Below are 57,198 nucleotides of genomic sequence, written 5' to 3' on the forward strand. Positions count from 1 at the left end.
TGTAATCTTTTCCCCTGTTATACCTTTCCCCAGCAATCTCATTTATACTTCTCACTCTAGAACTCAAAATAGCTCCCTATAATCCTCTGATATCCTTCCTGACACTCAACTTATCACCTCATTTTTAACTCCATTAAACATTTTTGTCATTATCAGACAAAATCTGGCGACTTTTTGCTAAATTTTGAGTATTTTGTTTAGGATAAAAAACAAACCCTATTTTTCTGGCAGCCAGCGTTTGTAGTAGCTCCGGAATAACTGGCAATTAGAGATGTGAGCGATGAGCGAAATTTTTGATGTGAATGCGGCTATCTATCCTTTCCCTCCGCGGCCTGTCCCGTTGGATTCGGATCAAAAAGCCTTTTACCGTGAGAAAATCAAAACACTGCTGAAACAACGTGATGCCGTGCTGGTCGCTCACTACTATACCGATCCCGAAATTCAAGCATTAGCCGAAGAGACGGGCGGCTGTGTTGCTGACTCTCTGGAAATGGCGCGCTTTGGCAATAATCATCCGGCATCGACTTTACTGGTCGCTGGTGTGCGTTTTATGGGTGAAACCGCCAAAATTCTTAATCCAGAAAAACAGGTTTTGATGCCAACACTGAAAGCGGAATGCTCATTGGATCTTGGCTGCCCGGCTGACGAATTTGCCGCTTTTTGTGACAGCCACCCGGATCGCACGGTGGTGGTGTACGCCAATACTTCTGCAGCGGTAAAGGCCAGAGCAGATTGGGTGGTAACCTCGAGTATTGCCGTCGAGCTAATTGAACATCTCGACAGTCTGGGTGAGAAGATTATCTGGGCACCGGATCGCCATCTTGGTCATTATGTGCAGAAAAAGAGTGGGGCAGATGTACTGTGCTGGCAGGGCGCTTGTATCGTCCATGACGAATTCAAAACCCAGGCACTGGCTCGGATGAAAGCATTATATCCAGATGCTGCCGTGCTGGTTCATCCTGAGTCGCCGCAAGCCATTGTCGACATGGCTGATGCCGTCGGCTCCACCAGCCAGTTGATTCAGGCAGCAAAAACCTTACCGCAGAAAAAACTGATCGTGGCCACGGATCGCGGCATTTTTTATAAAATGCAGCAGGCCTGTCCGGATAAAGAATTATTCGAAGCGCCGACTGCTGGCGAAGGGGCAACATGCAGAACCTGCGCGCATTGTCCGTGGATGGCGATGAATGGCCTCAAGGCGATTGCTGAAGGGCTGGAGCAGGGTGGGGTGATGCATGAGATACATGTTGATGAAGAATTGCGTCAGCAAGCGCTGATACCGTTAAATCGGATGTTGGATTTTGCCGACCAGCTTAAATTACAGATTAAAGGTAATGCCTGAGTTAAAAATAGCGGGCAATGAGCCGAACACTTTTTATTTATTGTATTGATAGCTAAAAGGATTGCCAGATGGATTTCTTCAGTACAAGCAACATATTGGTACATATCCCGCTAGGGGCGGGTGGCTATGATTTGTCATGGATAGAGGCCATAGGGACAATATTTGGCTTGCTGTGTATCTGGTTTGCCAGCAAAGAGAAAATCATCAACTATCTGTTTGGGTTGATTAACGTGACATTATTTGCGGTGATTTTCTTCCAGATCCAGCTTTATGCCAGCTTGTTATTACAATTGTTCTTCTTTGTCGCCAATATTTATGGTTGGCATGCCTGGAGTAAACAAACACCGGATAACCAAGCTGAGTTGAAGATTCGCTGGCTATCTTTGCCAAAGGCGCTGGCCTGGGGGGCGGTTTGTGTGGCAGGTATCACCTTGATGACATTACATATTGATACTGTTTTTGCCTGGCTGACCCGCGCGGCTGTCGCTGTGATGCAAAGTATGGGCGCTAGTGTCCAAATGCCTGAGTTGCAACCAGATGCTTTCCCATTCTGGGATTCCACCATGATGGTCTTGTCAATTGTGGCAATGATCCTGATGACACGTAAATACGTGGAAAATTGGCTGATTTGGGTGGTTATTGATGTCATCAGTGTGGCTATTTTCGCCTATCAGGGCGTCTATGCAATGGCGCTGGAATATGTATTATTGACGTTGATTGCTTTGAATGGCTCTTGGCTGTGGATTAAGAGTGCCGCCAGAAACCATTCGCGGCCGCTGTCTACCCAAGGTTCGTAATATCTCAACTGAATGTTTTTGGGAGATAAATCAGTCAGGGGGCGGTTAGTGGTTACCTACACAGAACGCCCACCTGACTGGTGGTGTTGATGAATTTCACCATCAATATCAATATCAATGATGATGGTGATGATGTGCTTCACCATTGGCGGCCTGATGAATACCACAATCTGGGGTGCTACAACGTTGATATTCCATCTGAATAGTGGCGTGCCCAATACTGTAGTGGTGCAGCAAATGATGCTGAATACGTTGCAATAGCTCATCATTATCTTGCGGCGGTATCACCTGCACATGCAGTGTCATTAGCCGTTGGTCACCAACTTGCCATAAGTGGACATGATGGACATCCCGAACTTCATAAATGCTGGCGCATAAATCTTTGCGCAGTTTATCGATATCAATTTCTTGTGGTGCGCCTTCCAGTAACTCGTGAAAACTTTCTTTCAATAGCCGCCAGGCGCTGCGTAGCACTAACGCGGAAACCAAAACGGATAAAATCGGGTCAATAGGTGTCCAACCGGTGGTCAGAATAACTATTGCAGCTAGGATAGCGCCCACGGAACCCAATAAGTCACCTAGCACATGTAAGGCCGCTGCTCGCACATTGATATTCTTTTCTTCCTCCCCTCGGTGCAGGATCCAGAAACAGAAAATATTCGCACACAACCCGGCGATGGCGATGATTAACATCGGCACCCCCATGACCTCTTGAGGAGCAAAGAAACGCCGTACCGCCTCCCAAAGAATCAATATTACAATCAATACCAAGGCTGCCGCGTTAACGAATGCCGCCAAGGTCGTGAGGCGTAAATAGCCAAACGTATGGCGAGAGTCGGGTTTTCTTTGCGAAAAATTCACGGCCATTAAGGCGATAAATAATGCGGCAGAATCCGTCAGCATATGCCCGGCATCCGCTAATAATGCCAGTGAGCCAGACAGCCAGCCCCCCACGGCCTCTGCCACCATAAATACTGTGGTGACAACAAAGGCCATCAGCAGGCGTTTACTGTTACTGTCTTTTGGGAAAAGTGCTGATACAGACATAATTATCCTTCGGCCTTGAATAATAAAATTTGAGAATAAACCGCCAGTGCTGATGTTAACCCTGATAGGATTCCAATCAACGATTGGTGCATATTATAGATTAATGACGGCATCGACGTTTTCTACACCAAACTCATAATGCAATAAAGTAGATTTACAGCGGTCAATTCACCAGCTAGATTGGTTCAAATATATGTTGTGCGATGACCGTCACAAGACTTAATGGAAGAACTATGAATTACCTGAATGATGACCTACGGATTAATGAAATCAAGGAACTCCTGCCACCGGTTGCTTTGTTAGAGAAGTTTCCAGCCAGTCACAATGCAGCAGAAACCGTATCCCAAGCCCGCACTGCAATTCATAATATTTTGCGCTCTCAGGATGATCGTTTGCTGGTAGTTATTGGCCCATGCTCTATTCACGACACTCAGGCGGCAAAAGAGTATGCAGCGCGCTTGCTGACATTACGTGAAGAGTTACAAGGTGAGCTTGAAGTCGTGATGCGGGTGTATTTTGAAAAACCGCGTACCACGGTAGGTTGGAAAGGTCTGATTAACGATCCGCACATGGACGGCAGCTACGACATCAATGATGGTCTGCGGATTGCACGTAAATTATTGTTAGACATCAATAATAGTGGCTTGCCAGCTGCGGGTGAGTTCCTGGATATGATTACCCCGCAATATTTGGCTGACCTAATGAGTTGGGGCGCTATTGGCGCGCGAACCACCGAGTCTCAGGTGCACCGTGAGCTGGCTTCTGGCCTATCTTGCCCGGTTGGCTTTAAAAATGGCACCGACGGCACAATTAAAGTGGCTATTGATGCTATCAATGCTGCCAGTGCGCCACATTGCTTCCTGTCGGTGACCAAATGGGGCCATTCCGCGATTGTTAATACCGCCGGTAACCAAGATTGCCATATCATTCTGCGTGGCGGTAAAGAGCCAAACTACAGCAGCAAGCATGTTGCAGAAGTAAAAGAAGGGCTGAGCAAAGCGGGCCTGGAACCACAAATCATGATTGATTTCAGCCATGCGAACAGCAGCAAGCAATTCAAAAAGCAAATGGAAGTCGGTACCGATGTTTGCCGTCAAATTGCCGAGGGTGAAAAGTCTATTATGGGCGTGATGATTGAAAGCCATCTGGTGGAAGGCAACCAGAATCTGGAAAGTGGCGAGCCACTGACCTACGGCAAAAGTGTCACTGATGCTTGTATTGGCTGGGAAGATACGGAAGTGTTGTTGCGCCAGTTGTCGAACGCGGTGAAAGCGCGTCGTCAGTAAGTTCTCATGTTTGCCACTTTGAACTTGGGCAGTGCTTGCCATCCAAATTGACCGACAAATAAAAACCCCCGACATTAATGATGTGCGGGGGTTTTTTTATCAGGTATGACTCAGGGATAATTACTTTGCTTTACCCTGATTGGCAACCGCAGCAGCTTTCGCCGCGATTTCTTCTGCATTGCCCAGATAGTAGTGTTTGATTGGTTTGAAGTTTTCATCAAACTCATACACTAATGGCACGCCAGTTGGGATATTCAGCTCAAGAATTTCTTCTTCGTTCAGCTCATCCAGATATTTTACCAGCGCACGCAGAGAGTTACCGTGGGCGGCAATAATCACGCGCTCACCGCTAGCAATGCGTGGTTTGATAACTTCTTCCCAATAAGGAATAACGCGATCAATGGTCAGCGCCAGGCTTTCAGTCGTTGGCAACTCAGCATCGGTTAATTTTGCATAACGAGGGTCATGGCCAGGGAAACGCTCATCGCTTTTATCCAGCGCTGGAGGCGTGATGGCAAAGCCACGACGCCACAGTTTGACTTGGTCATCACCGTATTTAGCTGCGGTTTCTGATTTATCCAGACCTTGCAGAGCGCCATAATGGCGTTCGTTCAGTTTCCAGGTTTTTTCGGTTGGCAGCCAGGCTTGATCCAACTCATCCAGAATGCTCCACAAGGTGTGGATAGCGCGTTTCAGTACTGAGGTGTAGGCGAAGTCAAAAGTAAAACCTTCATCTTTCAACAGTTTACCCGCTGCTTTGGCTTCAGTGCGGCCTTTCTCAGATAAATCAACGTCATACCAACCAGTGAAGCGGTTTTCGTTGTTCCATTGGCTTTCGCCGTGACGTACCAGAACCAGCTTAGTTACTGCCATGATTCAAACTCCTCAAATTATTCAATGATAATTATTATCATTATATTGCGGGATTGCCGCAGACAGCAATCCTTTGTGTTTAACCATAGCCAATTTTTTACGTTAACGTAAGAGCTTGGGGCGAATCGATTCGGCAAAATACCCTTTGCCCTTGAAATCACAGAGATGTGAGCTACATTGGCTAACCCGAATAACTGGCTTAAATCAGTTATTCGGGTTGCATTAATTTGCGGCCTACCTGTACGCAATAACGTTAATGGCTTTGAATATCATCCGAAGGGGTTAGGCGGCTTTTTTCAGGCAATTACTCATAAAGGTTTTGCGTGCATCACCTTTTAGCTCTTTGGTCGCGGCATCGGCATTGCAGCTTTTCATTTTCTGCTGCTGTGGTGTTAGCGCTTTTTCATCAGGATGAACTTGTGCTTTAAGGCATTGGCTCATGAATTTCTTCCGATCATCACCTTTGAGTGATTGGGTCGTCGCCTGCTGATTACAATCGGTCATTTTTTTTTGCTGGGCAGCTTGAGCAGGTGAGGGGGTTTTAGCGGTGTCTGCTGCCATCACATTGGCACTCAGTAATAATCCCGCAACGGACAGCCATAGGGTTGTTAAACGCATATGAGATCCCTTTAATTAAGCATGAAATAAACAAAATTGGGGGTCTGAAAGGCGTCAGTATGGCTGCCTGACAGATGCTGTTAAGCATAGTAGGCAGCCGTAAATAAGGACAGCTATCACGTCATTTTTCAAGGTGCAGTGGGGCTACCTGCACCTTGATATCTAGTGGGTATCTAACGCGATAAAGTGATAAACCGTAGTTGCGCGGTAGGTTTTCCCCGGTTTTAGCCAGCAATCTGGTTGTGGCCATTCCGGGTGATTAGGGCTATCAGGAAGAAATTCACTTTCCAGTGCGATACCCATATAGCTGTCATAAGTGCCACCATGACGTGAAGGGGTTCCAGCAAGGAAATTCCCCCCATACAGCTGCAAAGCCGGAGCGGTGGTATACACACTCATTTGCACCTGATTATCTGATGACCATAAATGAGCTGCCGGGCTTTCTGTGGCACCACAAGTGCGATGCAGCAGATAAGCATGGTCATAACCTTTAACCCGCTGCTGACACCTGTCTTGCAAGAAATCACGTGCCAGGGTTTTTTCCTGGCGGAAATCCATGCCGGTGTTCTCAACACTGGCCAGCCCGCCGGTTGGGATCCCATCGCTGTCGATCGGCAAATATTTATCGGCAAACAATTGTAGCCGGTGCGCCCGCACATCGTGCCCTTCGCCATCAAGGTTAAAATACGCATGATTGGTCAGGTTCACCGGGCAGGTTTTATCGACTTGCGCCTGATAGTGAATTTCCAGCCGATTATCTTCAGTCAGTAGATATTGGACTTCGGCAGTCAGATTGCCCGGAAACCCCTGGTCGCCATCTGGGGAGTGCAGTTGATAAGTGACTTGCCTTTCATCGTGCTTAACTTTTTGCCAGCGCCGGGCATGGAACCCTTCCGGGCCACCATGCAGTTGGTGAACACCTTGATTTGGCACCAATTGCAGGGTTTCACCCTCCACGGTGATTTGGGCGTTAGCAATGCGGTTAGCATAGCGGCCAACCGTGGCGCCAAAATAAGCAGACTGATTCAGATAATCAGCAGGGGTCTGACAGCCCAGCAGTAACTCGCGCTTTTCTCCGCTTTTGAGGGGAAATATGGCGGAAATCCAGGTTGCGCCCCAATCCATCAGCGTCACACTCATGCCCGCATTATTATGTAATTCGGTTAATTCAAAGGGGCGACCATCCGGTGCTAATTGCTCAATATTACTGGGTGAAATTGTGTCATTTTTCAGCATAAGCCCGCTCCTTGTGAGGCCTGACAGACGTAGAAAGTCTCGGTTCTGCCTTCGCTGTATTTCGGATATTCCCGAGCTACCACTGCACGAACCGACTCGACCAGCGAGGTTGGCATTAGCGCGACAATACAGCCACCGAAACCACCGCCAGTCATACGAACTCCACCTTGCTCTCCAATAACGGATTTCACAATATCCACCAGGCTATCGATTGGCGGAACTGTGATCTCGAAATCATCACGCATTGAAATATGAGACTCGCGCATCAGTTGCCCCATCAATTTCAAATCCCCCGCTGCCAGTGCATCTGCCGCGGCCAGAGTGCGCTCATTTTCTGTAATAACATGACGGGCACGTTTTGCTACTACGGGGTCTAGCTCATCCTGGATGGAGAAGAACAGGTCTGGATCAACATCGCGTAAGGCTTTGACGCCAAAGAAGCGGGCGGCAGTTTCACATTGTTGTCGGCGGGTGTTGTACTCGCTATCAACCAGGCCCCGTTTCACATTGGAGTTAATAATCACCACGGCCACATTTTCTGGCATGGAGACGGCGCGGGTTTCAAGTGTACGGCAATCAATTAACAGCGCATGGTCTTGCTGGCCCAGTGCTGAAATCAGTTGGTCCATGATGCCGCAGTTACAGCCGACAAATTGGTTTTCAGCTTCTTGCCCATTTAGCGCTAACTCCACGCCACTGAGGGGCAGCTGATAGAGTGATTGTAACGCCTGCCCGACGGCCACTTCTAATGAGGCCGAAGAGCTAAGGCCAGCACCTTGTGGGACATTGCCACTGATAACCAGATCCGCCCCGCCAAAATCAGCATGGCGCAGTTGTAAATGTTTGACTACGCCGCGCACATAATCAGCCCAGCGGTATTGCGCGTGCGGCACTATGGGGGCATCGAGTGAGAATATGTCTTGCTGATTGTCATAGTCTGCGGCAATAACCCGAATCTGGCGGTCATCGCGTTTGCCGCAACTGATCACGGTTTCATAATCAATGGCGCAGGGCAGAACAAAACCATCATTATAATCAGTATGTTCGCCGATAAGATTGACACGGCCCGGCGCTTTAATGGTGATATCTGATTCATGACCAAATTGCTGGCGGAAAATGGCCTGGGTATGCTGTTTTAAACTCATGATTTGGCTCCTGCTTCTCGATAATGAACATCACTTACTGCCCGCAGGTGTTCAGCCGCCTGTTCTGCTGTAAGGTCTCGCTGGGTTTCGGCCAACATTTCATAACCCACCATAAATTTACGCACTGACGCCGAGCGCAGTAAGGGTGGGTAAAAATGGGCATGTAACTGCCAGTGCGAGTTGTCATCTGTGTTATAGGGGGCGCCATGCCATCCCATTGAGTATGGGAAAGAGCATGAAAATAAATTGTCATAGCGGCTGGTCAGTTTTTTCAATGCAATCGCCAAATCAAGGCGCTGTGCCTCTGACAGGTCTTCTAAGCGCAAAATATGGGTTTTGGGCAGGAGCAAGGTTTCAAATGGCCACGCCGCCCAGTAGGGCACTACCGCCAACCAATGCTCAGTTTCCACCACTGTTCTGCTGCCGTCACGGCATTCACGATTGGCATAATCCAGCAACATCGGGGATTGGTGCTGTTGGAAATACTGCTGCTGTAGCCGGTCTTCACGGGCGGCTTCATTGGGTAGAAAACTATTGGCCCAAATTTGCCCATGAGGATGAGGGTTTGAGCAGCCCATTGCCGCGCCTTTATTCTCAAAAACCTGTACCCACGGGTAGGTTTTACCCAGTTCGGCACTTTGTTGCTGCCAGGTTTGGATAACCTGCGCCAATGCCGGCAGTGTCAGTTGCGGCAGTGTTTTACTGTGATCGGGTGAGAAGCAGATAACCCGGCTGGTGCCGCGCGCACTTTGGCTGCGCATCAGGGGGTCATCACTTTGCGGCGCATCAGGGGTATCGGGCATCAGGGCTGCAAAGTCATTGGTAAAGACATAAGTTGACGGGTAGTCAGGGTTGACGTCACCGGTCACCCGCGTATTGCCGGGGCACAAGAAACAATCGGGATCGTGTGGTGGTAAATTTTCGGTCGCAGGGGCTTCCTGCTGGCCTTGCCAGGGGCGTTTAGCCCGATGAGGCGACACCAACACCCATTGGTCACTTAATGGGTTATATCTACGGTGCGGATGATCCACTGGGTTAAAATCAGTCATAAAAATACCTTATTCGGGATAACCCTGAGGATTATTGGATTGCCAGCGCCAGGTATCTGCCGCCATTTCATCAAGTGAGCGGCTGACTCGCCAGCCTAACTCTTCAGCCGCCTTAGTGGGGTCAGCCCAATAAGCCGGAAGGTCGCCCTCACGGCGTGGTGCAAAATGGGTTGCCAGCGGTTTGCCACAAGCTTTACTGAATGCCGCGACCACCTGTAAAACACTGTGACCCACACCCGCGCCCAAGTTGAAAATATGCACACCGGGCTGATTGTGTCGTTTTTTCATGGCCGCAACATGGCCGTCAGCCAGGTCAACCACATGAATATAATCACGCACTCCAGTGCCATCAGGGGTTGGATAGTCATTGCCGAAGATGGCCAGTGATGCACGGCGGCCCACGGCAACTTGGGCAATAAACGGCATTAAGTTGTTCGGAATACCTTGCGGGTCTTCCCCCATCAGCCCTGACGGATGGGCACCAACAGGGTTGAAATAGCGCAAAATAGTCATATTCCACTGCGGGTCAGCCAGTTGAATATCTTGCAAAATTTGCTCGACCATCAATTTGCTGCGGCCATAGGGGCTAGAGGGTGCGCCGGTGGGGAAACTTTCCACATAAGGAATTTGTGGTTGATCACCATAAACCGTGGCCGAAGAACTAAAGATAAAGTTTTTGACCTGTGCTGCGCGCATGGCTTCCAGCAACACTAAGGTGCCAAAAACATTATTATTGTAATATTCCAACGGCTTGCTCACTGATTCACCCACCGCTTTTAGGCCGGCAAAATGAATAACAGCATGAATAGCATGAGTGGCAAAGATAGTGTCGAGCAGAGCGCGATCGCGAATATCACCTTGATAAAATTCAGGTGTGTAGCCAGTCAAACTGTCTATCCGAGCTAATACGCTGGATTTGCTGTTGCAAAGGTTGTCGAGGATCACTGGCTTATAACCAGCTTCAATCAGTTGCACACAGGTATGGCTACCAATGTAACCGCTACCACCTGTTACCAGAACGTACATAAAAGACTCCTCGAATGACTTTTGTGCAAGAAAGATAGCATGTCATTATGTCAAAAAAGGTGATCTGCGCTCGATAATGGAATCGTTTACATTTATTTTCTCTGCCATCAACTTTGTTACGGGCTAGAAAGACAGGGGGCAAATACCAGAATAGACAAAAAAAGAAAGAAATTTTGATCACAACGAAGATAACTGAAGTGGTAGCGTTCTCATCCATTCATTCAGCAGGAATGTCCTATAGCTTCACAATTGGTATCACTGGCGAGCGGTGTCGCCAGTGATTGAGGAGATAATGTGGTGATTGAATATCAGTGCGCGGAATAAATTGGATAGGTGAAGAATAACAAATGCATCAAATTCAGGCCGAAGTGGAAGGCGACAGCCACCCATAAACGGCCACTCCATAGCCATGCCAAACCATAAATTACCCCCGCCAATGCTGCGAACACCATTAACAGTGGGCCGCCCGCCATATGTGCGGCACCGAAGAGTAACGCGGTGAGCAACAGTGCGGGGTAATTCCCCAAACATTGGCTTAGGCGTTGTTGTAAATAACCGCGGAACAGTGCTTCTTCAGCCAGGCAAACAAAGAACACATTGGCGATAACAAAGGAGCCAATCCATGCCGGGGTATGCATTTCAATTTTTAACCCACCTAAGGCGACGGCCAGCAGTAGCAAGGCGGGGACACTGACAATCAAGCCAATCCAGCAGAGCCGACTAACGGATAAATGCTTTTTGGCGACAAACAAGGTTGGCAAGCAAGCAAGCAAAATAAAGGGAACCAGGGCCTTATCAAGATTGTAATACATGCTAAAAGTAGCACTGAGTGGCCCAACGTTTACTTTATCTAATACTTTCAGATTGTTAAATCCAGGCACCAGATGCAGGAATAAGGCAATGGCCGCCAAAACCAACAGTAATTCCAACCCGCCGGCTAACCATTTTCGTTGGCGATATTTTTTCAGTAACAATACGGCAATCAGTGTTAGCAGTAAAAATGCGGCTGCGGGCAGGGTTAACACACTGTGATATAGCGCCATCAATAAAGAAAGGGCTAGTAGAGATAGTGCGAGTACGCGATTAATTGATAAGAAAAGCAGTGATGCGGCAAGTATGCCCCACATAAATAATTCCTTTTATTGTTATACCCACTCCTTATAAATTATAGGTGTGAGGGCGTAAAACCTGATGGTGTTTAACTATGATAATTTGAATAGATAAAAGTGTTATTAATGTCATTATTAACAATAGCTGACCCGAGGAATAGTAACATAGATTATGACAACTAAATGCGAGCTCAATTAACTAAGATATTTATCATTTTTTAGATGTATATAATGATTTTAAACATTAAGCCCTATTTAATGAATGATTTAATCTTGAATGTAGCGGTAAATATCGCCATCAGGCACAAAAGTTAAACGGTGGGTAATACACTGTGGCGCATCTTCAATATGATGAGAAACAAACAGCAGTTGCGTGTCGCCGTCACCGATCATTACATCAATAAATCGCTTAACTAACAAACGGTTAATCGGGTCTAAACCTTGCAATGGTTCGTCAAGAATCAATAGCGCGGGGTGCTTAACCAATGCTCTGGCGATCAATGCCAGCCGCTGTTGCCCCCAGGATAAACTGTGGAAGGGTTGATTGGCGGTGTCGGCAGAAAACCCCAGCAAGGCTAGCCATTGATCCGCAAGCTGTTGTTGGCGATCAGAAACGGCCTGATAAATGCCAATTGAGTCGAAAAAACCCGATAAAATGACGGTGCGCAAGTTGGTACTGACTCGATAATCCAAATGCAGGCTACTGCTGACATAGCCTATATGGCGTTTGATGTCCCAGATAGTTTCACCGCTGCCGCGCCGGCGGCCAAACAGGGTTAAATCATTGCTGTAACCTTGCGGATGATCGCCGGTAATCAGACTCAGTAAGGTTGATTTCCCTGCCCCATTTTGACCAATAATCTGCCAATGTTCGCCGGGGTTAACCTGCCAATTCAGGTGGTGCAAGATTGGGCGGTCATTGTATTCCACCACACCATTACGCAAAATAATCAGTGGCTTATCTTGCGGTAAGCGGATGTGTTGTTGCGGGTTTTCTGTTTCCGGTAATAACAAACCATCAAGATTTTCACTGTGTGCCAGTTGAGCTATCAGTGCTTTGGAAAGGACCTGTTGGCGTGGGCCGGTGTGGGTTAAATGACAATCTGCCAGCACGCCAACATGCTGTATAAAATCAGGAATATCATCAAAGCGGTTCAGCACCAAAACCAAGGTAACGCCTTGTGTCGAAAGGGTGGATAACATTTCTGCCAACTGAATACGTGCTGATACGTCCAGACCATCAAATGGCTCATCCAGAATAAGCAGGTCAGGCTGTGGCATTAATGCCTGGCACAACAATGTCTTGCGTGTTTCACCGGTAGAAAGATATTTAAAGAGCCGTGACAGTAAGTGACTGATACCAAATTGCGCGGCCAGTTGTTGACACCTTAATGGATTGGGCACTTCTTCCTGAATGATTTCGGCGGTGGTGCGCCCGGTATCATCTTCATCTGCACTGAGTAAGTCGGTGTTATTTCGCTGCCATTCTTCACTCACCAGTTGCTGGAGTTGCTCGAATGATACCCGCACAATATGGGTGAAGTTGCTCTGGCGCTCGCCATTAAGTAGGGTCAGTTCCCCTGATAATGCTTTGGCGAGTGCAGATTTGCCGCTGCCATTTGCTCCGACAAATGCCCAGCTATCGCCAGATTGCCCCCTGTGACCAGCAGCAATACATAACTCTGGCAGGGTGAGTGTGTGGGTATCACTCAGACGAAAACAACCTTGCGATATCTGCAACTCAGGCATTCTATTTCCCATATTCTGCAACATAATAAGAATGTTAGGGATATGCGCAAAGGGAGTGAATGTCAACAGGTAAATATTCTGTTAACACCTAATTGCTTTACTGGGTTATTTAGCAAAGTGTCGCGATAATGACGCGATCTGCATTGAATTGTGCAATAACATCCGTGCCGACTCGTAAATTAAGCTGATGCAGTTCACTGTTGTTTTGTGTTGAACAGAGACTGGCTCCGCCCGTCAGGGTGATGATAACTTCACTGTGTTCATTACCAGGCTCAATACTTGTGACCTTACCTGGCAGTGAATTATCGGCGGCTCCCGCCAGTGCTTTTTCTGTTACCAACTTTATCCAAGGCGCTTTGATCAGTGCCAACACTTCTTTACCTGCCGAGAGTTGCAGTCGGTCAGCACTTTGTTGGGTGATAGCCGCAGATAAACGGGTTTTGCCATCCGACAGTAAAATATTGATGTGTTGCTGAACTTGCTGGTGGTCGCGCTCAATAACCGTGCCGAAAAATTGATTGCGGGCGCTGGTTTGCAGCGAAAAACGCGAAATGGCGGCCAGTAAGCTGTCCAGCGGCATCGAGTTATCTTTCAGAGTATCAAAGGCTTTCTGCTGAATCTTGGCGAGCAAATCATAAAGCTGAATCAAACGCTCGCCATAATGGGTCAAAGAGGCACCGCCGCCGCCTTTGCCGCCAGTTGCGCGGTCGACTAATGTTTCTTCCGCCAATGTATTCATTTCATTGATGGCATCCCATGCGCTTTTATAGCTGATGCCGGCGAGTTTTGCTCCCTGGCTGATAGAGCCGGTATTCTGTATTTGTTTCAATAATGAAATACGCCGCGGATCGGCAAACAGCTTCTGCTGAAGTTTTAGGGTGAGAAGGATTTCGGCCTGCATGTTTTTGCTCCAGCGGGAAATGATGATGACTTTACAGTCGGTGTAGCGCCAAAGGACGCGACATGGGCCAGGCAGAGCCATAAACCGCACGTTTGGCAGGTTACATTCTTTTATTGTTGGTTAAAATAACCAAACTCACTCTTTGCTGATATATTTACAGTGAATACATGATGGTGATAACCTGAGCTATCGCTCTATTGGCAGTAATCTGAGAGGCTGGCATGTTTGATTTATTGAAAAGTCTGGTCTTCGCTGTGGTCATGGTACCTGTGGTGATGGCAGCGATTCTGGGCATGATTTATGGGCTGGGTGCCGTGTTTAACATCATTTCTAAATCCGGTCACAACAAAGAACACTCTTGATCCTGGTGTGGTAGCTGATTTTTGGCTATCAGCTAGATAGAATTTCTGAATGCCTGGCGTCTTGCGCTGGGCATTTTCGTTTTTGTCTTTGTCTTATCTATCATTTCCCTCGGTTTTACCTATAACTCAAGTAACCTCACATCTTGCCGATAAATTACATGACCCACTTAAAATGTTACGTTATATTCCAATGTATACAACGATTTCATTAACGTGGAGCACAGCATGAAGAACCAACAGGGTAAAGTGAATAAATGGGTAGCAAGTGCAGCATTGTTAGCCGCATTTTCCAGCACGACGATGGCGGCTGACAACATCACCGTTTTTGCCGCGGCCTCACTTACTAATGCATTACAAGACATCGCCGCACAGTATAAAAAAGAAAAACAGGTTGATGTGGTCGCTTCTTTTGCCTCATCTTCTACACTGGCACGCCAGATTGAACAGGGCGCCCCGGCAGATTTGTTTATCTCTGCCGACCAGCAGTGGATGGATTATGCAATTGATAAACAACAAATTGTTACTAATACCCGTTATACCCTATTAGGTAATGAGCTGGTGTTGATTGCACCGCAAGACAGCAAAATTACTAAAGTCGACATTGATAAAAAAACGGATTGGAAGAAATTATTGGATGGCGGGCGTCTGGCAGTCGGCGATCCTGACCATGTGCCGGCGGGAATTTATGCCAAAGAGGCATTAGCGAGCTTAGGTGCTTGGGAAACCTTATCGCCAGAGTTGGCGCGCGCAGATAACGTACGTAATGCGATGACATTGGTCGAGCGGGCGGAAGCGCCGCTGGGCATTGTTTATGGTTCAGATGCCGTAGCCAGTAAGAAAGTGAAGGTTGTTGGGATCTTCCCGGAAGCAAGTCATAAGCCGGTTGAATACCCAATGGCGATTGTTAAGGGCCATGAAAATCCGACCGTGACTGCTTTTTATGATTATCTTAAAACCCCGGCAGCGGCTGTTATTTTCAAAAATTATGGATTTACCCCACGCTAATGATATTGAGTGAGTATGAGTGGCAGGCAATTATTCTTAGCCTGAAAGTTTCTGGTGTTGCGGTGGTGTTCAGTTTGCCATTAGGTATCCTCATGGCATGGATTCTGGTGCGTTGCCGCTTCCCCGGTAAGTCTTTGTTAGACAGTATTATTCACCTGCCGCTGGTGCTGCCGCCCGTGGTCATCGGTTATTTGTTACTGGTGAGCATGGGCCGGCGTGGTTTTATTGGCGAATGGCTGTATAACTGGTTTGGTATTAACTTCAGTTTCAATTGGCGCGGTGCGGCGTTAGCCTCGGCGGTGGTGGCTTTTCCGCTGATGGTCAGGGCTATTCGTCTGGCGCTGGAGGCCGTCGATACTCGTCTGGAGCTTGCGGCGCGGACCTTGGGGGCTAATCCGTGGCGGGTATTTTTCACCATTACGTTGCCACTGTCGCTGCCCGGAGTGATAGCCGGAGTCGTCTTGTCTTTTGCCCGCTCACTGGGGGAATTTGGCGCGACCATCACCTTTGTGTCAAATATTCCCGGCGAAACCCGCACTATCCCACTGGCTATGTACACCTTGATTCAAACACCCGGAGCGGAGGCCGCTGCTGGGCGTCTGTGTGTCATTGCTATTATTCTGTCTTTGGTTTCTCTGTTGTTGTCTGAATGGCTGGCCCGCTGGGGTAAAAAACGCATGGGGGTGCCATGCTAGAACTGGATTTTAGTCAGCAACTGGGTGAGTTACATCTGCAAGTTTCCACGAATTTACCGGCGCAAGGTATCACTGCGATTTTTGGTTTATCCGGTGCTGGCAAAACCTCGCTAATCAATGTCATTGGTGGCCTGACTCGCCCACAGCAAGGCAAAGTGGTACTTAATGGCCGCGTGCTGGTGGATGCCGGGCGGCAGATTTATTTGCCGCCAGAAAAGCGGCGGGTGGGTTATGTGTTTCAGGATGCCCGTTTATTTCCCCATTATCGTGTGAAAGGCAATTTGCAATACGGCATGAGCCCGTCAATGCGCGGGCAGTTTGATACTATTGTAGGGTTGCTGGGGATAGAGCCACTCTTAGGCCGTTTTCCATTGACGTTGTCTGGTGGCGAAAAACAGCGGGTTGCCATTGGTCGCGCATTGCTGACCGCACCTGAGCTGTTGCTAATGGACGAGCCATTAGCTTCACTGGATTTGCCGCGAAAACGTGAACTGCTGCCCTATCTGGAGCGGCTGGCACAAGATGTAAATACCCCGATTTTATATGTTAGCCACAGCATGGACGAGATCCTGCGTCTGGCGGATCAAGTGGTGGTCATGGATGCCGGAAAAGTACGTGCTGTCGGCGGGTTGGAGGAAGTCTGGGCCAGTAGCGCGCTGCGCCCGTGGCTGCAACGAGAAGAGCCGAGCAGCATATTGCGGGTAAAAGTGATTGGTCACCATGACCGTTATGCCATGACGGCATTGGCGTTAGGCGACCAACGTTTGTGGGTTGGCAAGCTTGCGGCGCAGGAGGGCGATTTAATGCGCATCCGGATTAATGCTGCGGATGTTTCTTTAGTCTTGCAACCGCCACAAAACAGCAGTATCCGCAATATCTTACCGGTCAAAATTACCGAATGTCTTGAGGTTGACGGCCAGGTTGATGTCAAGCTTGCGATTGGCGAGCAATGGTTATGGGCGCGGATCACGCCGTGGGCAAGAGATGAACTGGGGCTAAAACCCGGTCAGTGGGTTTATGCGCAAATAAAAAGTGTGTCGTTTAATCGTAAGAATTGAAAGGGCTAGATAAACCCCGCTAAATCTAACTGGCAAGGCGAGGACAGGTAGAAGAGCAACGTCTCCGCGCCTGGGATGGCGCGGCTCTGGTTACCCAAGTGCCGCCGCCGTTTGGTCACAGAAACAGGCCGCGTATTTTTATGCTAAAACATGCTGGCGGATAACCGCGGCAATCCCCGGTTGTTCGTTATCGGCAATCACTAAATCAGCCCGCTGTTTGATAGCATCCGCGCTGTTACCCATCGCCACACCCAGACCGGCGCTTTCCAGCATACTAAGGTCATTAAAGTTGTCACCAAAGGCGATGACATCTTTCATGCTCATACCTTGAGACTCAACCCATCGTTGCAGGCGATTCCCTTTGCTATTGCCTGCCTGTGCAATATCTACCTGATCATGCCATGACCATTCACAGGCCAGCCCCATTTCGTCTTCTACTTTACTGGCAAAGGCTTTTAGTTGCTCAGTATCGGCGTGGGAGGTAGCAAATTTCCAGATGGCGGTGGCACTATGGGCGGCATCTAACAAGCTGTCGACATGCAGAAGTGTTGGGCGCTGGGCCGCTGGCAATGACTCGGCCCAACTAAGGGAGCGAATAACATGCCCGCTGGTTTGCTGATACAGCATGGCATCATCAACATACATCAGCCCATGAATATGGTTTTGCTCCAGTAACTCGACTATCTGAACCGCCTGATCAGCTTGTAATGGATTGGAGTCCAACACTTTTTGGGCTTGATAATCATAAATATAGGTGCCATTACAGCAAATCGCCGGCGTGTCGAGTTGTAGCGCCTGATAAAACGGATGGATGGCAACATGATGTCGGCCAGTTACCACCACCACTTTAGCGCCTGCTGCGCGAGCTTGCGCCAGGGCGGCTAAGGATTCTGGCAAAATACGTTTTTTGCTGTCTAACAGGGTGCCGTCGAGATCCAATGCAATGATACGGTATGTCATAGTGGCCCTAATTCTAAGTATGAGAATAATGTGTCTAAAAAGTATTTTCTGATAGTACACCGGATAGCTAGCTGATTAAACCGGACTGGGCCCGCCCGCCTTATCCGCTTATAAGCACGTAGGTGAGTTATCAGCAAAATAAGTTTTAAGCCGCGCGATGGTGGGCTGTTGTTATGTCTGCGTAGTCAGGTAAGCTAGGCTAAAATAATGTGTTAATAAAAAGAGTTGCCCAACCGGTTTGACTAAGGAGTAAAAATGAAGCAAGTGGTTTATGTGGCAAGCCCAGACAGTCAGCAGATCCACGTCTGGCAATTAGATTCCACCGGTGAGTTAACCTTACTGCAAACAGTGGATGCGCCGGGTCAGGTGCAGCCGATGACAATTAACCCGAATCAGCGCCATCTCTATGTTGGGGTTCGTCCTGATTTTGGTATTGTCAGCTATAACATTAGCGAAGAGGGCTTGTTGACCGCGGCCGGTATGGCACCACTGCCCGGTAGTCCGACCCATATTGGCACTGATTTACAAGGCCGCTTCTTGTTTTCTGCTTCTTACAGTTTCAACTGTGTCAGCATCAGTCCCATTGATGAGCATGGTGTGGTTCAGGCACCTATCCAGCAATTGGATGATTTACCTGCACCGCACTCGGCAAATATTGACCCGACCAATCAGATACTGTTGGTGCCTTGCTTGAAAGAAGACAAAGTGCGGTTATTTGATTTAAGTGTTAATGGCCAATTGACCCCACATGCGCAAGCTGATGTCAGGGTGGCCGCAGGTGCTGGCCCACGTCATATGGATTTCCATCCTCATCATCAGGTAGCTTACTGTGTGAATGAGCTGAATAGCTCGGTTGATGTTTACCAAATCAGTAATAACGGGCAGGAATACCAGCTAATTCAAACTGTGAATGCGATGCCAGCTGATTTTACCGACACATGTTGGGCGGCAGATATTCATATCACCCCTAATGGTCGTCATCTGTATATTAGTGACCGCACTGCCAGCCTGCTGAGTATTTTCAGTGTCTCTGACGACGGGCGGGAAATTACCTTGGTCGGGCATCATCCGACTGAAGCACAGCCACGCGGTTTTAATATCGACCACAGCGGTAACTTCCTGATTTCATCCGGTCAAAAATCTGACCATATTGCCGTCTATCGTATTGATCAAAATAGCGGTCAATTGACCACTCTCAACCGCTATCCGGTAGGAAAAGGCCCAATGTGGGTCAGTATCGGCACACCGCGAGCATAACAGACACTGAAACGGCCCTAAGGGGCCGTTTTTAGCTAACGGCTTTAGCTATTCGCCACTGCAACTGCCACGGCATCGGTCAGTTTGGTTAAGTCCGCAGTGGAAATAATATAAGGCGGCATCAGGTAAATAAGCTTACCAAAGGGTCTTATCCACACCCCGCGCTCGACAAAACCGCGTTGCAACTGAGCAACATTCACCGGCTTTTTCATTTCTACAACGCCAATCGCCCCTAATACCCGAACATCAGCCACCGCGTGGTGCTCTGCCAGCGGCAATAGCGCCTGTTGCAGCTGGTTTTCTATTGCTGCGACCTGCTGCTGCCAGTGGTTGTCTGCCAATAAGCTCAAACTGGCAGAAGCCACTGCACAGGCCAGGGGATTGGCCATAAATGTCGGCCCGTGCATAAAGCACCCAGCCGCACCATTACTGATGGTTTCAGCCACCTGTCGGGTGCTTAGAGTGGCCGATAACGTGAGGTAACCGCCGGTGAGCGCCTTACCCAGGCACAGAATATCTGGCACGATTTGCGCATGTTCACAGGCAAAGAGTTGACCGGTGCGGCCAAAACCCGTCGCAATTTCATCCGCAATTAACAAAATTTTATGCTGGTCACATAATGCCCTGACCTCACGCAGATAAGCGGGGTGATAAATTCGCATCCCGCCTGCGCCTTGCACTATTGGTTCCAAAATTACCGCTGCAATCTCGTGGGAATGTTGTGCTATTTTTGCTGCAAAATCAGTAATATCCTCGGGGTTCCACTCTTGGTCAAACCGACATTGTGGGGCATTGGCAAACAGATTTTCGGCCAGATAACCCTGATACAAACTGTGCATTGAATTTTGGGGATCACATACCGACATCGCCCCGAAAGTATCGCCGTGGTAGCCATGACGCAAGGTCAAAATTCGTTGCCGCCGCTCCCCTTTGGCCTGCCAGTATTGCAATGCCATTTTCAGTGCAACTTCTACTGCCACCGAGCCGGAATCGGCTAAAAACACACATTCCAATGCCGGGGGAGTGATATCGACTAACTGCTGGCAAAGTTTCACGGCCGGTGGATGAGTTATCCCGCCAAACATAACATGCGACATCAAATCCAGCTGCTGATGCGCTGCCTGGTTCAGTGCTGGGTGATTGTAACCGTGAATGGCAGCCCACCATGAAGACATGCCATCAATCAATTGCCGACCATCTGCCAGTTGTAGCTCAACACCGGCGGCGGAAACTACCGGAAAACAGGGCAGCGGGTCGGTCATTGAAGTGTAGGGATGCCAGATATGGCGTTGATCAAAAACCAAGTCAGAAGGTGTCATTGAGATCTATTGTAAACCAAATTAATACAAGAATGGTTGACAGTATATCGAGTTTATTTACACTGACGACACTTTTTTTCTCTCCCTTGGAGACGCCGTAATGGCAAATTATATTCGCTGGACAGTAGGGCAAGCCCAGGCCCTGTTTGAAAAACCTCTATTGGATTTATTGTTTGAAGCGCAGCAAATCCATCGTCAGCATTTTGATCCCCGTCAGGTGCAAGTCAGCACATTGTTATCAATTAAAACCGGAGCTTGCCCGGAAGATTGCAAATATTGCCCACAAAGTTCCCGCTACAAAACGGGCTTGGAAAGTGAGCGGTTAATGCAAGTTGAGCAGGTTTTGGCGTCAGCCCAAAAAGCCAAAGCGGCGGGTTCAACTCGCTTTTGTATGGGGGCGGCATGGAAAAATCCCCATGAGCGCGATATGCCTTATCTGGAGCAAATGGTGGAGGGCGTCAAAGCGATGGGTATGGAAACCTGCATGACACTCGGCACCCTAGATAAGCAACAAGCCCACCGACTGGCAGAGGCTGGGCTGGATTATTACAACCACAATCTGGATACCTCGCCAGAATTTTACGGCAGCATTATTACCACCCGCAGTTATCAGGAGCGGCTCGATACCCTGAGTGAAGTTCGTGATGCCGGAATAAAAGTGTGTTCTGGCGGGATTGTCGGGTTGGGGGAAACCGTGCGCGACCGTGCTGGATTATTGGTACAACTGGCTAATTTACCCAAACCACCCGAAAGTGTTCCGATCAACATGTTGGTAAAAGTGAAAGGCACGCCGCTGGAAAATAACGACGACGTGGATGCTTTTGAATTTATCCGCACCATTGCGGTTGCCCGCATCATGATGCCAACGTCTTATGTTCGCCTCTCTGCCGGGCGCGAGCAGATGAACGAGCAAACCCAGGCCATGTGCTTTATGGCGGGAGCAAACTCCATTTTCTATGGTTGCAAATTACTCACCACGCCGAATCCGGAAGAAGATAAAGATGTGCAGCTGTTTCGCAAATTGGGGCTGAATCCGCAACAAACCGCCACCGAACAAGGGGACAATGAGCAGCAGCAACAGCTAACCGAGCAATTATTGCACGCCGACAGTGCGCAATTTTATAACGCGGCAGTCTGATGAGCTGGCAAAACAGGATAGAACATGGCCTACAACAGCGGCGTGAAGCCGCGGCTTATCGCACTCGCCAGATGAATGACGGCGCTAGCGGGCGCTGGTTGCAGTTAGGTGCGCGGCGATATCTCAACTTTTCCAGCAATGATTATCTGGGATTAAGCCAGGACGCCGCGGTGATTGCCGCCTGGCAGCAAGGGGCGGCGCGCTATGGCGTTGGCAGTGGTGGCTCTGGCCATGTTACCGGTTATAGCCAGCCACACGCGCAATTGGAACAACAGTTGGCCGACTGGTTGGGCTATCCACGCGCCTTATTATTTATCTCCGGCTATGCCGCGAATCAAGGGGTATTGGCGGCATTAGCAAGTGCCGATGACCGGATATTGGCAGATAAACTCAGCCATGCCTCTTTGCTGGAAGCCGCCGCGCACTCGGAGGCCCAATTGCGGCGCTTTGCGCATAATCAGCCCGATTCTCTGCAAAACTTGCTCCAGAAACCCAGTGTTGGTCAAACTTTAGTGGTGACCGAAGGGGTATTTAGCATGGACGGTGACAGTGCGCCATTGCAGGCTTTGCAGCAACACACGGCCGCTGCCGGCGGTTGGCTATTAGTCGATGATGCCCACGGCATAGGTGTTCGTGGTGAGGCGGGGCGGGGCAGTTGCTGGGAGCAGGACGTTAAACCCGAATTACTGGTGGTCACCTTTGGGAAGGCATTTGGTTTAAGTGGCGCGGCGGTGTTGTGTCAGGAGCCGGTGGCTGAATATTTGCTGCAATATGCCCGCCACTTAATTTACAGCACCGCGATGCCGCCGGCGCAGGCCTTCGCTTTGCAAACTGCATTAGTGCGAATTCAGCAAGGTGATGATTTACGCCAACAACTTCAGCAGCGTATTGAGCAATTTCGTCGCGGTGCGGCAGCTTTACCTCTGCAATTAGGGGCCTCGGAGACGGCAATCCAGCCGCTGCTGGTGGGGGATAACCAGCAAACTCTGGCCCTGGCGGAGCAATTACGTGCTGCGGGTTTATGGGTAACGGCAATTCGCCCGCCGACGGTTCCTCCCGGCGGTGCCAGATTGCGCCTTACCCTCAGCGCTGCCCATCAGAGTGATGATATTGACCGCCTGTTGGAGGTGCTTTATGGCCTTTGTCATTGAGAATCAGTACTCGGCAGGGGCGGAGCAACCGGGAGTGAATAACACCACAATAAATAAACCGGCTATCGCGGCGGCATTTAGCCGTGCGGCGGGCAGTTACGATACCGCCGCTGATTTACAACGAAAAACCGGTAATACCTTACTGGCGCTGGGTGCTCAGCATGCTGGGGTTGCGGTGCTGGATGCGGGCTGTGGCACTGGATATTTCAGTCACCGCTGGCGTGAGCGGGGCAAGCAAGTCATTGCTTTGGATCTGGCGGCAGGCATGCTGGAGCACGCGCGACAGCAGCAGGCGGCTGACGATTATCTACTCGGTGATATCGAATCTATTCCGCTGGCCAATCAATCGGTGGATATCTGCTTTAGCAATTTAGCCGTACAGTGGTGCGCAGATTTACCGGTGGCGCTGGCGCAACTGTATCGGGTTACGCGCCCAGGGGGGATAATTCTATTTTCGACTCTGGCACAGGGCTCTCTTGATGAACTGGGGCGGGCGTGGCAGCAAGTCGATGGCAAGCGACATGTGAATGACTTCCTCTCATTTCAACAAATTAGTGCCGCTTGTCAGCCCTTTCGGCACCGCCTGACACCACAGCTATACCAGCAGCAGTTTCCAGATGTCATCGCCCTGATGCGCTCGCTACAGGGCATTGGTGCCACGCATTTACATCAGGGGCGTGAGGCAGGGTTAAGTGGTCGTCAGCGCCTGATGGCCTTGCAACGCGCTTATAGCACCCAATCGGGCAGCTACCCACTGAGTTACCATTTAGTTTATGGGGTTATCTATCGTGACTAAACACTGGTTTATCACCGGCACGGATACTGATGTCGGTAAAACTGTCGCCAGTTGTGCATTATTACAGGCCGCGGCCCAGATGGGATACCGCACCGCAGGGTATAAACCGGTAGCATCCGGCAGCGAGATGACGGCAGAGGGTTTACGAAACTCGGATGCCTTGGCATTGCAGGCGAACAGCAATCAGGCTTTGAGTTATTCGCAAGTCAATCCGGTGACATTGTCAGAGGCCACCTCGCCACATATTGCTAGCGCTAGTGAAGGCCGAGCAATCCATTTGCCTGAGTTATCACAAGGATTACGGCAATTGGAACAAACGGCAGACTGGATACTGGTCGAAGGGGCGGGGGGCTGGTTTACGCCACTTTCTTCGCAAGCCACCTTTGCCGATTGGGTTCAGCAAGAGCAATTGCCGGTCATTATGGTCGTCGGGGTCAAATTGGGGTGCATCAATCATGCATTACTGACCGCTTTAGCTATCCGGCAAGCTGGGCTGAAGTTGGCCGGTTGGGTCGCGAATGAAGTGATTCCGGCGGGCGCGCGGCAAGGGGAATATTTGGCGACATTAACTCAGAAGATAGACGCGCCATTATTGGGTATTATCCCCCATCTTACTGATTTAGCAGTTTATCCGGCTGCGCAGCGCCGCGATTTGGGCGGTTATCTGGATATAGCGTTATTGGCGGATACCAAGGTAAATTCACCCCATTAAGGCCAAGGTAAACAATAAGGGCTAATAGATATTATTAGCCCCGACAGGCCTGGAACTGAACATCTTGCTTGGTTATCAACCGACCAAATGCTCAATAATCATATTTTCATCTAGCTGGTCTAATGTTCCTTGCGCCACATTTCGGCCACCTGCCATCAAGCAAAATCTGTCCGCAACGTGTTGAATATAAGGTAATCGGTGCTCCACCAGCAATACTGTCAAACCCAGGCTACGGCTAAGCTGATGCAAAATATGGCCAATATCCTCACTGAGCGGAAGGGAAATGCCGCTCCCCGGTTCATCAAGGATAAGTAATTCCGGTTCGGCTACCAGTGCTCTGGCAATAGCCAACTGCTGTTGCTGATTACGGCTGAGTTCCCCACCACGCTGGCTGCGTTTGTCATACAACTGGGGGAATAAGTCAAAAATCCAGTGTGGGATAGGCTGAGATTTATGACGACCCGCCAACACGGCTATCAACATATTCTCCTCAACACTCAGTTGCGAAAAAATCTGCTGCCCTTGCGGCACATAGCCTATCCCCAGTGCAGTGCGGCCTTCGACGGGTTGTTGTAGCAAATTCTGTGGGGGTTGATGGTTGGGCTGCCAGGTCATGGTGCCACTTTTGATGGGCAGATGGCCCATGATGCAATTAATTAAGGTGGTTTTGCCCACGCCGTTACGACCAATCAGACAGGTACACTGGCCACGAGGAAGCTCCAGATTGAGATCCCATAGGATATGATTCTGTCCATAGTATTGATTTACAGCAGTTAAACTCAGCATCAGTGCTTCTCCTCAGTCGATCTCAGTAGTTCACAGGTATCCCAGTGTTCTGTAACGGCTAGTGAAGAATTAACCCGCAAATAGGTATAGTTGATAGCGGATGTGTAGCATAAAACACTCTATCTCTGGCGGATGGTTGTGAGTGTAAATTGACGTAAACTTGGCCATTAGCGACATAAAATGGCATCAACGGGCTATTTTTAACCTTTTTCTCACCTCTTATGGGTAATATTCAGTCAATTGATGCCCTGCACTGCTATCGCGCACTTCTCCTTTCATTTCTCTGTTCCACAGAGGTATAAAGCAACTTTTGGGCCAATGTGGCATGGTCTACGCTAAAATTCGCATGTTAACGGACTGTAAATGGTTTTAATGGGCAGTAGCGGATTAACAAGGATAAGCCGAGAACAGGAAACTGCCGTGAGCGGTGCCTCCTTGCACTTTAGCAGTGCTGTGACGAAATTAATGGTGCAGTAAAATTACATTGAGCGGAAGTGGTTGAGTGGCGGTACAAAAAAGGGGATTTTATAGAATTAGCAAATGGTTTTCTTAGCACCAATTGAAATATGAAATTAAATAACAAAGTAAAAAAAACACTAAAAAAGCCAGTTCTCCCCTATTTCATCGCTAAGCTTGGCTTTTCGCCAACACGCGGCCCCTATGGGGTTGAATGAGTTATCCACCATTCCTGTGGATAACCTTGTGCATTAGCGATAGAAAACTAATGGCAGGCGAGAGCGGGCGCGGCTTTGGCTCCTGTTGTCCGGATTCTCTCCTTTTTAATAATGTCATTATTTATCAGTTGGTTAATTAAAATCAAGCACTCAAAAAACATAGCCCACACGTATGGATAATCTTTAATCAATTAACCATCAATAATATGTTTATGTTAATGGCTGGGGATAAAAACACTTTTAGAGTGCAAAGCGAGCCAATATGCCACTGTAAGCGGGCAAACAATGTTGTAGTGAGGCAAATTAAGACATTTTAGTATTTGAAGCTGGTTTTATATCCAGTATCATAGCAGTGGAAAAAATTGATGAGGCTTTCATAATTAGTCTCCTGACAGTAAGTATTTCTCCGGCGGGTAGCAAATTCATGAGTAAATTATTCAAACTACATTCTGAGTTTAAGCCAGCAGGCGATCAGCCTGAGGCCATCCGTAAACTGGAAGAAGGGCTGGAGAATGGTCTGGCCCATCAGACACTGTTGGGGGTAACGGGGTCGGGCAAAACCTTTACAGTGGCAAATGTGATTGCTGATCTGAACCGGCCGACGATGATATTAGCGCCAAACAAAACCTTGGCCGCCCAACTTTATGGCGAGATGAAAGAATTCTTTCCTGAAAACGCGGTGGAATACTTCGTCTCCTATTATGACTATTATCAGCCCGAAGCCTATGTCCCAAGTTCAGACACCTTTATCGAGAAAGATGCCTCGGTAAATGAACATATAGAGCAAATGCGGTTATCCGCGACTAAAGCATTATTAGAGCGGCGAGATGTCGTGGTGGTTGCCTCGGTCTCTGCTATTTATGGTCTGGGTGACCCGGATTTGTATCTGAAAATGATGCTGCATCTGACCAAGGGAATGATTATTGACCAGCGCTCAATTTTACGCCGTTTGTCAGAATTGCAATACAGCCGCAACGATCAGGTCTTTCAACGCGGTACTTTTCGCGTCCGTGGTGAGGTAATTGATATTTTCCCGGCGGAATCCGATGAATGGGCATTGCGTGTAGAGTTGTTTGATGAGGAGGTCGAACGGCTCTCCATATTTGACCCACTAACGGGCCAGTTACAGCACGAAGTTCCACGTTTTACGGTCTACCCTAAAACGCACTATGTTACTCCGCGAGAGCGCATCTTGCAGGCGATGGAAGAGATAAAAGTTGAGCTGGCCGAGCGCCGTCAGGTGTTATTAGCGAACAATAAACTCATTGAAGAACAACGAATTACCCAGCGGACTCAATTTGACCTCGAAATGATGAATGAGCTGGGTTACTGCTCAGGTATTGAAAACTATTCCCGCTATCTTTCGGGCCGTGGGCCGGGTGAAGCGCCGCCGACCCTCTTCGATTATCTGCCCGCAGATGGTTTACTGATTGTTGATGAATCTCACGTCACTATCCCGCAAATTGGCGGCATGTACAAAGGTGACCGGTCACGGAAAGAAACACTGGTGGAATATGGCTTCCGGTTGCCTTCAGCACTGGATAACCGGCCAATGCGCTTTGAAGAGTTTGAGGCGTTAGCACCACAAACCATTTATGTTTCGGCCACTCCGGGTAAGTATGAACTGGAGAAATCCGGTGATGAGGTGGTAGATCAAGTGGTGCGCCCGACCGGCTTGCTTGATCCACTGATTGAAGTTCGCCCAGTCGCCACTCAGGTGGATGACTTGCTGTCAGAAATCCGCATTCGTGCAGCAATTAACGAGCGGGTTTTGGTGACCACCCTGACCAAACGTATGGCCGAAGACTTGACGGATTACTTAGGAGAGCACGGTGCCCGTGTCCGTTACCTGCATTCAGATATTGATACTGTCGAGCGGGTGGAAATTATTCGTGATTTGCGCTTGGGTGAATTTGATGTGCTGGTGGGGATCAACCTGCTGCGCGAAGGCCTGGATATGCCGGAAGTTTCATTGGTTGCCATTCTGGACGCCGATAAAGAAGGTTTCCTGCGTTCTGAACGCTCCTTAATCCAGACGATTGGGCGTGCGGCACGTAACCTTAACGGTAAAGCTATTCTCTATGGCGACAGAATTACTGCCTCAATGGAAAAAGCCATTGGTGAAACCGAGCGGCGACGGGCTAAGCAGCAAGCTTATAACGAAGAGCGCGGCATTATTCCTCAGGGGCTCAACAAGAAGGTTGGAGATATTCTGCAACTAGGGCAGCCTTCCATGCGCGGCAAGGGGAAAGGCCGGGGCGGCAAAGTGGCCGATACCAACAACTACCAATCGCTATCACCTAAAGCACTTGATCAGAAAATCCGTGAACTGGAAGCCAAGATGTACACTCATGCGCAAAATCTTGAATTCGAGCAGGCGGCAGAGTTACGAGATCAGGTGCATCAGCTCCGCCAGCAGTTTATTGCTATCTCTTGATAATCAGCGGCCCACTTGGTTGAGCCGCTGATTATGGGGGCATATATTGGGAATTTTGCTTGTCGCATCAGCCGAACCTGATTAATGTGTGCGGCTGATAAAATCGTCATCGAATAAAGCGCGAGATAAATAATGAGCGACCACGTATCCAAAGATCCATTGCACGGCATTACATTGGAGCAGTTATTGACCAAGTTGGTAGAGTATTATGGCTGGGAAGAACTGGCACATCGTATCCAAATCAACTGTTTCATCAGTGATCCCAGCATTAAATCCAGTTTGAAATTTTTACGCCGCACCCCGTGGGCACGCACTAAAGTGGAAGCGCTTTATATTCACATGAATAACAATGCGGCTTTACAAGAGCGTTCACGTTTACAAGAATAGCCCCGCAAGTAACTTGCTAGTGCGCTGATGCTGAGCCTGTGCCACCCAATTGTTGTAAAGTGATTTCCAGTGCCTGGCGCAGTAATTCACGATCATGACGATAGGGGATATCCTTGGCTTCCAAGGGCTGCTGGACAATAATTCTGTCCGTTACACCACTGGTATCAATGCGTGGGCTTACGATTGCAGCATCAATAATTTTTCGGCCAATCTTACTTTCCATTATTGCTAGTTTTTCGTGTAATGACAGTCCTGCTGCGGCCACACTAAGCTCGCGCCCCAGATTGCCGATATAAATCATACTGGCGGAACTGCGTCGCAAAGCTTGGGTTAAATCATCCAGTAGCAACAGTGGCATTAGGCTGGTTAAAAAACTGCCCGGCCCGATTAAAATCACATCGGCCTGACCGATAGCTTCAATTGCTTCCTTAGTTGCTTGGACATGGGGGGACAGCAACATTTCTTGCGGCATTTGCGTCAATTGATCAATATTTACTTCCCCGTAAACTGGGTGTCCTTCATGGTCGATCGCCAGTAAGTCTACCGGTTGTTCTGACATCGGAATCAACCAGGCATCCACTTTGAGCAAACTGCGCACCAGATTGATTGCTTCAATCGGGCGAATACTGAGATGGTCTAGCGCTTTGAGCATTAAATTGCCCAAATTATGACCTGCTAATTCGCCATTACCGGTAAAACGGTATTCAAACATCGCGGAGGCGACGCTGGGTTCAGTTATCAATTGATTCAGGCAATTACGGGTGTCTCCCCACGCAATTCCGCCCTCAGAGCGGCGGATCCGGCCAGTTGAACCGCCATTATCGGTGGTGGTAACAATACCGGTCAGGCGCGACCCTAAAGATGACAGAGCAGACATCACCCTCCCCAAACCATGACCGCCGCCCAATGCCACCACTCGATCGAGATCCGCTAATGTGCGATTTCGCATATTTTTCCTGCCTAAATAGTGTTGCCCGGCTCTAATAGCGTAGCTAAAGGTGAAATTGCTGCATAAGTTAACGGATTTGCAGCTAAAACGCGATAAAAGCCCTGTTTTTCGTGATTTTAAACAAGGTATTAGCCGTGGATTAAAATAAGCTCATTACCAAGGCTTTTTGTTGTATAAGTCGTTGTATATAAAAATATATAACGTAAAACACCCATTGGCTATCCTGTCTTTTTAGCGTTAGAATCACTAGGAAAAGTGAGGTTTTAGCGATTAACCATCGTGATGAGTTTTACTTTTTAACCATGGTTCAGCCAGCTGTTAGCCAACAGTGGCGGAACATAAACTCCTAGCCTTAGTGTCTACGTTGTCTTATTTATCGACAATATGATGCTCTGGCCGTGGCCTTAGCCACCAGGGTGCGAGGTAGAAATGCCTGCATCTCCCGTATTTGGAAAGGTGTTATGGTACAACTTACTGACGCATTTGCGCGCAAGTTCTATTACTTGCGCCTATCGATTACTGATGTGTGCAATTTTCGTTGCACTTATTGCTTGCCCGATGGTTATCGCCCGGACGGAATAAAAAGTTTTCTTAGCCTTGATGAGATAAGCCGCGTTAGCAGAGCTTTTGCCTTGTTGGGAACAGAAAAAATCCGTCTGACAGGGGGTGAACCGTCGATGCGCCGCGATTTCACCGATATTATTGCCACCATTCGACAAAACCCCGCCATTCGCACCTTGGCGGTGACCACTAATGGTTACCGTTTAGCGCGTGATGCTGCGCAATGGCGTGATGCAGGGCTCACTGCAATTAATGTCAGCGTTGACAGCCTCGACCCACGGCAATTCCATGCCATCACCGGGCAAGATAAATTTCATCAAGTTATGCAAGGCATTGATGCTGCCTTTGATGCCGGTTTTGAGAAAGTCAAAATCAATGCGGTGTTGATGCGGGATGTGAATGATAGCAATCTCAACGCCTTCCTGAATTGGATAAAATCCAGACCCATCCAACTGCGATTTATCGAACTGATGGAAACCGGTGAGGGCGGACATCTGTTTCGCAAACACCATGTTTCTGGTGGCATTATCCGCCAACAATTACTCCAGCAAGGCTGGCAGCAGCAAGAGCGCGCGCGCAGTGATGGCCCGGCTCAAGTCTTCCATCATCCTGATTATCTGGGGGAAGTTGGGCTTATCATGCCGTATGAGAAAGACTTCTGTGCGAGTTGTAATCGCTTGCGTGTTTCAGCGCTGGGAAATCTGCATTTATGCTTATTTGGCGAGCAAGGCATTACACTGCGCGACCTGCTGGCCAGTGATGACCAGCAAGATGAGTTAATGGCGCGAATTCAAAGTGCTCTGCAAACCAAGAAGCAAACCCATTTCTTGCATCAGGGCAATAGCGGCATTACACAGAATTTATCTTTTATTGGTGGCTGATAACCTGCAACCCAAGAGTGCAGGAATAGGACTGTTTATGACCCAATTGACTCACATTAATGCCGCTGGCGAAGCCCATATGGTGGATGTTTCCGCCAAAGCTGAAACTGTACGTGAAGCGCGCGCAGAAGCCTTTGTTGAAATGCATGCCGCGACATTGGCGATGATTATTGATGGCAGCCATCATAAAGGCGACGTATTCGCCACCGCCCGCATTGCCGGGATTCAAGCGGCGAAGCGAACTTGGGAATTGATCCCATTGTGCCATCCGCTGCTGCTGACCAAAGTAGAAGTTCAACTGGAAGCACAGCCGGAGCATAACCGCGTTCGTATTGAATCCTGTTGTCGGCTAACAGGCAAAACGGGGGTGGAGATGGAAGCCCTGACAGCGGCATCCGTTGCGGCGCTGACAATTTATGATATGTGCAAAGCAGTACAAAAAGACATGATAATTGGCCCAGTTCGTCTGCTGGCAAAAAGTGGCGGGAAATCTGGCGATTTTAAGGTGAATTTATGATTCAGATTCTATTTTTTGCTCAGGTTCGTGAGCTGGTGGGAACTGACCGTCTACAATTGGCGGCGGAGTATCCGACTGTCGATGCCTTGCGCCAAGCGCTGTGCCAAAAAGGTGACCGCTGGCAGTTGGCGCTTGAAGAAGGCAAATTGCTTACTGCGGTGAATCAATCGTTAGTTAATGCCCAGCATCCATTGGTTGCTGGTGATGAAGTGGCTTTCTTCCCGCCAGTCACCGGAGGCTGATGATGGATAAGACGCGAATCCATGTTGGGCCAGAGGCATTTAATGTCGGTGATGAATATAACTGGCTGTCACAATGTGATGAAGATGGCGCGGTGGTGACCTTTACCGGTAAAGTCCGCAACCATAATCTGGGGGCGAATGTCAGTGCCTTGACGCTAGAGCATTACCCCGGCATGACAGAAAAAGCGCTGGCTGAAATTATTACCGAAGCCCGCAATCGCTGGCCATTACAGCGGGTTTCCGTCATTCACCGGGTAGGGCCGCTGTATCCAGGAGATGAAATTGTCTTTGTCGGCGTGACCAGCGCGCACCGCAGTATGGCATTTGAGTCAGCTGAATTTATTATGGACTATCTGAAAACACGCGCGCCCTTCTGGAAACGAGAAGCCACCGCCGAGGGTGAGCGATGGGTGGAATCACGGGACAGTGATCATGCTGCTGCTAAGCGCTGGTAAATTGTACGTAAACCCGTGTAAAGTTCGCCCCTAAATACCTATTTTTACTCACTAGTTGAGGGTATTTATGTGATACCCTTAAAGGATCGGTGGGCTGTCAGTCGATAGCCTGTATCATTATTTATATGCATAAGGTAACTACCATGGATCGCTATCCACGCTCTAATGGTTCAATTGTCGAACGTGCCAACACTGGCATTCAGGCATATATGGCGCAGGTATACGGCTGGATGACCTGTGGTCTGTTATTAACGGCAGTTGTGGCCTGGTACGCAGCGAATACGCCCGCGGTACTTAATTTTATCTTTTCCAGCCAAATTACCTTTTTTGGGCTGATTATTGTTCAGTTAGGTCTGGTATTTGTCATTTCTGGCATGGTTAATCGCCTTAGTGGCGCAATGGCAACCAGCTTGTTTATGCTGTATTCGGCATTAACCGGGCTGACCATTTCCAGTATTTTCATCGTCTATACCAGTTCCTCTATTGCCAGTACCTTCCTGATTGCTGCGGGGATGTTTGGCGCGATGAGCTTCTACGGCTATACCACCAAGCGGGATTTAAGTGGTATGGGCAGCATGCTCTTTATGGGCTTGATTGGTATCGTTTTGGCTTCAATTGTTAACATCTGGCTGAAAAGCACGGCGTTAATGTGGGCTGTAACCTATATCGGGGTATTGGTATTCGTCGGTCTGACTGCTTACGATACTCAGAAATTGAAAAATATGGGCGCGCAGTTGGATGCCAATGATAAAGATAGCTTCCGTAAGTATTCTATCGTCGGCGCACTGACCCTGTATCTTGATTTCATCAACTTGTTCTTGATGTTACTGCGGATTTTCGGCAACCGCCGCTAATCAAGCTCAGATATGCAGTTTGAGATGTTGAAGAAGGGCACCTGTCGGGTGCCCTTTTTATTGGTTGGGATTCAAGACCAGCAGAAGGTTTTGGTCACGTGCTTGCCTCATGTTACTGGCGGCTGTGGGTGTTGGGCTATCAGGCTATTTTTCTCCGGAACATCGCGTAGGCGGCGCTGCCGGTAGTGGCTGTTATCACCAGCAGCGGCCACAAACTGTGCCAAATAATATCGAAACTGGCATCCTTGAGGTAAATCTGCTTAGTGATATCAGTAAAATGCCGGATAGGGTTTATCCAGGTGATATTTTGTAACCAGATTGGCATGTTTTCCACCGGGGAGACATAACCTGACAGCAAAATAGCGGGCATCATAAAAACAAAAACGCCGATAAAAGCTTGTTGCTGAGTTGAGCATAAGGATGAAATCAGCAAACCAAAACCGACCAACGACAAGCCATAAAGCAGCATGGTGCTGTAGAAGAGTGCCAGTGAACCGGCAAAAGGGATTTGGTAGAAAAAGATGCCAATAAACAACACGATAGTTGCCTGGAAAGTCGCGACAATCAGGGCTGGCACCGCTTTACCGATAAAAATCTGCCAGGTGGTCAAGGGCGAAACCAGCAACTGCTCCAGTGTTCCTTGCTCCCGTTCGCGTGCTACTGATAATGACGTCACAATCAGTACGCCAATAGTCGTAATCATCGCAATCAATGATGGCACCACAAACCATTTGTAATTCAGATTTGGGTTATACCAATTGCGTATCACTAACTCACTGTTATTGGGCTTGATTTGGCCGCGAGTCAATTCTAATTGGTAATCCTGCACAATTTGCTGAATATAATTTGCGGCTATCTGGGCGCTGTTGGAGTTACGGCCATCCAGCACTAACTGCAATTGGGTGGTTTTGCCATTGGCTAAATCGGCACTGAACTGCTCTGGGAAGCGAATTAACAGCAGCGCTTTTTGGTTATCAATAACCGGCCGAATCTCTTGCGGGCTGTGTAGCAGCAACACATGAGAAAAGGCTTCGGCTTTGGCAAAACGCTGGGTAAGTTCTACCGAGGCTTCACCGCTGTCTTCACTGTAAATGGCAATAGTGGCATTGGTCACCTCGAGCGTGGCGGCAAATGGGAATAAAATGACTTGCAATATCACCGGCATGATTAATATTGCTCGGGTCTGGGGTTCGCGCAGCAGCGATTGCAATTCTTTAATAATCAATGTGTACAGGCGATGAAACATATTCTCTCCCTTTAATCTAACCTGCGCTGTGTTTTCCATGCGGTCAGGCCAATAAATACGGCTGCTGATGCAATCAGGAACAACAGGTTAATCACCAAAACTGTGCCGATATTTCCCGCCAAAAACAGGGTTTGCAAGCTGCTGACAAAATAGCGGGCAGGAATGATATACGTCACGGCGCGGACAACTGCGGGCATGCTATCTATTTGAAAAATAAAGCCAGATAGCATTACTGCCGGCAAAAATGCCGCATTCAGTGCCACCATTGCAGCATTGAATTGGTTGCGGGTAATCGTCGAAATCAGCAACCCCATCCCCAATGTGCTGGCTAAAAACAGACTGGTAATAACAAACAATATCCACAACGAGCCGCGATAAGGCACGCCGAGAATAAACACTGCCACCAGCATGCAGAGTGTCATGGCCACCATGCCAAGGACGTAATAGGGGATTAATTTTGACAGCAGCAATTCACTGCGTGTGACTTGAGTAGAAAGCAGGGCTTCCATGGTGCCGCGCTCCCATTCGCGGGCAATTACCAGCGAGGTCAAAATGGCACCAATTACTGTCATTATAATGGTGATAGCGCCGGGAATAATAAAATGCCGGCTGATGGCTGCCGGGTTAAACCAATAACGTACCTGAATTTCAATCAGTGGATCATTTTTTTGCCCTAGATTCTGCGCCTGCTGCTGTTGCCAGATTTGCCATACGCCTTGGGCATAGCCTTGCACAAAATTGGCGGTATTGGGTTCACTGCCGTCGGTAATGACTTGAATTGGCGCTTTATTTTCTGGCCTCGCGAGTTGTTCGGCAAAATCATTGGGAATAACAATTAATCCGCGGATTTTACCGGCTTGCATCATTTGAATCAGTGCATGGCGGTTATCACTGATTTGCGGCGAGATATAGGGCGAACTGGCAAACGCGTTGGCCAAATCTTGCGCCGGTTTGCTTTGTTGCTCCATCAAAATGCCGACATGCAGTTTGCTGGAGTCCAGATTGATGCCATAACCAAAAATAAACAGTAATAACAATGGGATGACAAAGGCTATCAATCCGCTACTGGGGTCGCGCAAAATTTGGCGAGTTTCTTTACTGCATAAGGCGCGCAGGCGACGCCAGGAAAATCCGGTGTCTTGATACGTTTCACCTTCATTTTCCGGCATTTTATTTATCGGTTTTTTGTTTATAGCTTCTTGGTTTATAGACAATAAATGCGGGTCGGTCATGGTTGTTGCTCCTTATCATGCTGTTGGTCATAGCGCTGAACCAACCCGATAAATGCCTCTTCCATTGATGGATTAAGATTTTCACTCGTGGCAACTTGCTGCTTTAGCTCATCCGGGGTGCCGGCCGCAATAATTTTACCGCGATAAACCAGCCCGATACGGTCACAGTATTCGGCTTCATCCATAAAGTGAGTGGTGACCATAACAGTCACACCTTTATCTACCATCCCATTGATATGTAGCCAAAATTCACGACGAGTCAGGGGATCTACGCCGGAGGTCGGCTCATCAAGAAACAGAATGTCTGGCTCGTGCATTAAGGCACAGGCCAGAGCCAGGCGCTGTTTAAAACCCAGAGGTAGCGAGTCTGGTGTTTGCTTAAGAATGGGCGCGAAATTAAAAGCTGAATTCATATCTGCTATTTTATCGCGCTGATTTTTACCCCGCAGGCCATATACACCGGAGAAAAATTTCAAGTTTTGTTCCACGGTTAGGTTGCCATACAGCGAGAATTTTTGTGCCATATAACCCAAATGTTGCCGGGCTTTACCTGAACTGGTTTTCAGATCCATTCCCAACACCAATGCTTTGCCAGAGCTTGGTATCAGTAAGCCGCACATCATCTTAAAAGTGGTCGATTTTCCGGCGCCATTCGGCCCAAGTAAGCCAAATATTTCACCGCGTTTTACCTGAAAATTAACATGGTCAGTGGCCGCGAAATCGCCAAATTTTTTGGTTAATTCTTGGGCCTCAATGACGGTCTCATTATGGCTGCCTTCCACTTTGGGCATAATGTGCGCCAGTGCAGACTCACTGGCAGGGCCGCCACCTAATAAATCGATAAAAGCATCTTCAAAACGCGGTTCCGCCTCCACTATCTCGGCATGGGGTTGGTTTAATAGTGACAAAATTTGCGAGTGATTGACTTCCGGCTTGAGGATCAGTCGCACATATTTACCCTGAATAACCCCATCACTGACTTGAGGGAGCGCCAGAGCATGTTGCAGTAGTTTGCGGTTAGTGCCGGTTTGGGCTGAAACTAAAATTGTCCGGCCACTCATGCGCTGGGTCAGATGCTGCGGCGCACCGCTGTAGAGTAATTTGCCCTCATTGAGCAGCAAAACTTCGCGGCACTGTTCCGCTTCATCCAGATAGGACGTGCTCCACAAGATAAGCATGCCGTCACTGGCCAGCTCATGAACCATGCGCCATAACTCGCGCCGAGAGATAGGGTCAACCCCGACACCCGGCTCATCCAGCAACAAGACTTTAGGTTGCCCCACCAGGGTACAAGCCAGCCCCAGTTTTTGTTTCATACCTCCGGACAACTTGCCCGCCAGCCGCTGTGTAAAGCGGGTTAAATCGGTAAAGGTCAGCAGGCGTTCGAAAGTCTGACGGCGCTGTTCGCCAGTCACACCGCGCAGCTCGGCATACAGGGTGAGATTTTCCATTACCGTCAAATCTTCATACAAACCAAATTTTTGCGGCATATAGCCCAGAATAGAATGTAGCTGGCGATCATTTTCCAGTGGGTCTAGGCCAACAACGGTTATCTTGCCTTGACTGGGTTTTAACAATCCGGCCAGCATGCGAATCAAGGTGGTTTTACCGGCACCGTCCGGCCCAACCAAACCGGTGACCGCGCCACTGCGGATTTCCGTGGTCAGGCTGGCAACCGCGGGGTTTTCCAACCCCGGAAAGGATTTTTCGACCCCTTCCAAAGTAATGAGATGCGAAATTCCATTCATAACTCATGGCGCCTTAAGGTTGCACAAAACGGACGGTGACCGGCATGCCTTGTCGCAGTGACTCATCAGCATCTGTGATGACGATTCGCAAGCGATAAACCAGGTCGGTTCGTAAATCCGGTGTTTCAACACTTTTAGGGGTAAATTCGGCAGTCGGCGAGACAAAACCAATTTGGCCGTGATAGGGCTTATTGGGGCGACCGTCAGTAAAGACCTCGACCTTGGTGCCCGGAATTGCCTGGCCTAAATGGGGCTCACTTATATAGGCCCGCACCCAGACAGGGTCGGTTAGCGAGAGGGTAAATACCGTGTTGCTGGCGGATAAAATGGTGCCAGGTTCAACCGCGCGAGTCAGCACCGTACCGGTCGAAGGGGAGAGCAACAGGGTGTCTTGCAGGTTAAGTTGGGCTTGCGCCTGCGCGGCTTCAGCTTGGGCCAGATTGGCCTCGGCTTGGGCAATCTCTTGCGGGCGGTTGCCACTTAAATATTGCGCCAGTTTATCTTTTGATGCTTGCAGATTTGCCTGTGCCTGGTTGCGCGCAGTGCGGGCGTTTTCCAGATCATTGGCAGAGGTGGCTTTATTGGCCCATAGCCCTTGCTGGCGCTTTAGAAAGCTTTCGGCATAACTGAAGGCGGCTTCGCGCTGGGAAACTTCAGATTTCACTTGGGCAATTTCTTCGTCGCGGTAACCGGCTTTTAATAATGCTAACTGTGCCTGAGCACTTTGCACATTGGCCTGCGCCTGTTTGAGTGCATTGAGATACGGGCCGTCATCTAGTTTGCCCAGTACCTGTCCCGGCTGGATTTTATCCCCTTCATCCACTGACAAGGAGGCGAGACGGCCCGCAACCCGGAACCCCAAATTTACGGTTCGGACATCAACATTGCCATATAAAGTCAGTGACGCATCCTGTTGTTGGCGATAATAATTCCATCCGTAACCTATTGCCGCTAACAGCGCGACAATAACAACGGCCACTATAATCTTCTTGCGATTCATAATGCTCCCTATCTGTTACTGATGTTTATGACCACAAACTTTCATGGAAATAAGGTCAGCGGGTTAACGCTAAATTTTTGGCCCGTAGCCCATGTAGCAGCAGGTCAATATGTTCGATAAGTACCTGATTAATCATCTCACTTTCAGCTTCGCCAATATCTTGCCAGCCGGCTTGTCGGCGGATAGTTTCTCGCCCCAGACGGAAAGCCAGAACTTCGCCGATTAAAGCATGAGTATGAAGAATGGTTTTAGTTGCGTTCGCATCCGCACCAATAAATGCGGCCAACAACAGATTCAGTTTTTGGTGCAATGGCGCAATAGCTTGGGTATGTATCAATAAGTAGGCATCGCTCGGAGAGAGCTGCTCGCGCGCCATGATTTTGCTGATATTAAGTGTTTCTGACTGAGTCATTAAATGACTAAATTCCAGTAAACCACGGCGGATAAAATGCAGTTGCTGCTCTGGATGCTGTTCTTGAGTAGGGCGCTGGAGAAACTGGTCAATTTCTTGAGCCAGTGGTGCAAAAGCCTGCTTGATAACATTGGCAATTTGTTGGGCTACCGCCAGATATAAACCTTCTTTGGAATTGAAATAGTAGGTAATCGCGGCGATGTTCTGCTCAGCACGCTGAGCAATCTCTCGGGTGGTCGCGCCCTTCAAACCGAATTCGCCAAACAATTCCGTCGCCGCTTGTATTAATTGTTGGCGAGCTTGTTCGCCGCGGGGGGTTGCCGGGGTGTCTGATGTTGTTGCATGGCGAGTGGCATTGGGCATAGGTTTTATACTCAGTGAATATCATTTTCGCTAATATTAATAGATAGCAAAATAATAAATCAATCGTATGATTAACTTTAGGCCTCCCCAGGAGATCTGTAAAGTCAGGGGCGGTAGAAACTGTATGTTTGTTATCAGAAGCAAGGTTAGTGCCTGCAATAAATCAATTTTCTTGATGATTACGCTAATAAAAATCCTAAGAAACGTGTAAATATCCCTTTTCTTGCTAAACATCTGCTATAATCAGCCGCAATGGTGCACTGCAGTTTGTGCCAATCCTCGTGGTAATGCCTCAATTCATGCCTCGTCTGATAATCTTCCCTTGAAACTGCACCTGACGTTATCGCCAGGATTGGGAAGATCTGGAGCTTCTCGTAATATGTCATTTGATTCTCTCGGCTTAAACGCCGACATCCTGCGCGCTGTTGAAGAGCAGGGCTATGAAGTGCCGACGCCAATTCAGCGTCAGGCAATCCCTGTGGTACTGGAAGGCCGTGATTTAATGGCCAGTGCGCAAACCGGTACCGGTAAAACTGCTGGTTTTACCTTGCCGCTGTTGCAACTTCTAAGTCAGAACCAACAGCCAATTAAAGGCCGTCGTCCGGTTCGTGCGCTGATTTTGACGCCAACCCGCGAACTGGCTGCGCAGATTGACGAAAACGTGCAGAGTTACAGCAAATACCTGAAGCTGCGTTCGCTGGTGGTATTTGGTGGTGTTAGCATTAACCCACAGATGATGAAATTGCGTGGTGGTGTTGATATTCTGGTCGCAACCCCTGGCCGTTTACTGGATCTGGAACATCAGAATGCAGTTGACCTGTCCAAGATTGAGATTTTAGTATTGGACGAAGCCGACCGCATGCTGGATATGGGCTTTATTCACGATATCCGCCGTGTCTTGGCAAAACTGCCAGCCCGCCGCCAAAACCTGCTGTTCTCCGCGACTTTCTCGGATGAAATTAAAGGGTTAGCCAGCAAACTGCTGAACAACCCGGCTTCGGTTGAAGTTGCGCGCCGCAATACCGCTTCTGAGCAAATTGCGCAAAGTGTTCATTTTGTAGATAAAAACCGCAAACGCGAGTTGCTGTCTCAGATGATTGGCGAAGGTAACTGGCAGCAAGTCTTGGTGTTTAACCGCACCAAGCACGGCGCTAACCATTTAGCTGAGCAATTGAATAAAGACGGCATTACTGCTGCGGCAATTCATGGTAATAAAAGCCAGGGTGCGCGTACTCGTGCATTGGCTGATTTTAAAGACGGTAAAATCCGGGTCTTGGTGGCGACAGATATCGCCGCTCGTGGTCTGGATATCGATCAGTTACCGCATGTGGTTAACTATGAATTGCCAAACGTTCCGGAAGATTACGTGCACCGTATTGGCCGTACCGGCCGTGCAGAACGTACCGGTGAAGCGATTTCTTTAGTTTGTGTTGATGAACATAAACTGCTGCGTGATATTGAACGTTTATTAAAACGTGAAATTCCACGTATCGCGCTGGATGGCTATGAGCCGGACCCAAGCATTAAAGCGGATCCGATTCAAAATGGTCGTCAGGGGCGTGGTGCACAACGTCCTGGAATGGGCCGTGGTAGCAGCGCTGGCCGCCCACAAAATGGCGGTGGTGCCGGTCGCGGTGATAGCCGCACCAGTCGTCCACGCAGCCAGGCTGATGGCCAACGCCGTCCGGCAGGCCCGTCGTCACGTGGTCGTAGCAGCAAACCGGGCGAATAAGCGAAAAACTATTCGGCTGATGAAACCGCTTCTTTGGAAGCGGTTTTTTTTCATCTGAATTAATCTCATGGCGGGTTATTCCTTGTCTTAACGCCGGGTTCGCCCGTATCATTGCCGGTCTTTTTTAAAGTTATACTGGGCGGCGTTTTTCGCCACAGGGCGGTGGGTATCATGGTGTGGAACAAGGGGCAGGATAAATTAGCATGCGAGTAATACTGGCACCGATGGAAGGGGTATTAGACTCACTGGTGCGCGAACTCCTCAGTGAAGTCAATGATTATGACCTTTGTATCACCGAATTCTTACGGGTGGTCGATCAGCTATTACCCGCCAAATCCTTCTATCGGCTATGTCCTGAATTACATCATCAAAGCCGCACCCAGTCTGGCACATTAGTGCGTATCCAATTATTAGGCCAATACCCTCAATGGCTGGCGGAAAATGCTGCGCGCGCGGTAGAACTTGGGTCTTACGGCGTAGATTTAAACTGCGGCTGCCCCTCCAAACTGGTTAATGGCAGTGGGGGGGGCGCTACCTTGCTCAAAGATCCTGAGCTGATTTATCAAGGGGCTAAAGCCATGCGGGCAGCGGTGCCGGCCCATTTGCCCGTCACAGTAAAAATTCGTTTAGGTTGGGATTCTGGCGACCGCCAATTTGAAATTGCGGATGCAGTACAGCAGGCCGGTGCCACTGAGCTGGCGGTACATGGCCGTACCAAAGAAGATGGTTATCAAGCTGAACGCATTAACTGGCAGGCAATAGGCGAAATCCGCCAGCGCCTTAGTATTCCGGTGATTGCTAATGGTGAAATTTGGGATTACGCCAGCGCTCAGGAGTGTATGAAAGTAACCGGCTGTGATGCACTGATGCTGGGGCGTGGGGCGCTGAATGTGCCCAATCTAAGTCGAGTGGTAAAATATAACGAACCGCGCATGCCGTGGCCCGAAGTGGTAAAGCTGTTGCAAAAATATGTGCAATTAGAAAAACAAGGGGATACAGGTTTATACCATGTTGCGCGCATCAAACAGTGGCTAGGATATTTGCGCAAAGAATATTCCGAAGCGACTGATTTATTTAGTGAAATTCGCGGATTAAAAACCTCGAAAGATATCGCAGTGGCGATTTTACGAGTGTGAATTCACTGTTGTTTATATGAGACATAAAAATCCCAACCCTAAATATATATTAAACAAGAATGATTATTTTTTTGATTTAATTTAAGTATCGCATTTATAGTGTGCACGCATTTTAAATGCAGTATCTCGTTAGGCGAGGCTCCTATACAAACACAGGTTACTGATCTGACGACGTCCAGAGACGCCCAAGGTTAGGACAGGTTATATCGGATTAAGGTATAACCCAAAGTAACTTCTGAGAAATCAGATACGTTGTATAGTGCTAAAACTTAGACACGGAGATAGCCATAGAGCACTCTCTAATCTGGTTACGCCCCTATGTGAGGACTGTTGAGTTAATTAATAACAGCAATAGGGTCATTTATGAGTTCACATTTCGATTTAGCATTGCAACAGCAAAGCCAATTCAATCCAGGCGAAGATAAGGAATCTACCTTAGGCGCTTATATGAGCGATGCCTATATCACGGTATCGGCTGATATGTCAGTTACTGAGGCGAAAGCCTATTTCTTGCAAAATATCTCTGATAATGAAATACCGACACAATTGTTGGTAACGAATAATAATCAACATTTACTTGGGTTACTTTCTGTTAAGAAATTATTGACAGAAGAGCAGCAAGATATAAAAGTTTTTCAGATTATTAACCAAAGTTATTTCTCCGTATCCCCAGATCAAGATCGCCATGAAGCTGCAAACCTATTGGCAAAAAGTGGTTTGGATATTGTTCCTGTACTAAACCAAGGTAAGTTAATGGGAATATTACGGGCTCAAGATATTGCTGAATTAATTGAAGATGAAAATACAGAGGATGCCCAACGACAAGGGGCCAGCTTGCCACTAGATGAGCCTTATTTACAAACCAGCCCGGTGACATTATGGCGTAAACGGGTCATTTGGTTATTAATGCTCTTTGTTGCAGAGGCTTATACCGGCACAGTATTAAAAGCATTTGAGGAACAACTGGAAGCCGCAATTGCACTGGCATTTTTTATCCCACTATTAATTGGTACGGGTGGCAACAGTGGCACGCAAATTACTTCTACTCTGGTGCGAGCTATGGCCCTGGGAGAAGTTAGCCTACGGAATATCGGTGCGGTATTACGTAAGGAGGTTTCTACTTCCCTGATGGTGGCAACAACCATTGGTATAGCGGCCTGGATCCGAGCCTGGTTCTTGGGGGTAGGGATGGAGGTCACCATTGTGGTGAGTTTAACTGTGGTCGCTATCACCGTGTGGAGCGCGATTGTTTCTTCTATTATACCAATGTTACTAAAGCGGATGTCCGTAGACCCTGCCGTGGTTTCTGCTCCCTTTATTGCCACTTTTATTGATGGTACCGGTCTGATTATTTACTTTGAAATAGCACAGTTAGTGATGACTGATTTGGTATAAAGTCGATAAGTAAAGGCGCTTTAAGCGCCTTTACTTAATAAGTATCACGGCTTATTTCTTTTACGGCCGATAAACTTAGCAAGACCTAAGAGGAAAACCGCCCCGACAAGAATGAGTAATGCATCAACCCAAAAAGTCAGTGACGCAAGGTTTTCATCATGAATATCCGCTAAACCAGCGGCGATTAGAAATACTCCGAAGATAATGCCAAAAATTGTTGGTCCCATATAAATACCTGTAAATTGGTTTTATCTGAAAATTTATGTGGGTAATTATAGAGTAATAATTAATCTGATAGGTGTTTTTTTTCCAATTATTAGTTCTCTGTTTAGAACCATTGGGCTTGCCAGCATGACAACTTATAATTTTACCCGCATTGAGTTATCACCACATAAATCCATCTGTAATAACAATATTGATTATTTTATCGGCAAAAGCTATCTTTCAAAAAGCCACTTTTATTTAATCAAACTCGCTTTTCTCAATAAGTGTTTACCGCTGAACAGCAACTAGGCAGCTTTAATCTTTGTAACAATCATTTTAAAAATGAGTGGTGCGCAGTGTATTACTGTAACTTATAATGCGGCAGATCAACCACAATTGCTCCTGACAACCTATTTAAGCTGATGAACATGCATGTGAAAATCCGTTTTGCGCTACTAAGTTTCTTGCTTTTATCTACCAGTATCGGTGTGGTTTCTTTCGCTACGGCCAGTGGTGGGGGAGCTGAAGTTAAAGGGAAAGCGCCTCTGGAGTTGGCGTCGGGTAGTGCTATGGTGATTGATTTACAAACCAACAAGGTTATATACGCCAATAATGCGGATGAAGTAGTGCCGATCGCCTCAATCACCAAACTGATGACGGCAATGGTGGTATTGGATGCTAAATTACCCCTCGATGAGATTATCTCAGTCGATATTCATCAAACTAAAGAAATGAAAGGCGTATTTTCACGGGTACGGGTAAATAGTGAGATCAGCCGCAAAGATATGCTGTTGTTGGCACTGATGTCATCGGAAAACCGCGCGGCAGCCAGTTTGGCTCATCACTACCCAGGTGGATATAACGCATTTATTAAAGCTATGAATGCGAAGGCTAAATCATTGGGGATGACTAAAACTCGCTATGTCGAGCCAACCGGCTTGTCGATTGAGAATGTTTCAACGGCCCGTGATCTGACCAAGTTATTGGTGGCAACCAAACAATATCCGCTGATTGGCCAGTTGAGTACCACAACAGAGAAAATGGCCACTTTCCGTGAGCCAAATTACACCTTGCCATTTCGCAATACTAACCATTTAGTTTATAACGATAAATGGAATATTCAGTTAACTAAAACCGGCTTTACCAATCAAGCAGGACATTGCCTGGCAATGCGAACGGTTATTGGTAATCGGCCAGTGGCATTGGTCGTTTTGGATGCTTTTGGAAAATATACGCATTTCGCTGATGCAAATCGCCTGCGCAGTTGGATAGAGACGGGTAAAGCTGCGCCAATTCCTGGTGCGGCTAAAAGTTATCGTCAGCAAAAAGATGTTCAAGGGCGTTTAGCTCAGGTATCAGAATAAATACAGTAATTAAAATGCAGAATTTGCACCCCCCCGGCAAATTCTGCACTGACTTATAACATTTGGCTGCTACTCTATCGTATTGAAAATTTTAAAAAATTAATTTAAAAACACCCGTAATAGTGAGCAGCCCGACGATAAAGATTATCGCAATAATCCACAGTATTATTTTCATTTCCTCTTCCTCGTATCAGTGCCCAAAAATCGACGTTTCCCCGTCGTGCCAACCTTGGTTGGTGTCAGACTATGACTATAGTTTGTCTGACTGAGATCAGAAGGTATGCGGTCGGAATTCGGATAATACCTAGATTATTAGATACTGATAATCTTATGTCTGGTCGAGTTATTCTTTCTGCCAATTCTTGTGTTTTGACGTTTTACCAATGCCAGGATTAAAGCTGTTGGTTGGGTCTATTTGTTGATAAAACGCCTTCAATGCGGGTTTGGCAATGTAGAGGTGCCCGACATTATGTTCAGCCGGGTACTCCGCCCCTTTATCATTTAGCAGTGCTAACATTTTCTCTTTTAGAGCGTGCGTATCGACACCTTTCTTCACGATATAATCTTGATGAAAAACGTGGCATAGAAAATGGCCGTAATAGAGTTTGGCAACCAGGCATTGGTTTATTTCGGCAGGTAAAGTCTCAAACCACTGTTCTTCATTGCGCCGCAGGGCAATATCCAACGGCAGGATATCTTCGACTTTGTCAGCATGGACTGCGTGATAACGAACAGCGGCACCTGCTGCGGCAAAGCGGTGTAAAAATGCTTTTTTACCTTCATCAGCAGTACAGACAATAAAATTACCCTCCGCAGTGGCAAAAAAATCTTTCAAGAATTGCTGTGCTTCCTCAATTCCTTCTCCAGACATTTTTAGCATCAAATGATGCTCATATTTATCGCGATAAGTTTTCAGTCTTTTAGGTAAATGATTGGGTAGAATCTGACTAAAACCTTGCATTATCCGATCAGTTAAATGGTCAATGAGAAATGGAACTTTACCCAAGCGAGCATCAATTTTTCCTTTTAAGGTAAAGAAGCGCGGCATGTTATTTGTACCCATGCTGTTTATCATTACAAATGTATCTTTGCCATATACTTCAGCAATATCAAAAATATCGCGATGCATGTATTCACCGGCCACCGGTAAATGTTTGAAGTCACGTAAAATCGCACGACGTAATTGAGTTAATACCTGAGGTTGATTGGTACCGATATAAAAGACTTGCTGCTGTTTTTCACAGGGAAAAGTATCTAGCCGAACGGCAAATACCGCGAGCTTACCTGCACAACCGGAGGCTTCAAATAGACGCCTTGGATCAGCATTAAAACGAGAGGGTGTTGGCGCATCAATATCTCTTACTCTGGTAGCATATTCATTATCAGAGGCTTGTTGTCTACCTTGTTCGATATCACTGGCACTATATTTACCCTGCTCCAAACGTTGTAAAATTTCTTCTGGTGTATCGCCTAAATTGATGCCCAAATGATTGATAAGTCGTAATTCCCCTTGTGCATCAATTTGCGCGAACAATGCCATTTCGGTATACGCTGGGCCTCGCCGAACCAAAGACCCTCCCGAATTATTACAAATACCACCGATAACGGATGCACCAATACATGAAGAACCAATAACTGAATGGGGTTCTCGGTCATAAGGTTTTAAACGTTTTTCCAGTTGATTCAGAGTACTGCCAGGAAAACCAATAACTTGCTTACCATCATTTAATAATTGAATTTGATTGAGGCGTAAAGTATTCAATATAACAATCGGCCGGTCATAATCATTACCACTAGGGGTTGACCCCTCGGTTAGTCCGGTATTTGCCGCTTGCATGATTACAATAGTATCAGCAGCCACACAGGCATGTAGCAATTGCCATTGCTGTAATAATGTAGACGGGAACACGACTGCCAGGGCTGACCCCGCCCCTGAACGAAAGCCGGTACGATAGCGTTCGGTTTGCCGTTCGCCGGTTAGTATGTAGCGCGCCCCCACAATATTTTGCAACTGAGTTAGCAAAGTTTGCTTTTTTTCATCACTGAGTTGATTCATTAATGTGGTTCCCTCTATGGCATTTACTTTTTGGTGTTAGGTTCTACACCTGTGTCCAGGACGCTATGAAACAGCTATTTTGGTGCAATGAAGTAAACATGAGGGGGGCCAGGCTTTCATGATAAATCGTTTGTTTTGTGAGCAGCCTCACGTTATTCCGCTATCAATGGGGCCAAATCTGCACTGTCATCAAGTTTAAACATTACTAACACTAATGATTAAATCAGAAAGATATCCGGTGCAATGAGATGGGTGTTCCAACTATTATGTCGATAATAATTTTGAATATTTCATAATGAAGTATAGGATCTGGTGTAATAATTACACGGATTAGTAAGGTATTTGATGAGTGAGCATTTTGTTGGTAAATATGAGGTTGAGTTAAAGTTTCATGTATCAAACATCTCTCAATTACATGAGCAGTTAGCAATTCATCAAGCACAGCCATTTACCATTAATAATCATGAAAAAGATATCTATTTAGAAGCCAATAGCGGTGAGTTGGCAGCTAAACAGATCAGTATGGTTTTACGGGAAATGCAACCATCCGGTATTCGTTTATGGATAGTCAAAGGGCCGGGAACGGAGCGATGTGAAGCCAGTAAAATAGAAGATATCAACAAAGTACAAAGTATGTTGGCCACTTTAGGCTATAAATTGGCATTTACGGTGGAAAAAAAACGTAGTATTTATTTTGTCGGCAAATTTCACGTTACCGTGGATAGCTTAGCGGGACTTGGGGATTTTGCTGAAATAGCCATCATGACCGATGATGTAACAGCGCTTGATAGCCTTAAGGCTGAATGCCAGGATTTAGCGGGCAAACTCAGTTTACTGCCAGAACAACAAGAAAATCGTTCTTACCGGCAGTTGCTCGGCTTCTGATAATTATGCCGTTGATGAATGTCATATTAGCCGCTATAACAACAAGTTGGCGACTTATAACAACAACGGCCAAATAGAGCTACTTTTTCATCAGAGATTTTAAATTGGCAAATGGATTATGGGTAGCGACCCCTTGATCATTTTGTGCATCATCACCGGCAATGACCGTCGAACCATAAAGGTCTGCTTCAGTATATTTTGAGTGTTCGTGATCATGACAAAAAAGGCATAACATCTCCCAATTGCTGCCATCTTCGGGATTATTGCTATGATCGTGGTCGATATGATGCACTGTTAATTCTCGTAAATTTGAATATACGAATTCCCGCGAACATTTACCGCACACCCACGGAAAAATCTTTAGTGCTTTTTCTCTGTAACCACTTTCCAGACGGGCGTAATTCTTTGGTATATATGCCATGTGAACCTTCAATTCTACGAGATTAATAGTTTATTTTAGCGTGAAAGTGGGCGGCAGACTATCAACTGTTAGCTATTAATATTCAGAGTATATTTCATCAGTCGAAGCAATCTCCATGGGAAGGTATTGAATCAATTATAAAAACACATAATCCAGGTAGTCATAGTAATACAAAGGATTTTTGAGACTTTTGCTGATGATTTAAAGGGATAAGTCGTTTTACACTATCATCATATTTGAGTAGCGCATTTTTTGCCGAAATAGCTGAGGCGATATGAAAGAATCTGAAGTACTGGCCGAAGTCAGTAATGAAAACCAGACATTAGTGGCTGTAGTACAGCAAGACCAGCGGGTCGTGTATTTCTATATATATCCGCAAGAGGCATTTGAAGAACGTTTTCCCGTGCGCGCTTGCTGGGTGAGAAATCTGATGGCGGCACCACAATCAACTGATAATGCGGCTCTTGAACAAGGGTTAGCACCGTTATTAGCAGCAGAGTTTTGCCGTAATGTAGCCGGTGAGGCTGAACTTGATGCGCAATTTATTCAGGTAGTTTGGTCAGAAAGTGATGACGGTGCAGCATTATGGTATCAAGGACAACTGCTGGCAATTATCCCAGGCTGGAGTCTATATATTGATCACTCAGTTTGTTACTCGGCCAGTTGTATTAAAGACAACCCGCTGACTTTACCTTTAGGTTCAGCTTCCACGAATACTCAATATGCTCAAGCACAGAATACACGCCAATTCTGGCGTGCTTGGCAACAAGAGGAAGGTAATCCTTGGCCTGCATTACAAGCTGAATATATTCAATGCTATGAACAGCAATTTGGCCCAGCTGTGAAGTATTATGCAATAGACCAAGGGAAGTGGCCACCAATGGCTATCTCGCAGCATGAGAAGGACGGAATATATTATTTTCTGACACTAGGTGTCAGTATCCGTCCTCAACCGTGGGTGGAAATATTATTCAATGATGATGCGGCTAAATACCGGCGTCTTGAAATGGCTATAGCGATTGATAGCCAATATGTTAATGAGGACAATGCTATTCATATGGCGAGTGCATTGGCAGGATTTGCCCATGTGCCCTGGAGCAAAATAACCTGGTTGGGGGAAGGCCATACGTTGGAGTCGGCAGTCGCTCCTCAAGGATATGAAGGCTATATTTTGTCATCAGAGCTTTATGCCGGTGCTGATCATCTAATATTGCCTCGCCAGCAAGGTGACCCAGTCAATATATATTGGGCTAGCCCCATTTTTGCCAGTGAAAGAGAAGTGGCTCATGGCGTGCCAAATGGTGGACATGACTTACTGCAAAAACTTCAGCTGCAGGGTGTGAATCATATTTTTGCGCCACGAGAGCCTGTTATCTAATTTATGCTGAATATTTCCGACTTGATTTGCAGATTTTGTTATTCGGGTCTTAACTTAATAATGATAGAGATTGTTAACCAGTATTGTTGAAACCGCCATTTTTGCTTGACCTGCAGTATGTTAAGGTAAAAGTAGAATAGAAAGTGGCTGTGATCAGTGACAGTTAATGTTATGGGGGTTTTATGGGCATACTATCTTGGATTATTTTTGGTCTTATTGCGGGTATTTTGGCTAAATGGATTATGCCAGGAGAGGATGGTGGCGGTTTTATTATGACCGTTATTCTCGGTGTGGTGGGCGCACTGGTTGGTGGCTATATCAGCACCTTCTTTGGTATGGGCAAGGTTGATGGGTTTAACCTGGGTAGCTTTGTTGTCGCCGTCATCGGTTCTATTGTTGTACTACTTGTCTATCGGAAATTAAGAAGTTAGATGCAATTAAGGTGTTTATTGCCATGATTTAAATAGATATTGGTCTGGAAATAAGCATTACTCAACAAAGTAGATATTCATCAGAATGCGTACTTATCAAAACAAAAGAAAGGTGACTATTTTTTGTCACCTTTCTTACATAAAAAAGCCACCCATCGGGAAGACATTACTTGGGCTGGTATTGTGTTAATTTCACTGTGGTTAATTATTTGGTTGCGGTATAAGCACTGCGCAAAATGGCTTTTACCGAAAAAATATAGTTGAGGTCTGTTTTTGGTATGGTTAAGGAATGCTAATTATCGTATTGAATTATCAGTTGTATTAATTTCTCACTTTATGCTGAGAGATTATTAATTACTACCCTGAAGAATTTATTAAGTAAGGCAAGTGGTTTTAATTGTTTTAGCATTCTTTAGCTTGTTATTTTCAATAATGGTTATATTGTATTTATAATTATTAATTACAATTTCCAAGGTAATATTTAGAACAACTATATTACACATTTTATTTGTATTTTTTCATATCACGTACTTTTGTTCCCAAACAGATTTACATTGAGAAAACTGGCGTTGATCTATACAATACTGCCCGCTAGGCGTTAAAGAAGCATTTTGTTTTTCTTGCGATATTCGCACACGTCTAATCTACATAATAGGAATAGGGCAGTAATATGATCAACAACGATGTGCTCCGTAGTGTTCGCTATATGCTTAACGTAAACGATACTAAGATAACAGAAATTATTAAGCTGGCTGATTTTGATGTGAACAATGCGGATGTCGTTAATTTTCTTAAAAAAGAAGACGAAGCCGGTTATCAGGATTGTCCTGATCTGGTGATGGCACATTTCCTGAATGGCCTGATTTTCTTTAGACGCGGTAAAGATGACAAGTTCCCAGCACCTGCGGTAGAGCCAGTCATTACCAACAATATCGTGCTCAAAAAACTCCGTGTGGCGTTTGAGTTAAAAGACACCGATATGCACGATGTTTTCAACGCTGTTGAATTCCCAGTATCCAAACCTGAGCTGAATGCTTTGTTCCGTAAAGAAGGAAGCAAAAACTTCCGCCCTTGTGGTGACCAAGTGTTGCGCTATTTCCTGAAGGGTTTGACATTACGTATTCGTGGCCCTAAAAAGTAACACAGATAACATTAATACAAAAAAAGATATAAATCTTGAATGGAAAACAGGAATAGCGATAAGCGATTCCTGTTTTTTGTTATGTGACGAGGTGATATCTATCTCGTGCTGCATTAATACATTTTCGTTTTTTCATCGTTAATCTCATTCTTCTCTAATATTGCACTGTTAGTGCTCGCATATTGCACATTAATGGTGCGGGTAATTCAGTTATATATTAGGAAATTTGAGCTTAATACCTATAATCTTCAATTAAATTATTAAGATATAAAATTGGCATGGCGTTTGCGCAGAGTAACTCAATCTTGTGTGTTTTACTCAACGACCAGAGGTTAACGCTATGCAACATCGTAACTTAATTAAGATTTTTTCACTTTCAATATCGGTTATCAGTATGGGTGTGGCTTTTGGCACACTGGCGGCAGATACCATTAAAGTGGGTATTTTGCATTCGTTGTCCGGCACTATGGCTATCTCTGAAACACCATTGAAAGATATGGCCCTAATGAGCATTGATGATATTAATGCTCATGGCGGTGTATTGGGTAAACAACTCGAGCCGGTTATTGTTGATCCGGCATCCAACTGGCCGCTATTTGCTGAGAAAGCACGGCAGTTATTAACACAAGATAAAGTCGCAGTGGTTTTTGGTGCCTGGACGTCAGTATCTCGTAAATCAGTATTGCCGGTATTTGAAGAGTTAAATGGTTTATTATTTTATCCGGTGCAATACGAAGGGGAAGAAATGTCGCCGAATGTATTCTATACCGGTGCCGCACCAAACCAACAGGCCATCCCCGCGGTGGAATACTTATTAAGTGAAGATGGTGGCGCGGCAAAACGTTTTATTTTGTTGGGTACAGATTATGTTTATCCACGTACCACTAATAAAATTCTGCGGGCCTTCCTGCATAGTAAAGGTATACAAGATAAAGATATTGAGGAAGTTTATACCCCATTCGGTTATAGCGATTACCAAACTATTGTTAGCAATATTAAGAAATTTTCTGCCGATGGTAAAACCGCCGTTATTTCCACCATTAACGGTGATTCGAATGTCCCTTTCTACAAAGAGTTAGCTAATCAAGGTATTAAAGCCACTGATGTGCCAGTAATTGCTTTCTCTGTGGGAGAGGAAGAGTTACGCGGTATTGATACCAAACCATTGGTGGGGAATCTGGCCGCCTGGAATTACTTCCAATCGGTGGATAACCCAACAAATAAGAAGTTTGTTGAGCAATGGAAAGCTTATGCCAAAGACAAAAAATTACCCAATGCGGATACCGCCGTCACCAATGATCCGATGGAAGCGACGTGGGTCGGTATGCATATGTGGGCTCAGGCTGTAGAAAAAGCCCAATCAACTGACGTGGATAAAGTTCGCGCCGCGATGGCCGGGCAAACATACCCGGCACCATCAGGTTTTACTCTAACTATGGACAAGACCAATCATCATTTACATAAACCAGTGATGATTGGCGAGATAGAGGCGGATGGGCAGTTCAACGTGGTGTGGCAAACAGATGCTCCAATTCGGGCACAGCCGTGGAGCCCATTCATCGCAGGAAATGATAAAAAGCCGGATCATCCAGTGAAAAGCACCCAGTAGTGGCGGTTCTCCGAAGTTAGCACTCGCTAGCCTCGGAGCCCTTTTATCTGATATCAGTGATGAGTGGGCCTATGAAATCATTAAATATTATTTGGGGTAGTGCAGCCCAGTATTCACTTAGACTGATAATGGGTTTGTTACTGGGTATCTCGACCTGTGCAACCGCCGGGCCAGCTCATGATTTTGCTGCTGCCAATCGTTCACAACAAGCCATTATATTACAGCATTGGGCGACGGCACCCGATGCCAGCCGGCTGCCATTATTACAAGCACTAAAACAAGAAACGTTGGTGATAGATAGTGCAGGGCAGGTTTTTACCCAAAATAATCAAATTTTCACCCCAATAGAAGGTCAGCTACAGCCTGTTGATCCACCAAAGAAAATATGGCTAAACAACCGACTACGTATTCTCATCGCTAATGCATTGGCAGCCCAACGCTTAGTGAGTGATGATAGCGCGCTACGTTTGCAAGCAGCTTTGGAATTACAGCAGCAGGCGCATAGTGATCAATTACCATTACTTAATCAGCGCCTTAAATTAGAGACTGACAGTAAAGTCAAAGAGGCACTGAGCATTGCGCTGGCTAATTTACAACTCACCGACAATAACCCGCAAGTACGGCTAAATGCGGTGCAACTCTTGGGGCAATCTGGCTCGCCACAGACTCAGTCGCGGCTGCAAAACTTAACTGATCCCAAGTTTGAACCTGATGAACACGTCCGTGCTGTCGCAGCCAATAGCTTAAAACAAGTACAAAATCGGCTGATGATAGGAGATATCATCGGACAGGTATTTAGCGGGTTATCTTTAGGCTCTATCTTATTATTGGCGGCGCTGGGATTAGCCATTACTTATGGTTTATTGGGGGTCATTAATATGGCTCACGGCGAAATGCTGATGTTGGGTGCTTACTCCGCTTATTTAGTCCAAACCTTATTGCAACATGTTGCTCCGCACTGGCTGGCACTCTATCCATTAATCGCTTTACCTGTCGCATTCTTTATTACCGCTGGAATTGGCATGATTTTAGAGCGAACCGTGATTCGGTATCTGTATGGCCGCCCATTAGAAACATTGTTGGCCACTTGGGGCATTAGCCTAATGCTAATTCAAAGTGTGCGGATGATTTTTGGTGCACAAAATCTGGAGGTTGCCAATCCGGCATGGTTGTCCGGTGGAATACAAATTTTACCGAATTTGGTTTTACCTTGGAATCGCATCGCGGTCATTGCTTTCGTCGTAATTGTGTTACTGCTCACTTGGTTGCTGCTGAATAAAACCCGCCTTGGTTTGCAGGTGCGTGCAGTAACACAAAACCGTGCAATGGCTGCTTGTTGCGGGGTCGCGACAGGCCGGGTCGATATGCTGGCTTTTGGACTGGGTTCCGGTATTGCCGGATTGGGGGGCGTTGCACTGTCGCAACTGGGAAATGTCGGCCCGGAATTAGGGCAGGGATATATCATCGACTCCTTCTTAGTTGTGGTGCTGGGGGGCGTTGGGCAATTAGCTGGCAGTGTCGTTGCAGCTCTGGGGCTGGGTATGCTGAATAAAATACTGGAACCACAGATGGGGGCAGTGCTAGGTAAGATATTGATTTTAGTGCTGATCATTTTGTTTATTCAAAAACGGCCGCAGGGTCTGTTTGCCCTTAAGGGCAGGGTGAGTGACTAATGAATCAACCTTTAGCATTAACTTTGACACAAAAAGCTCCCACTCTTAGCCTGTCACTCGGGATTGTGGTGGTTATTTTGCTGATTATTCTGCCTTTTTTGGCCTTACTGCCAGCAGATAATCCATTGGCAATCTCAACATATACCTTAACACTTATTGGTAAAATCTTGTGCTACGCGGTGGTCGCCATTGCGCTGGATTTGGTCTGGGGTTATGCCGGATTACTGTCACTTGGGCATGGTTTATTTTTTGCTCTTGGTGGTTATGCCATGGGTATGTACTTGATGCGCCAGGCGGCGGGTGATGGTTTGCCCGCATTTATGTCTTTCTTGTCATGGGGAGAGTTGCCGTGGTTTTGGAGTGGTAGCCAATATTTTGTTTGGGCCTTGTGTTTGATTGTGTTGGTACCCGGTTTGCTGGCTTTTATTTTTGGTTACTTTGCTTTTCGCTCCAAAATAAAAGGCGTCTATTTCTCGATCATGACTCAAGCGCTCACCTATGCGGGAATGTTGTTGTTTTTTCGCAACGAAACCGGCTTTGGTGGTAACAATGGTTTTACGGGTTTTACCACGTTATTAGGGTTTTCGGTATCAGCGACATCGACCCGAATCGCTCTATTTCTTGCCACTTTGATACTGTTAATTGCCAGTTTGGCTCTGGGGTTTGCATTAGCGCGAACCAAATTTGGCCGAGTATTAACTGCTGTGCGGGATGCTGAAAATCGCCTGACTTTTTGTGGTTACGATCCCAAAGGTTTCAAACTGTTTGTCTGGACACTCTCTGCGGTACTTTGTGCTTTGGCTGGCGCATTGTATGTGCCACAGGTTGGAATTATCAATCCCAGTGAAATGTCCCCAACTAACTCTATTGAAGCCGCAATCTGGGTAGCACTTGGTGGGCGTGGTACCTTGATTGGCCCAGTATTGGGGGCGGGAATTGTTAATGGTGCAAAAAGTTGGTTCACCATGGCAATGCCGGAATACTGGCAATTTTTCCTCGGCCTAATCTTTATTCTGGTTACCTTATTCTTGCCTAATGGTGTTATCGGGTTATTGCGGCGAGGGAAAGATAAATGAGCCGATTCCAAATTACAGAGCAACTGGTTTATCCCGAGATAATTGAAGCAGAGCCGGGTACGGTGCAGCATGCGGCCGACAAGTATCGCCAACAGCGAGACCCAGTACTGATTCTGGAAAATATTAACGTCAGTTTTGATGGTTTTCATGCATTGCGAAATCTTTCATTGCAAATTGGTGTTGGCGAGCTGCGTTGTATTATTGGCCCGAATGGGGCGGGTAAAACAACATTGATGGACGTGATAACCGGTAAAACGCGCCCACAGAGCGGCAAGATGATATATGACCAACGCCATGATCTCTCAATGATGAATACGATTGAAATTGCTAAAGCCGGTATCGGGCGGAAATTCCAAAAACCAACAGTATTTGAGGCGTTAAGCGTCTTTGAAAATCTTGAGTTAGCACAAAAAAACACCAAAACAGTTTGGGCCAGTTTGCACGCCAAATTGAATACTGAACAACGGGATAAAATTGATGAAACACTGGCCATGCTGCGCTTAAGTGATATGCGACAGCGAATGGCAGGTTTGTTATCTCACGGCCAAAAGCAGTTTCTTGAAATCGGCATGTTGCTGGTGCAAGACCCGCATTTATTACTCTTGGATGAGCCAGCAGCAGGTATGACCGACGCTGAAACAGCTTATACCGCCGAGTTGTTTAATCAATTGGCGGGCAAACATTCATTAATGGTGGTGGAGCACGATATGGGGTTTGTTGAAACCATTGCTGACCATGTCACGGTGTTGCATCAGGGGCAGGTTTTGGCCGAAGGTTCATTAGCAGAAGTACAGGCTAATGAGCAAGTGGTCGAGGTATATTTAGGGCGCTGAATCGCTCTAACTCATCGCCGTTTTTTCTCTTATGGGTCGGCCAAACTTTGAATTAACCCAATTTTAAGGGATTACGACGGGAGTGGACATCTGGTGACAAAGGGCTATCTGGACAACTCGAGGGCATTATATGCTGCAAGTTAATGAGATTAATCAATATTATGGTGGTAGCCATATTTTGCGTGGTTTGTCATTTGAGGCCGCTGTCGGGGAAGTGACCTGTTTATTGGGCCGCAATGGCGTCGGTAAAACCACTTTGCTCAAATGCCTGATGGGATTAGTGCCAGTTAAAAATGGCAGCATCCATTGGGAAGGTAAAAATATTAGCCGCCAATCACCACATCAGCGGGTCAACGCGGGGATTGCCTATGTGCCACAAGGGCGGGAGATTTTCCCCCGATTAACGGTCGAGGAGAATATTCTATTAGGGCTTTCGCGTTTTCCCAGCTCACGTAGCAAAGCAGTACCTGAGCATATCTATCAACTCTT

Annotated in this window: 55 protein-coding genes and 2 riboswitches (1 of these 57 only partly in view); of the genes, 32 read left to right on the forward strand and 23 right to left on the reverse strand. The window is 47.1% G+C overall.

The features are described from left to right. Window positions 1–280: 280 nt before the first annotated feature. Both nadA and pnuC read left to right on the forward strand, forming a co-directional pair. The gene (gene nadA / locus YROHD0001_RS14860; protein ID WP_004713376.1) at window positions 281–1,342 is read left to right on the forward strand and encodes a quinolinate synthase NadA; all 1,062 of its coding nucleotides are present in this window, start codon (window positions 281–283) and stop codon (window positions 1,340–1,342) included. A 68-nt stretch (window positions 1,343–1,410) separates the two neighbouring features. Next, window positions 1,411–2,139 (forward strand): nicotinamide riboside transporter PnuC, encoded by a 729-nt coding sequence (gene pnuC / locus YROHD0001_RS14855; RefSeq protein ID WP_004713377.1) that lies wholly within the window; start codon window positions 1,411–1,413, stop codon window positions 2,137–2,139. Window positions 2,140–2,253: 114 nt separating this feature from the next. On the opposite strand, the gene zitB is transcribed toward pnuC, so the two are convergent. Then, a complete protein-coding gene (zitB, locus tag YROHD0001_RS14850; protein WP_004713378.1) occupies window positions 2,254–3,186 on the reverse strand; it encodes a CDF family zinc transporter ZitB in 933 nt (310 codons plus the stop codon). Between the two features lie 233 nt (window positions 3,187–3,419). Here zitB and aroG point away from each other — a divergent pair, with 233 nt between their 5' ends. Continuing rightward, window positions 3,420–4,472, forward strand: a complete 1,053-nt coding sequence (aroG, locus tag YROHD0001_RS14845) for a 3-deoxy-7-phosphoheptulonate synthase AroG (protein ID WP_004713379.1) — start codon at window positions 3,420–3,422, stop codon at window positions 4,470–4,472. A 120-nt stretch (window positions 4,473–4,592) separates the two neighbouring features. On the opposite strand, the gene gpmA is transcribed toward aroG, so the two are convergent. From gpmA to modE, 9 genes are all read right to left on the reverse strand, one after another. Then, window positions 4,593–5,345, reverse strand: coding sequence for a 2,3-diphosphoglycerate-dependent phosphoglycerate mutase (gpmA, locus tag YROHD0001_RS14840; RefSeq protein ID WP_004713380.1), 753 nt, complete (start codon window positions 5,343–5,345; stop codon window positions 4,593–4,595). A 282-nt stretch (window positions 5,346–5,627) separates the two neighbouring features. Next, complete coding sequence (locus tag YROHD0001_RS14835; RefSeq protein ID WP_004713381.1) at window positions 5,628–5,963, reverse strand: PsiF family protein; 336 nt, start codon at window positions 5,961–5,963, stop codon at window positions 5,628–5,630. A 162-nt stretch (window positions 5,964–6,125) separates the two neighbouring features. Next, window positions 6,126–7,199 (reverse strand): galactose-1-epimerase, encoded by a 1,074-nt coding sequence (gene galM / locus YROHD0001_RS14830; RefSeq protein ID WP_032816061.1) that lies wholly within the window; start codon window positions 7,197–7,199, stop codon window positions 6,126–6,128. Continuing rightward, window positions 7,193–8,344, reverse strand: a complete 1,152-nt coding sequence (galK, locus tag YROHD0001_RS14825) for a galactokinase (RefSeq protein WP_032816062.1) — start codon at window positions 8,342–8,344, stop codon at window positions 7,193–7,195. The genes galM and galK overlap by 7 nt, the downstream gene beginning before the upstream one ends. Further along, window positions 8,341–9,393: a galactose-1-phosphate uridylyltransferase gene (galT, locus tag YROHD0001_RS14820; RefSeq protein ID WP_004713384.1), complete on the reverse strand. Its 1,053-nt coding sequence runs from the start codon at window positions 9,391–9,393 to the stop codon at window positions 8,341–8,343. Before galT ends, galK begins: the two co-directional genes overlap by 4 nt. A 9-nt stretch (window positions 9,394–9,402) precedes the next feature. Further along, entirely contained in the window at window positions 9,403–10,419 is a 1,017-nt protein-coding gene (gene galE, locus YROHD0001_RS14815) for a UDP-glucose 4-epimerase GalE (RefSeq protein ID WP_004713385.1), read from the reverse strand. Window positions 10,420–10,727: 308 nt separating this feature from the next. Further along, window positions 10,728–11,546: a CPBP family intramembrane glutamic endopeptidase gene (locus tag YROHD0001_RS14810; protein ID WP_032816064.1), complete on the reverse strand. Its 819-nt coding sequence runs from the start codon at window positions 11,544–11,546 to the stop codon at window positions 10,728–10,730. A gap of 249 nt (window positions 11,547–11,795) precedes the next feature. Further along, window positions 11,796–13,277, reverse strand: a complete 1,482-nt coding sequence (gene modF, locus YROHD0001_RS14805) for a molybdate ABC transporter ATP-binding protein ModF (RefSeq protein ID WP_032816066.1) — start codon at window positions 13,275–13,277, stop codon at window positions 11,796–11,798. A gap of 109 nt (window positions 13,278–13,386) precedes the next feature. Then, on the reverse strand, window positions 13,387–14,178 hold the full coding sequence (modE, locus tag YROHD0001_RS14800) for a molybdenum-dependent transcriptional regulator (RefSeq protein ID WP_032816069.1): 792 nt from the start codon (window positions 14,176–14,178) through the stop codon (window positions 13,387–13,389). 221 nt (window positions 14,179–14,399) lie between these two features. On the opposite strand from modE, the gene YROHD0001_RS14795 reads away from it, so the two are divergent. The 4 genes from YROHD0001_RS14795 (at window position 14,400) to modC (ending at window position 17,298) form a co-directional block, all read left to right on the forward strand. After that, a complete protein-coding gene (locus tag YROHD0001_RS14795; protein ID WP_004713390.1) occupies window positions 14,400–14,540 on the forward strand; it encodes an AcrZ family multidrug efflux pump-associated protein in 141 nt (46 codons plus the stop codon). Window positions 14,541–14,765: 225 nt separating this feature from the next. After that, window positions 14,766–15,545 carry a molybdate ABC transporter substrate-binding protein gene (modA, locus tag YROHD0001_RS14790; protein ID WP_032816071.1) on the forward strand — a complete coding sequence of 260 codons (780 nt, stop codon included), beginning with the start codon at window positions 14,766–14,768 and terminating at the stop codon, window positions 15,543–15,545. Continuing rightward, window positions 15,545–16,240: a molybdate ABC transporter permease subunit gene (modB, locus tag YROHD0001_RS0117270; RefSeq protein ID WP_032816072.1), complete on the forward strand. Its 696-nt coding sequence runs from the start codon at window positions 15,545–15,547 to the stop codon at window positions 16,238–16,240. Before modA ends, modB begins: the two co-directional genes overlap by 1 nt. Continuing rightward, window positions 16,234–17,298: a molybdenum ABC transporter ATP-binding protein ModC gene (gene modC, locus YROHD0001_RS14785; RefSeq protein ID WP_032816074.1), complete on the forward strand. Its 1,065-nt coding sequence runs from the start codon at window positions 16,234–16,236 to the stop codon at window positions 17,296–17,298. The genes modB and modC overlap by 7 nt, the downstream gene beginning before the upstream one ends. Before the next feature lie 138 nt (window positions 17,299–17,436). Here the strand turns inward: modC and YROHD0001_RS14780 are convergent, their stop codons facing one another. Then, window positions 17,437–18,258: a pyridoxal phosphatase gene (locus tag YROHD0001_RS14780; RefSeq protein ID WP_004713393.1), complete on the reverse strand. Its 822-nt coding sequence runs from the start codon at window positions 18,256–18,258 to the stop codon at window positions 17,437–17,439. Between the two features lie 255 nt (window positions 18,259–18,513). Here YROHD0001_RS14780 and pgl point away from each other — a divergent pair, with 255 nt between their 5' ends. Beyond that, entirely contained in the window at window positions 18,514–19,515 is a 1,002-nt protein-coding gene (gene pgl, locus YROHD0001_RS14775; RefSeq protein ID WP_004713394.1) for a 6-phosphogluconolactonase, read from the forward strand. A 44-nt stretch (window positions 19,516–19,559) separates the two neighbouring features. Here the strand turns inward: pgl and bioA are convergent, their stop codons facing one another. Continuing rightward, window positions 19,560–20,834 carry an adenosylmethionine--8-amino-7-oxononanoate transaminase gene (bioA, locus tag YROHD0001_RS14770; protein WP_004713395.1) on the reverse strand — a complete coding sequence of 425 codons (1,275 nt, stop codon included), beginning with the start codon at window positions 20,832–20,834 and terminating at the stop codon, window positions 19,560–19,562. 100 nt (window positions 20,835–20,934) lie between these two features. Between bioA and bioB the strand changes: the two genes are divergently transcribed. Genes bioB through bioD form a run of 4 tightly spaced genes read left to right on the forward strand, consistent with a single transcriptional unit; the run spans window position 20,935 to window position 24,631 of the window. Further along, on the forward strand, window positions 20,935–21,972 hold the full coding sequence (gene bioB, locus YROHD0001_RS0117275; RefSeq protein ID WP_032816077.1) for a biotin synthase BioB: 1,038 nt from the start codon (window positions 20,935–20,937) through the stop codon (window positions 21,970–21,972). Further along, window positions 21,972–23,123: an 8-amino-7-oxononanoate synthase gene (bioF, locus tag YROHD0001_RS14765; RefSeq protein WP_004713397.1), complete on the forward strand. Its 1,152-nt coding sequence runs from the start codon at window positions 21,972–21,974 to the stop codon at window positions 23,121–23,123. Before bioB ends, bioF begins: the two co-directional genes overlap by 1 nt. Continuing rightward, entirely contained in the window at window positions 23,107–23,919 is an 813-nt protein-coding gene (gene bioC / locus YROHD0001_RS14760; protein ID WP_032816078.1) for a malonyl-ACP O-methyltransferase BioC, read from the forward strand. Before bioF ends, bioC begins: the two co-directional genes overlap by 17 nt. Beyond that, the gene (bioD, locus tag YROHD0001_RS14755) at window positions 23,912–24,631 is read left to right on the forward strand and encodes a dethiobiotin synthase (RefSeq protein ID WP_032816080.1); all 720 of its coding nucleotides are present in this window, start codon (window positions 23,912–23,914) and stop codon (window positions 24,629–24,631) included. Before bioC ends, bioD begins: the two co-directional genes overlap by 8 nt. Window positions 24,632–24,706: 75 nt before the next feature. Here the strand turns inward: bioD and YROHD0001_RS14750 are convergent, their stop codons facing one another. Continuing rightward, the gene (locus YROHD0001_RS14750) at window positions 24,707–25,417 is read right to left on the reverse strand and encodes an ABC transporter ATP-binding protein (protein WP_004713400.1); all 711 of its coding nucleotides are present in this window, start codon (window positions 25,415–25,417) and stop codon (window positions 24,707–24,709) included. Window positions 25,418–26,515: 1,098 nt separating this feature from the next. Between YROHD0001_RS14750 and uvrB the strand changes: the two genes are divergently transcribed. After that, window positions 26,516–28,528: an excinuclease ABC subunit UvrB gene (gene uvrB / locus YROHD0001_RS14745; protein WP_032816081.1), complete on the forward strand. Its 2,013-nt coding sequence runs from the start codon at window positions 26,516–26,518 to the stop codon at window positions 28,526–28,528. 132 nt (window positions 28,529–28,660) lie between these two features. Then, entirely contained in the window at window positions 28,661–28,915 is a 255-nt protein-coding gene (locus tag YROHD0001_RS14740) for a VF530 family protein (protein WP_032816083.1), read from the forward strand. Between the two features lie 16 nt (window positions 28,916–28,931). Here the strand turns inward: YROHD0001_RS14740 and yvcK are convergent, their stop codons facing one another. Then, entirely contained in the window at window positions 28,932–29,864 is a 933-nt protein-coding gene (gene yvcK, locus YROHD0001_RS14735) for a uridine diphosphate-N-acetylglucosamine-binding protein YvcK (RefSeq protein WP_004713404.1), read from the reverse strand. A 331-nt stretch (window positions 29,865–30,195) separates the two neighbouring features. Beyond that, window positions 30,196–30,339: riboswitch (molybdenum cofactor riboswitch) on the forward strand. Here yvcK and moaA point away from each other — a divergent pair. The 5 genes from moaA to YROHD0001_RS14715 all read left to right on the forward strand — a co-directional run bounded on the left by moaA (window position 30,326) and on the right by YROHD0001_RS14715 (window position 33,374). After that, complete coding sequence (moaA, locus tag YROHD0001_RS14730) at window positions 30,326–31,306, forward strand: GTP 3',8-cyclase MoaA (protein WP_032816084.1); 981 nt, start codon at window positions 30,326–30,328, stop codon at window positions 31,304–31,306. (Overlaps the previous riboswitch by 14 nt.) Window positions 31,307–31,343: 37 nt before the next feature. After that, window positions 31,344–31,823 carry a cyclic pyranopterin monophosphate synthase MoaC gene (moaC, locus tag YROHD0001_RS14725; protein WP_004713406.1) on the forward strand — a complete coding sequence of 160 codons (480 nt, stop codon included), beginning with the start codon at window positions 31,344–31,346 and terminating at the stop codon, window positions 31,821–31,823. Beyond that, complete coding sequence (moaD, locus tag YROHD0001_RS0117280) at window positions 31,820–32,065, forward strand: molybdopterin synthase sulfur carrier subunit (protein WP_032816088.1); 246 nt, start codon at window positions 31,820–31,822, stop codon at window positions 32,063–32,065. The genes moaC and moaD overlap by 4 nt, the downstream gene beginning before the upstream one ends. A 2-nt stretch (window positions 32,066–32,067) precedes the next feature. Then, window positions 32,068–32,520, forward strand: coding sequence for a molybdopterin synthase catalytic subunit MoaE (gene moaE / locus YROHD0001_RS14720; RefSeq protein WP_032816089.1), 453 nt, complete (start codon window positions 32,068–32,070; stop codon window positions 32,518–32,520). Between the two features lie 143 nt (window positions 32,521–32,663). After that, the gene (locus tag YROHD0001_RS14715; protein WP_004713408.1) at window positions 32,664–33,374 is read left to right on the forward strand and encodes a Bax inhibitor-1/YccA family protein; all 711 of its coding nucleotides are present in this window, start codon (window positions 32,664–32,666) and stop codon (window positions 33,372–33,374) included. Between the two features lie 139 nt (window positions 33,375–33,513). Here the strand turns inward: YROHD0001_RS14715 and YROHD0001_RS14710 are convergent, their stop codons facing one another. From YROHD0001_RS14710 to YROHD0001_RS14690, 5 genes are read right to left on the reverse strand one after another with little or no spacing between them, the layout of a single operon-like run. Next, a complete protein-coding gene (locus YROHD0001_RS14710) occupies window positions 33,514–34,620 on the reverse strand; it encodes an ABC transporter permease (RefSeq protein ID WP_004713409.1) in 1,107 nt (368 codons plus the stop codon). An 11-nt stretch (window positions 34,621–34,631) separates the two neighbouring features. Next, complete coding sequence (locus YROHD0001_RS14705) at window positions 34,632–35,789, reverse strand: ABC transporter permease (RefSeq protein WP_004713410.1); 1,158 nt, start codon at window positions 35,787–35,789, stop codon at window positions 34,632–34,634. A 59-nt stretch (window positions 35,790–35,848) separates the two neighbouring features. Then, complete coding sequence (locus YROHD0001_RS14700) at window positions 35,849–37,600, reverse strand: ATP-binding cassette domain-containing protein (protein ID WP_004713411.1); 1,752 nt, start codon at window positions 37,598–37,600, stop codon at window positions 35,849–35,851. Between the two features lie 13 nt (window positions 37,601–37,613). Further along, a complete protein-coding gene (gene hlyD, locus YROHD0001_RS14695; RefSeq protein WP_032816091.1) occupies window positions 37,614–38,600 on the reverse strand; it encodes a secretion protein HlyD in 987 nt (328 codons plus the stop codon). 55 nt (window positions 38,601–38,655) lie between these two features. Further along, on the reverse strand, window positions 38,656–39,375 hold the full coding sequence (locus tag YROHD0001_RS14690; RefSeq protein ID WP_004713413.1) for a transcriptional regulator: 720 nt from the start codon (window positions 39,373–39,375) through the stop codon (window positions 38,656–38,658). Between the two features lie 379 nt (window positions 39,376–39,754). On the opposite strand from YROHD0001_RS14690, the gene rhlE reads away from it, so the two are divergent. The 3 genes from rhlE (at window position 39,755) to mgtE (ending at window position 43,638) form a co-directional block, all read left to right on the forward strand. After that, window positions 39,755–41,107 carry an ATP-dependent RNA helicase RhlE gene (rhlE, locus tag YROHD0001_RS14685; RefSeq protein ID WP_004713414.1) on the forward strand — a complete coding sequence of 451 codons (1,353 nt, stop codon included), beginning with the start codon at window positions 39,755–39,757 and terminating at the stop codon, window positions 41,105–41,107. 203 nt (window positions 41,108–41,310) lie between these two features. Further along, the gene (gene dusC, locus YROHD0001_RS14680) at window positions 41,311–42,243 is read left to right on the forward strand and encodes a tRNA dihydrouridine(16) synthase DusC (protein ID WP_004713415.1); all 933 of its coding nucleotides are present in this window, start codon (window positions 41,311–41,313) and stop codon (window positions 42,241–42,243) included. 118 nt (window positions 42,244–42,361) lie between these two features. Further along, a riboswitch (M-box (ykoK) riboswitch) is annotated at window positions 42,362–42,531 on the forward strand. Window positions 42,532–42,606: 75 nt separating this feature from the next. After that, a complete protein-coding gene (gene mgtE, locus YROHD0001_RS14675; RefSeq protein ID WP_004713416.1) occupies window positions 42,607–43,638 on the forward strand; it encodes a magnesium transporter in 1,032 nt (343 codons plus the stop codon). 44 nt (window positions 43,639–43,682) lie between these two features. On the opposite strand, the gene YROHD0001_RS0117290 is transcribed toward mgtE, so the two are convergent. Then, window positions 43,683–43,865: a hypothetical protein gene (locus YROHD0001_RS0117290; RefSeq protein WP_032816093.1), complete on the reverse strand. Its 183-nt coding sequence runs from the start codon at window positions 43,863–43,865 to the stop codon at window positions 43,683–43,685. Between the two features lie 405 nt (window positions 43,866–44,270). Here YROHD0001_RS0117290 and pbpG point away from each other — a divergent pair, with 405 nt between their 5' ends. Further along, on the forward strand, window positions 44,271–45,206 hold the full coding sequence (gene pbpG, locus YROHD0001_RS14670) for a D-alanyl-D-alanine endopeptidase (protein WP_004713418.1): 936 nt from the start codon (window positions 44,271–44,273) through the stop codon (window positions 45,204–45,206). A 91-nt stretch (window positions 45,207–45,297) separates the two neighbouring features. Here the strand turns inward: pbpG and YROHD0001_RS21025 are convergent, their stop codons facing one another. Next, window positions 45,298–45,381, reverse strand: a complete 84-nt coding sequence (locus tag YROHD0001_RS21025; protein WP_017346848.1) for a small membrane protein YohP — start codon at window positions 45,379–45,381, stop codon at window positions 45,298–45,300. A gap of 168 nt (window positions 45,382–45,549) precedes the next feature. Beyond that, window positions 45,550–47,262, reverse strand: coding sequence for a D-lactate dehydrogenase (gene dld / locus YROHD0001_RS14665; RefSeq protein ID WP_004713419.1), 1,713 nt, complete (start codon window positions 47,260–47,262; stop codon window positions 45,550–45,552). Between the two features lie 345 nt (window positions 47,263–47,607). On the opposite strand from dld, the gene cyaB reads away from it, so the two are divergent. Continuing rightward, window positions 47,608–48,147: a class IV adenylate cyclase gene (gene cyaB / locus YROHD0001_RS14660; protein WP_004713420.1), complete on the forward strand. Its 540-nt coding sequence runs from the start codon at window positions 47,608–47,610 to the stop codon at window positions 48,145–48,147. A 79-nt stretch (window positions 48,148–48,226) separates the two neighbouring features. On the opposite strand, the gene yajD is transcribed toward cyaB, so the two are convergent. Then, a complete protein-coding gene (gene yajD / locus YROHD0001_RS0117295) occupies window positions 48,227–48,568 on the reverse strand; it encodes an HNH nuclease YajD (protein WP_005158894.1) in 342 nt (113 codons plus the stop codon). A gap of 274 nt (window positions 48,569–48,842) precedes the next feature. On the opposite strand from yajD, the gene YROHD0001_RS14655 reads away from it, so the two are divergent. The 8 genes from YROHD0001_RS14655 to urtE form a co-directional block, all read left to right on the forward strand. Continuing rightward, window positions 48,843–49,946: a suppressor of fused domain protein gene (locus YROHD0001_RS14655; protein WP_004713422.1), complete on the forward strand. Its 1,104-nt coding sequence runs from the start codon at window positions 48,843–48,845 to the stop codon at window positions 49,944–49,946. Between the two features lie 182 nt (window positions 49,947–50,128). Continuing rightward, window positions 50,129–50,377, forward strand: a complete 249-nt coding sequence (locus YROHD0001_RS14650; RefSeq protein ID WP_004713423.1) for a GlsB/YeaQ/YmgE family stress response membrane protein — start codon at window positions 50,129–50,131, stop codon at window positions 50,375–50,377. A gap of 670 nt (window positions 50,378–51,047) precedes the next feature. Then, the gene (locus YROHD0001_RS14645) at window positions 51,048–51,518 is read left to right on the forward strand and encodes a YehS family protein (protein ID WP_004713424.1); all 471 of its coding nucleotides are present in this window, start codon (window positions 51,048–51,050) and stop codon (window positions 51,516–51,518) included. A gap of 340 nt (window positions 51,519–51,858) precedes the next feature. Next, window positions 51,859–53,127, forward strand: coding sequence for an urea ABC transporter substrate-binding protein (gene urtA, locus YROHD0001_RS14640; RefSeq protein WP_004713425.1), 1,269 nt, complete (start codon window positions 51,859–51,861; stop codon window positions 53,125–53,127). A 71-nt stretch (window positions 53,128–53,198) separates the two neighbouring features. Next, window positions 53,199–54,800: an urea ABC transporter permease subunit UrtB gene (urtB, locus tag YROHD0001_RS14635; RefSeq protein ID WP_032816095.1), complete on the forward strand. Its 1,602-nt coding sequence runs from the start codon at window positions 53,199–53,201 to the stop codon at window positions 54,798–54,800. Next, window positions 54,800–55,876 carry an urea ABC transporter permease subunit UrtC gene (gene urtC, locus YROHD0001_RS0117300; RefSeq protein WP_032816097.1) on the forward strand — a complete coding sequence of 359 codons (1,077 nt, stop codon included), beginning with the start codon at window positions 54,800–54,802 and terminating at the stop codon, window positions 55,874–55,876. The genes urtB and urtC overlap by 1 nt, the downstream gene beginning before the upstream one ends. Then, window positions 55,873–56,709: an urea ABC transporter ATP-binding protein UrtD gene (gene urtD / locus YROHD0001_RS14630; protein ID WP_042542340.1), complete on the forward strand. Its 837-nt coding sequence runs from the start codon at window positions 55,873–55,875 to the stop codon at window positions 56,707–56,709. Before urtC ends, urtD begins: the two co-directional genes overlap by 4 nt. Before the next feature lie 130 nt (window positions 56,710–56,839). Next, window positions 56,840–57,198: the 5' portion of an urea ABC transporter ATP-binding subunit UrtE gene (gene urtE, locus YROHD0001_RS14625; RefSeq protein ID WP_004713428.1), read on the forward strand. The gene runs 340 nt beyond the window's last position; 359 of the gene's 699 nt are visible here — the first part of the coding sequence; the start codon lies at window positions 56,840–56,842; the stop codon falls past the right edge of the window.

This window comes from Yersinia rohdei ATCC 43380, assembly GCF_000173775.1.
In the GTDB taxonomy this organism is placed as follows: domain Bacteria; phylum Pseudomonadota; class Gammaproteobacteria; order Enterobacterales; family Enterobacteriaceae; genus Yersinia; species Yersinia rohdei.

What these genes read in the sequence shown, in the direction of transcription:
- yajD (WP_005158894.1), bottom strand. Translation starts at nt 48,568, where the DNA reads ATGGCATATATACCAAAGAATTACGCCCGTCTGGAAAGTGGTTACAGA.
- YROHD0001_RS14780 (WP_004713393.1), bottom strand. Translation starts at nt 18,258, where the DNA reads ATGACATACCGTATCATTGCATTGGATCTCGACGGCACCCTGTTAGAC.
- rhlE (WP_004713414.1), top strand. Translation starts at nt 39,755, where the DNA reads ATGTCATTTGATTCTCTCGGCTTAAACGCCGACATCCTGCGCGCTGTT.
- modA (WP_032816071.1), top strand. Translation starts at nt 14,766, where the DNA reads ATGAAGAACCAACAGGGTAAAGTGAATAAATGGGTAGCAAGTGCAGCA.
- YROHD0001_RS14710 (WP_004713409.1), bottom strand. Translation starts at nt 34,620, where the DNA reads ATGTTTCATCGCCTGTACACATTGATTATTAAAGAATTGCAATCGCTG.
- moaD (WP_032816088.1), top strand. Translation starts at nt 31,820, where the DNA reads ATGATTCAGATTCTATTTTTTGCTCAGGTTCGTGAGCTGGTGGGAACT.
- YROHD0001_RS14715 (WP_004713408.1), top strand. Translation starts at nt 32,664, where the DNA reads ATGGATCGCTATCCACGCTCTAATGGTTCAATTGTCGAACGTGCCAAC.
- galE (WP_004713385.1), bottom strand. Translation starts at nt 10,419, where the DNA reads ATGTACGTTCTGGTAACAGGTGGTAGCGGTTACATTGGTAGCCATACC.
- bioA (WP_004713395.1), bottom strand. Translation starts at nt 20,834, where the DNA reads ATGACACCTTCTGACTTGGTTTTTGATCAACGCCATATCTGGCATCCC.
- YROHD0001_RS14835 (WP_004713381.1), bottom strand. Translation starts at nt 5,963, where the DNA reads ATGCGTTTAACAACCCTATGGCTGTCCGTTGCGGGATTATTACTGAGT.
- aroG (WP_004713379.1), top strand. Translation starts at nt 3,420, where the DNA reads ATGAATTACCTGAATGATGACCTACGGATTAATGAAATCAAGGAACTC.
- moaE (WP_032816089.1), top strand. Translation starts at nt 32,068, where the DNA reads ATGGATAAGACGCGAATCCATGTTGGGCCAGAGGCATTTAATGTCGGT.
- bioC (WP_032816078.1), top strand. Translation starts at nt 23,107, where the DNA reads ATGGCCTTTGTCATTGAGAATCAGTACTCGGCAGGGGCGGAGCAACCG.
- YROHD0001_RS14700 (WP_004713411.1), bottom strand. Translation starts at nt 37,600, where the DNA reads ATGAATGGAATTTCGCATCTCATTACTTTGGAAGGGGTCGAAAAATCC.
- urtD (WP_042542340.1), top strand. Translation starts at nt 55,873, where the DNA reads ATGAGCCGATTCCAAATTACAGAGCAACTGGTTTATCCCGAGATAATT.
- modE (WP_032816069.1), bottom strand. Translation starts at nt 14,178, where the DNA reads ATGCAGGCCGAAATCCTTCTCACCCTAAAACTTCAGCAGAAGCTGTTT.
- YROHD0001_RS14655 (WP_004713422.1), top strand. Translation starts at nt 48,843, where the DNA reads ATGAAAGAATCTGAAGTACTGGCCGAAGTCAGTAATGAAAACCAGACA.
- urtA (WP_004713425.1), top strand. Translation starts at nt 51,859, where the DNA reads ATGCAACATCGTAACTTAATTAAGATTTTTTCACTTTCAATATCGGTT.
- YROHD0001_RS14690 (WP_004713413.1), bottom strand. Translation starts at nt 39,375, where the DNA reads ATGCCCAATGCCACTCGCCATGCAACAACATCAGACACCCCGGCAACC.
- galT (WP_004713384.1), bottom strand. Translation starts at nt 9,393, where the DNA reads ATGACTGATTTTAACCCAGTGGATCATCCGCACCGTAGATATAACCCA.
- urtB (WP_032816095.1), top strand. Translation starts at nt 53,199, where the DNA reads ATGAAATCATTAAATATTATTTGGGGTAGTGCAGCCCAGTATTCACTT.
- YROHD0001_RS14750 (WP_004713400.1), bottom strand. Translation starts at nt 25,417, where the DNA reads ATGCTGAGTTTAACTGCTGTAAATCAATACTATGGACAGAATCATATC.
- urtC (WP_032816097.1), top strand. Translation starts at nt 54,800, where the DNA reads ATGAATCAACCTTTAGCATTAACTTTGACACAAAAAGCTCCCACTCTT.
- YROHD0001_RS14810 (WP_032816064.1), bottom strand. Translation starts at nt 11,546, where the DNA reads ATGTGGGGCATACTTGCCGCATCACTGCTTTTCTTATCAATTAATCGC.
- YROHD0001_RS14705 (WP_004713410.1), bottom strand. Translation starts at nt 35,789, where the DNA reads ATGCCGGAAAATGAAGGTGAAACGTATCAAGACACCGGATTTTCCTGG.
- zitB (WP_004713378.1), bottom strand. Translation starts at nt 3,186, where the DNA reads ATGTCTGTATCAGCACTTTTCCCAAAAGACAGTAACAGTAAACGCCTG.
- modC (WP_032816074.1), top strand. Translation starts at nt 16,234, where the DNA reads ATGCTAGAACTGGATTTTAGTCAGCAACTGGGTGAGTTACATCTGCAA.
- YROHD0001_RS0117290 (WP_032816093.1), bottom strand. Translation starts at nt 43,865, where the DNA reads ATGGGACCAACAATTTTTGGCATTATCTTCGGAGTATTTCTAATCGCC.
- galM (WP_032816061.1), bottom strand. Translation starts at nt 7,199, where the DNA reads ATGCTGAAAAATGACACAATTTCACCCAGTAATATTGAGCAATTAGCA.
- modF (WP_032816066.1), bottom strand. Translation starts at nt 13,277, where the DNA reads ATGCCTGAGTTGCAGATATCGCAAGGTTGTTTTCGTCTGAGTGATACC.
- dld (WP_004713419.1), bottom strand. Translation starts at nt 47,262, where the DNA reads ATGAATCAACTCAGTGATGAAAAAAAGCAAACTTTGCTAACTCAGTTG.
- YROHD0001_RS14645 (WP_004713424.1), top strand. Translation starts at nt 51,048, where the DNA reads ATGATCAACAACGATGTGCTCCGTAGTGTTCGCTATATGCTTAACGTA.
- YROHD0001_RS14740 (WP_032816083.1), top strand. Translation starts at nt 28,661, where the DNA reads ATGAGCGACCACGTATCCAAAGATCCATTGCACGGCATTACATTGGAG.
- pbpG (WP_004713418.1), top strand. Translation starts at nt 44,271, where the DNA reads ATGCATGTGAAAATCCGTTTTGCGCTACTAAGTTTCTTGCTTTTATCT.
- hlyD (WP_032816091.1), bottom strand. Translation starts at nt 38,600, where the DNA reads ATGAATCGCAAGAAGATTATAGTGGCCGTTGTTATTGTCGCGCTGTTA.
- YROHD0001_RS21025 (WP_017346848.1), bottom strand. Translation starts at nt 45,381, where the DNA reads ATGAAAATAATACTGTGGATTATTGCGATAATCTTTATCGTCGGGCTG.
- uvrB (WP_032816081.1), top strand. Translation starts at nt 26,516, where the DNA reads ATGAGTAAATTATTCAAACTACATTCTGAGTTTAAGCCAGCAGGCGAT.
- bioF (WP_004713397.1), top strand. Translation starts at nt 21,972, where the DNA reads ATGAGCTGGCAAAACAGGATAGAACATGGCCTACAACAGCGGCGTGAA.
- cyaB (WP_004713420.1), top strand. Translation starts at nt 47,608, where the DNA reads ATGAGTGAGCATTTTGTTGGTAAATATGAGGTTGAGTTAAAGTTTCAT.
- mgtE (WP_004713416.1), top strand. Translation starts at nt 42,607, where the DNA reads ATGAGTTCACATTTCGATTTAGCATTGCAACAGCAAAGCCAATTCAAT.
- pnuC (WP_004713377.1), top strand. Translation starts at nt 1,411, where the DNA reads ATGGATTTCTTCAGTACAAGCAACATATTGGTACATATCCCGCTAGGG.
- gpmA (WP_004713380.1), bottom strand. Translation starts at nt 5,345, where the DNA reads ATGGCAGTAACTAAGCTGGTTCTGGTACGTCACGGCGAAAGCCAATGG.
- YROHD0001_RS14795 (WP_004713390.1), top strand. Translation starts at nt 14,400, where the DNA reads ATGTTTGATTTATTGAAAAGTCTGGTCTTCGCTGTGGTCATGGTACCT.
- moaC (WP_004713406.1), top strand. Translation starts at nt 31,344, where the DNA reads ATGACCCAATTGACTCACATTAATGCCGCTGGCGAAGCCCATATGGTG.
- dusC (WP_004713415.1), top strand. Translation starts at nt 41,311, where the DNA reads ATGCGAGTAATACTGGCACCGATGGAAGGGGTATTAGACTCACTGGTG.
- yvcK (WP_004713404.1), bottom strand. Translation starts at nt 29,864, where the DNA reads ATGCGAAATCGCACATTAGCGGATCTCGATCGAGTGGTGGCATTGGGC.
- bioB (WP_032816077.1), top strand. Translation starts at nt 20,935, where the DNA reads ATGGCAAATTATATTCGCTGGACAGTAGGGCAAGCCCAGGCCCTGTTT.
- moaA (WP_032816084.1), top strand. Translation starts at nt 30,326, where the DNA reads ATGGTACAACTTACTGACGCATTTGCGCGCAAGTTCTATTACTTGCGC.
- galK (WP_032816062.1), bottom strand. Translation starts at nt 8,344, where the DNA reads ATGAGTTTAAAACAGCATACCCAGGCCATTTTCCGCCAGCAATTTGGT.
- YROHD0001_RS14650 (WP_004713423.1), top strand. Translation starts at nt 50,129, where the DNA reads ATGGGCATACTATCTTGGATTATTTTTGGTCTTATTGCGGGTATTTTG.
- pgl (WP_004713394.1), top strand. Translation starts at nt 18,514, where the DNA reads ATGAAGCAAGTGGTTTATGTGGCAAGCCCAGACAGTCAGCAGATCCAC.
- modB (WP_032816072.1), top strand. Translation starts at nt 15,545, where the DNA reads ATGATATTGAGTGAGTATGAGTGGCAGGCAATTATTCTTAGCCTGAAA.
- nadA (WP_004713376.1), top strand. Translation starts at nt 281, where the DNA reads ATGAGCGAAATTTTTGATGTGAATGCGGCTATCTATCCTTTCCCTCCG.